This is a genomic window from Amycolatopsis sp. NPDC003865, from assembly GCF_053605345.1.
In genome coordinates this window covers 339,077-395,267 of the sequence record NZ_JBSGJA010000006.1, presented here as the reverse complement: position 1 = coordinate 395,267, position 56,191 = coordinate 339,077, and the positions used below count along the sequence as shown (strand labels likewise).

Annotated in this window: 47 protein-coding genes, 1 pseudogene and 1 riboswitch (1 of these 49 only partly in view); of the genes and pseudogenes, 18 read left to right on the top strand and 30 right to left on the bottom strand. The window is 71.6% G+C overall.

Features of this window, described 5'->3' with window-relative positions; genetic code table 11:
• Window positions 1-13: 13 nt before the first annotated feature.
• A complete protein-coding gene (locus ACWEVP_RS17885; protein ID WP_452063622.1) occupies window positions 14-976 on the top strand; it encodes an isopenicillin N synthase family dioxygenase in 963 nt (320 codons plus the stop codon).
• A 6-nt stretch (window positions 977-982) separates the two neighbouring features.
• Here the strand turns inward: ACWEVP_RS17885 and ACWEVP_RS17880 are convergent, their stop codons facing one another.
• Window positions 983-2,254 carry a diguanylate cyclase gene (locus ACWEVP_RS17880; protein WP_452063621.1) on the bottom strand — a complete coding sequence of 424 codons (1,272 nt, stop codon included), beginning with the start codon at window positions 2,252-2,254 and terminating at the stop codon, window positions 983-985.
• A gap of 229 nt (window positions 2,255-2,483) precedes the next feature.
• Between ACWEVP_RS17880 and ACWEVP_RS17875 the strand changes: the two genes are divergently transcribed.
• Window positions 2,484-3,443 (top strand): chitinase, encoded by a 960-nt coding sequence (locus ACWEVP_RS17875; protein ID WP_452063620.1) that lies wholly within the window; start codon window positions 2,484-2,486, stop codon window positions 3,441-3,443.
• A gap of 145 nt (window positions 3,444-3,588) precedes the next feature.
• The gene (locus ACWEVP_RS17870) at window positions 3,589-4,962 is read left to right on the top strand and encodes a purine-cytosine permease family protein (protein WP_452063619.1); all 1,374 of its coding nucleotides are present in this window, start codon (window positions 3,589-3,591) and stop codon (window positions 4,960-4,962) included.
• Here the strand turns inward: ACWEVP_RS17870 and ACWEVP_RS17865 are convergent.
• Together ACWEVP_RS17865 and murJ are read right to left on the bottom strand one after the other, a co-directional pair.
• Window positions 4,926-5,408 (bottom strand): hypothetical protein, encoded by a 483-nt coding sequence (locus ACWEVP_RS17865; RefSeq protein ID WP_452063618.1) that lies wholly within the window; start codon window positions 5,406-5,408, stop codon window positions 4,926-4,928. The genes ACWEVP_RS17870 and ACWEVP_RS17865 overlap by 37 nt on opposite strands.
• A 127-nt stretch (window positions 5,409-5,535) precedes the next feature.
• Entirely contained in the window at window positions 5,536-7,317 is a 1,782-nt protein-coding gene (murJ, locus tag ACWEVP_RS17860; RefSeq protein WP_452063617.1) for a murein biosynthesis integral membrane protein MurJ, read from the bottom strand.
• Between the two features lie 122 nt (window positions 7,318-7,439).
• Here murJ and map point away from each other — a divergent pair, with 122 nt between their 5' ends.
• Complete coding sequence (gene map, locus ACWEVP_RS17855; protein WP_452063616.1) at window positions 7,440-8,222, top strand: type I methionyl aminopeptidase; 783 nt, start codon at window positions 7,440-7,442, stop codon at window positions 8,220-8,222.
• Window positions 8,223-8,258: 36 nt separating this feature from the next.
• On the opposite strand, the gene ACWEVP_RS17850 is transcribed toward map, so the two are convergent.
• Both ACWEVP_RS17850 and ACWEVP_RS17845 read right to left on the bottom strand, forming a co-directional pair.
• The gene (locus ACWEVP_RS17850; RefSeq protein WP_086672410.1) at window positions 8,259-8,516 is read right to left on the bottom strand and encodes a hypothetical protein; all 258 of its coding nucleotides are present in this window, start codon (window positions 8,514-8,516) and stop codon (window positions 8,259-8,261) included.
• A 519-nt stretch (window positions 8,517-9,035) separates the two neighbouring features.
• A complete protein-coding gene (locus tag ACWEVP_RS17845; protein ID WP_452063615.1) occupies window positions 9,036-10,076 on the bottom strand; it encodes an aldo/keto reductase in 1,041 nt (346 codons plus the stop codon).
• Between the two features lie 88 nt (window positions 10,077-10,164).
• Between ACWEVP_RS17845 and ACWEVP_RS17840 the strand changes: the two genes are divergently transcribed.
• Entirely contained in the window at window positions 10,165-11,004 is an 840-nt protein-coding gene (locus ACWEVP_RS17840) for a helix-turn-helix transcriptional regulator (protein ID WP_452063614.1), read from the top strand.
• Here the strand turns inward: ACWEVP_RS17840 and ACWEVP_RS17835 are convergent.
• From ACWEVP_RS17835 to ACWEVP_RS17800, 8 genes are read right to left on the bottom strand one after another with little or no spacing between them, the layout of a single operon-like run.
• A complete protein-coding gene (locus ACWEVP_RS17835; protein ID WP_452063613.1) occupies window positions 10,964-11,560 on the bottom strand; it encodes a TetR/AcrR family transcriptional regulator in 597 nt (198 codons plus the stop codon). The genes ACWEVP_RS17840 and ACWEVP_RS17835 overlap by 41 nt on opposite strands.
• Window positions 11,557-12,393, bottom strand: coding sequence for an SDR family oxidoreductase (locus tag ACWEVP_RS17830; RefSeq protein ID WP_452063612.1), 837 nt, complete (start codon window positions 12,391-12,393; stop codon window positions 11,557-11,559). The genes ACWEVP_RS17835 and ACWEVP_RS17830 overlap by 4 nt, the downstream gene beginning before the upstream one ends.
• Before the next feature lie 8 nt (window positions 12,394-12,401).
• Complete coding sequence (locus ACWEVP_RS17825) at window positions 12,402-13,568, bottom strand: acyl-CoA dehydrogenase family protein (RefSeq protein WP_452063611.1); 1,167 nt, start codon at window positions 13,566-13,568, stop codon at window positions 12,402-12,404.
• A complete protein-coding gene (locus ACWEVP_RS17820) occupies window positions 13,565-15,514 on the bottom strand; it encodes an acetyl/propionyl/methylcrotonyl-CoA carboxylase subunit alpha (protein WP_452063610.1) in 1,950 nt (649 codons plus the stop codon). The genes ACWEVP_RS17825 and ACWEVP_RS17820 overlap by 4 nt, the downstream gene beginning before the upstream one ends.
• A 7-nt stretch (window positions 15,515-15,521) precedes the next feature.
• Window positions 15,522-17,120: an acyl-CoA carboxylase subunit beta gene (locus tag ACWEVP_RS17815; protein WP_452063609.1), complete on the bottom strand. Its 1,599-nt coding sequence runs from the start codon at window positions 17,118-17,120 to the stop codon at window positions 15,522-15,524.
• The gene (locus tag ACWEVP_RS17810; RefSeq protein ID WP_452063608.1) at window positions 17,117-18,265 is read right to left on the bottom strand and encodes an acyl-CoA dehydrogenase family protein; all 1,149 of its coding nucleotides are present in this window, start codon (window positions 18,263-18,265) and stop codon (window positions 17,117-17,119) included. The genes ACWEVP_RS17815 and ACWEVP_RS17810 overlap by 4 nt, the downstream gene beginning before the upstream one ends.
• Window positions 18,262-19,950 carry an acyclic terpene utilization AtuA family protein gene (locus ACWEVP_RS17805; protein ID WP_452063607.1) on the bottom strand — a complete coding sequence of 563 codons (1,689 nt, stop codon included), beginning with the start codon at window positions 19,948-19,950 and terminating at the stop codon, window positions 18,262-18,264. Before ACWEVP_RS17805 ends, ACWEVP_RS17810 begins: the two co-directional genes overlap by 4 nt.
• Window positions 19,947-20,738, bottom strand: coding sequence for a TIGR03084 family metal-binding protein (locus ACWEVP_RS17800; RefSeq protein ID WP_452063606.1), 792 nt, complete (start codon window positions 20,736-20,738; stop codon window positions 19,947-19,949). Before ACWEVP_RS17800 ends, ACWEVP_RS17805 begins: the two co-directional genes overlap by 4 nt.
• Before the next feature lie 139 nt (window positions 20,739-20,877).
• Here ACWEVP_RS17800 and ACWEVP_RS17795 point away from each other — a divergent pair, with 139 nt between their 5' ends.
• The 4 genes and pseudogenes from ACWEVP_RS17795 to ACWEVP_RS17780 all read left to right on the top strand — a co-directional run.
• Window positions 20,878-21,717 carry an enoyl-CoA hydratase-related protein gene (locus ACWEVP_RS17795; RefSeq protein ID WP_452063605.1) on the top strand — a complete coding sequence of 280 codons (840 nt, stop codon included), beginning with the start codon at window positions 20,878-20,880 and terminating at the stop codon, window positions 21,715-21,717.
• Window positions 21,714-22,313 (top strand): acetoacetate decarboxylase family protein, encoded by a 600-nt coding sequence (locus ACWEVP_RS17790; protein WP_452063604.1) that lies wholly within the window; start codon window positions 21,714-21,716, stop codon window positions 22,311-22,313. Before ACWEVP_RS17795 ends, ACWEVP_RS17790 begins: the two co-directional genes overlap by 4 nt.
• A 225-nt stretch (window positions 22,314-22,538) precedes the next feature.
• Entirely contained in the window at window positions 22,539-25,445 is a 2,907-nt protein-coding gene (locus ACWEVP_RS17785; protein ID WP_452063603.1) for a ribonucleoside-diphosphate reductase subunit alpha, read from the top strand.
• A gap of 13 nt (window positions 25,446-25,458) precedes the next feature.
• A pseudogene (locus tag ACWEVP_RS17780) lies at window positions 25,459-26,535 on the top strand (ribonucleotide-diphosphate reductase subunit beta); the annotation flags it as partial.
• A gap of 49 nt (window positions 26,536-26,584) precedes the next feature.
• Here the strand turns inward: ACWEVP_RS17780 and ACWEVP_RS17775 are convergent.
• Window positions 26,585-26,941 (bottom strand): DUF2255 family protein, encoded by a 357-nt coding sequence (locus tag ACWEVP_RS17775; protein ID WP_452063602.1) that lies wholly within the window; start codon window positions 26,939-26,941, stop codon window positions 26,585-26,587.
• Between the two features lie 104 nt (window positions 26,942-27,045).
• Between ACWEVP_RS17775 and ACWEVP_RS17770 the strand changes: the two genes are divergently transcribed.
• Both ACWEVP_RS17770 and metE read left to right on the top strand, forming a co-directional pair.
• The gene (locus ACWEVP_RS17770; protein WP_452063601.1) at window positions 27,046-27,963 is read left to right on the top strand and encodes an alpha/beta hydrolase; all 918 of its coding nucleotides are present in this window, start codon (window positions 27,046-27,048) and stop codon (window positions 27,961-27,963) included.
• A 3-nt stretch (window positions 27,964-27,966) separates the two neighbouring features.
• Window positions 27,967-28,174, top strand: a riboswitch (cobalamin riboswitch).
• Between the two features lie 98 nt (window positions 28,175-28,272).
• On the top strand, window positions 28,273-30,471 hold the full coding sequence (gene metE, locus ACWEVP_RS17765; RefSeq protein ID WP_452063600.1) for a 5-methyltetrahydropteroyltriglutamate--homocysteine S-methyltransferase: 2,199 nt from the start codon (window positions 28,273-28,275) through the stop codon (window positions 30,469-30,471).
• 58 nt (window positions 30,472-30,529) lie between these two features.
• On the opposite strand, the gene ACWEVP_RS17760 is transcribed toward metE, so the two are convergent.
• On the bottom strand, window positions 30,530-30,934 hold the full coding sequence (locus tag ACWEVP_RS17760; RefSeq protein ID WP_452063599.1) for a pyridoxamine 5'-phosphate oxidase family protein: 405 nt from the start codon (window positions 30,932-30,934) through the stop codon (window positions 30,530-30,532).
• A gap of 81 nt (window positions 30,935-31,015) precedes the next feature.
• Between ACWEVP_RS17760 and ACWEVP_RS17755 the strand changes: the two genes are divergently transcribed.
• A complete protein-coding gene (locus tag ACWEVP_RS17755; protein WP_452063598.1) occupies window positions 31,016-31,960 on the top strand; it encodes an AraC family transcriptional regulator in 945 nt (314 codons plus the stop codon).
• A 14-nt stretch (window positions 31,961-31,974) separates the two neighbouring features.
• Here the strand turns inward: ACWEVP_RS17755 and ACWEVP_RS17750 are convergent, their stop codons facing one another.
• A complete protein-coding gene (locus ACWEVP_RS17750; RefSeq protein WP_452063656.1) occupies window positions 31,975-33,792 on the bottom strand; it encodes a putative bifunctional diguanylate cyclase/phosphodiesterase in 1,818 nt (605 codons plus the stop codon).
• Between the two features lie 237 nt (window positions 33,793-34,029).
• On the bottom strand, window positions 34,030-35,490 hold the full coding sequence (locus tag ACWEVP_RS17745) for a cytochrome P450 (protein WP_452063597.1): 1,461 nt from the start codon (window positions 35,488-35,490) through the stop codon (window positions 34,030-34,032).
• 253 nt (window positions 35,491-35,743) lie between these two features.
• On the opposite strand from ACWEVP_RS17745, the gene ACWEVP_RS17740 reads away from it, so the two are divergent.
• Window positions 35,744-36,205, top strand: a complete 462-nt coding sequence (locus ACWEVP_RS17740; RefSeq protein ID WP_452063596.1) for a peroxiredoxin — start codon at window positions 35,744-35,746, stop codon at window positions 36,203-36,205.
• Window positions 36,206-36,395: 190 nt separating this feature from the next.
• Here the strand turns inward: ACWEVP_RS17740 and ACWEVP_RS17735 are convergent, their stop codons facing one another.
• From ACWEVP_RS17735 to ACWEVP_RS17715, 5 genes are all read right to left on the bottom strand, one after another.
• On the bottom strand, window positions 36,396-36,917 hold the full coding sequence (locus ACWEVP_RS17735) for a GNAT family N-acetyltransferase (RefSeq protein ID WP_452063595.1): 522 nt from the start codon (window positions 36,915-36,917) through the stop codon (window positions 36,396-36,398).
• Window positions 36,914-37,438: a GNAT family N-acetyltransferase gene (locus ACWEVP_RS17730; RefSeq protein WP_452063594.1), complete on the bottom strand. Its 525-nt coding sequence runs from the start codon at window positions 37,436-37,438 to the stop codon at window positions 36,914-36,916. The genes ACWEVP_RS17735 and ACWEVP_RS17730 overlap by 4 nt, the downstream gene beginning before the upstream one ends.
• Window positions 37,439-37,479: 41 nt before the next feature.
• Window positions 37,480-38,685, bottom strand: coding sequence for an LCP family protein (locus ACWEVP_RS17725; protein WP_452063593.1), 1,206 nt, complete (start codon window positions 38,683-38,685; stop codon window positions 37,480-37,482).
• Between the two features lie 95 nt (window positions 38,686-38,780).
• Window positions 38,781-40,028, bottom strand: a complete 1,248-nt coding sequence (locus ACWEVP_RS17720) for a class I SAM-dependent methyltransferase (protein WP_452063592.1) — start codon at window positions 40,026-40,028, stop codon at window positions 38,781-38,783.
• A gap of 94 nt (window positions 40,029-40,122) precedes the next feature.
• Window positions 40,123-40,815, bottom strand: coding sequence for an alpha/beta hydrolase (locus ACWEVP_RS17715; protein ID WP_452063591.1), 693 nt, complete (start codon window positions 40,813-40,815; stop codon window positions 40,123-40,125).
• 117 nt (window positions 40,816-40,932) lie between these two features.
• Here ACWEVP_RS17715 and ACWEVP_RS17710 point away from each other — a divergent pair, with 117 nt between their 5' ends.
• Entirely contained in the window at window positions 40,933-41,661 is a 729-nt protein-coding gene (locus tag ACWEVP_RS17710; RefSeq protein WP_364446869.1) for an SIS domain-containing protein, read from the top strand.
• Between the two features lie 112 nt (window positions 41,662-41,773).
• The gene (locus tag ACWEVP_RS17705) at window positions 41,774-42,940 is read left to right on the top strand and encodes a serine hydrolase domain-containing protein (protein WP_452063590.1); all 1,167 of its coding nucleotides are present in this window, start codon (window positions 41,774-41,776) and stop codon (window positions 42,938-42,940) included.
• A gap of 39 nt (window positions 42,941-42,979) precedes the next feature.
• Here the strand turns inward: ACWEVP_RS17705 and ACWEVP_RS17700 are convergent, their stop codons facing one another.
• Together ACWEVP_RS17700 and ACWEVP_RS17695 are read right to left on the bottom strand one after the other, a co-directional pair.
• Complete coding sequence (locus ACWEVP_RS17700; RefSeq protein ID WP_452063589.1) at window positions 42,980-44,851, bottom strand: ABC transporter ATP-binding protein; 1,872 nt, start codon at window positions 44,849-44,851, stop codon at window positions 42,980-42,982.
• A gap of 97 nt (window positions 44,852-44,948) precedes the next feature.
• A complete protein-coding gene (locus ACWEVP_RS17695) occupies window positions 44,949-45,383 on the bottom strand; it encodes a MarR family winged helix-turn-helix transcriptional regulator (protein ID WP_452063588.1) in 435 nt (144 codons plus the stop codon).
• Window positions 45,384-45,456: 73 nt separating this feature from the next.
• Here ACWEVP_RS17695 and ACWEVP_RS17690 point away from each other — a divergent pair, with 73 nt between their 5' ends.
• Both ACWEVP_RS17690 and ACWEVP_RS17685 read left to right on the top strand, forming a co-directional pair.
• A complete protein-coding gene (locus ACWEVP_RS17690; RefSeq protein ID WP_452063587.1) occupies window positions 45,457-46,308 on the top strand; it encodes an LLM class flavin-dependent oxidoreductase in 852 nt (283 codons plus the stop codon).
• Between the two features lie 20 nt (window positions 46,309-46,328).
• Entirely contained in the window at window positions 46,329-47,681 is a 1,353-nt protein-coding gene (locus ACWEVP_RS17685; RefSeq protein ID WP_452063586.1) for a glycosyltransferase 87 family protein, read from the top strand.
• Here the strand turns inward: ACWEVP_RS17685 and ACWEVP_RS17680 are convergent.
• From ACWEVP_RS17680 to ACWEVP_RS17660, 5 genes are all read right to left on the bottom strand, one after another.
• Window positions 47,668-47,877: a helix-turn-helix domain-containing protein gene (locus tag ACWEVP_RS17680; RefSeq protein ID WP_003071237.1), complete on the bottom strand. Its 210-nt coding sequence runs from the start codon at window positions 47,875-47,877 to the stop codon at window positions 47,668-47,670. The genes ACWEVP_RS17685 and ACWEVP_RS17680 overlap by 14 nt on opposite strands.
• Window positions 47,878-48,054: 177 nt before the next feature.
• Entirely contained in the window at window positions 48,055-49,683 is a 1,629-nt protein-coding gene (locus ACWEVP_RS17675) for an ABC-F family ATP-binding cassette domain-containing protein (protein ID WP_452063585.1), read from the bottom strand.
• Window positions 49,684-49,820: 137 nt separating this feature from the next.
• Complete coding sequence (locus ACWEVP_RS17670) at window positions 49,821-50,471, bottom strand: acVLRF1 family peptidyl-tRNA hydrolase (protein WP_452063584.1); 651 nt, start codon at window positions 50,469-50,471, stop codon at window positions 49,821-49,823.
• 56 nt (window positions 50,472-50,527) lie between these two features.
• A complete protein-coding gene (locus tag ACWEVP_RS17665; RefSeq protein WP_452063583.1) occupies window positions 50,528-53,404 on the bottom strand; it encodes a S8 family serine peptidase in 2,877 nt (958 codons plus the stop codon).
• Window positions 53,405-53,700: 296 nt separating this feature from the next.
• Window positions 53,701-55,263, bottom strand: coding sequence for a deoxyguanosinetriphosphate triphosphohydrolase family protein (locus tag ACWEVP_RS17660; RefSeq protein WP_452063582.1), 1,563 nt, complete (start codon window positions 55,261-55,263; stop codon window positions 53,701-53,703).
• Window positions 55,264-55,323: 60 nt separating this feature from the next.
• Between ACWEVP_RS17660 and ACWEVP_RS17655 the strand changes: the two genes are divergently transcribed.
• A complete protein-coding gene (locus ACWEVP_RS17655; RefSeq protein WP_452063581.1) occupies window positions 55,324-55,668 on the top strand; it encodes a PASTA domain-containing protein in 345 nt (114 codons plus the stop codon).
• On the opposite strand, the gene ACWEVP_RS17650 is transcribed toward ACWEVP_RS17655, so the two are convergent.
• Window positions 55,665-56,191, bottom strand: the 3' portion of a protein-coding gene (locus ACWEVP_RS17650; RefSeq protein WP_452063580.1) for an SRPBCC family protein. Its footprint extends 112 nt past the window's final position; only the last 527 of its 639 coding nucleotides appear in the window; its start codon lies off the right edge, out of view; the stop codon is at window positions 55,665-55,667. The genes ACWEVP_RS17655 and ACWEVP_RS17650 overlap by 4 nt on opposite strands.

Here is a 56,191-nt window from a genome sequence, read left to right as displayed (position 1 = left end):
TTGAGGAGCCGGTATGCCGTCAACCGTTCCGCTCGTGGACCTCTCACCGTGGTTCGCGGGCACGTCCGAGGGCCGGGCCGAAGTGGCGACGCGGATCGACGCGGCGCTGCGGGAGTCCGGGTTCCTGCTGGTCACCGGGCACGGCGTGCCCGACGACCTGCGCCGCCGGACGCGTGAGCTGGCGCGGGAGTTCTTCGCGCTGCCCGAGGACGTCAAGCAGCGCTACGCCGTCACCGTCGGCGGCCGCGGCTGGCTGCCGCCGGGCGTCGAGGCGAACGGTTACGCCGAGGGCACCGAGACCCCGCCGGACCTGAAGGAGTCGTTCTCCGCGGGCGCGGACCTCGGCGTCGGCGTCGCCGAGGTCGACGGGTTCTGGTTCCAGCCCAACGTCTGGCCGGTCGAGGTCCCGGGCCTCGCCGAGACGGCGACGGAGTACATGCGCCGGATGCGCGCGCTGTCCGACCACCTCCTCGAGATCTTCGCCGCGGCGCTCGGCCTGGCCGAGAGCCACTTCACGCGGCACACCGCGCACCCGACCTACACGTTCAACATCAACTGGTACCCGCCGATGACCCACGTCGGCGCGCCGGCGCCGGAGCAGTTCCGGATCGGGCCGCACACCGACTTCGGCACGGTGACGGTGCTCGACCGCCAGGCCGGCCTCGGCGGCCTGCAGGTCTACACCGCCGACGGCGAGTGGGAGGACGCGCCGTTCCACCCCGACGCCTTCACGGTCAACATCGGCGACCTGATGGCCCGCTGGACGGGCGATCGCTGGCGGTCGACGCGGCACCGCGTCCTCCCGCCCGCGGCCGCCGCCCCGGACGAGGACCTGGTGTCGCTGATCTTCTTCTACGAGACCGACCACGACGCGCGGATCACGTCGCTGGCCCCGCCGCTGGGCCGGACGACGTACCCGGAAGTGATCGCGTCGGACTACCTCCGCGAAAAGCTGACCGCGATCACCGTCGCCTGAGGCACTTCACGACCCCGGTTCGGCGCAGATCGTCCGGTTGCGGCCGGCCGCCTTCGCGCGCAGCACCGCCGCTTCCGCCGCCCGCAGCGCGTCCGCCAGCTCCGCTCCGGGCGCGCAGCCCGCGACGCCGATCGACACGGTCACGCCGACGAACTGGGGGCCGTCGCCGGAAGCCTTCAGCGCCACCAAGGTCGAGGCCACGCGCAGCCGGATCCGCTCGGCGATCGCCATGGCGTCGAAGCGGCCGGTGCCGGGCAGCAGCACCGCGAACTCTTCGCCGCCGGACCGGCCCACGAGGTCCGCGGCCCGGACCTCGTCGCGCAGCGTGTCGGCGACCGCGCGCAGGACGGCGTCGCCGACCCGGGCGCCGTAGCGGTCGTTGAGCTGGTGGAAGTGGTCGAGGTCGAGCACCAGCACCGCCTGTCCGGGGCCGTGGCGGCCGAGCCGGTCCAGTTCGGCTTCGGCGGCGCCGCGCCAGGACGCGGCGGTCAGCACGCCCGTGCCGGGGTCGAGGGTGACGTGGTCGCGGCGGCCGTGGCCGAGCCCGCCGCGGTGCAGCACGACGGTGGCGCCGGCCAGCAGCGGAACCAGCAGGGGCGCGGACTCGACGGCCCAGGCGAGGGGCAGGGCCGACGCCGTCATCGCGGCGTCGAAGGCGTGGCCGGGAAGGGCGGCACGGAGCCGGCGGGGGCCGTCGGCGGCGGTGACGAGCGCGGCGTTCACCGCCAGGAACACCACCCCGGCGAGGGTCAGCAGGGCGACGGTGCGGGCGTCGAGGACCTCGCCGAACGGGCGGACACCGGTCGCGGTGAGGAACGCGCCGGCGACGAGACCGGCCAGCGCCGTCGCCGCGGCGCCGAACACCTGCCGGTAGCCGGGTCTTCTGCGCACCCGGAACCACTGGTGCAGCGCGGAGAGCACGACCAGTGCGACGGCGAACCCCGGCCGGAGCACGAGCACCCCGGCGAAGATCCACGGCGTGTCGACGCCGGGGCCGAGGAGGGTGTCCTCGCGGTGGCGCTCCACGGTCCTGGCGAGCTCGGCCGAGCCGAGCATGCCGGCCAGGAGCACCGCGAACGGCGTGAGCATGGCGGCGAGCGGCGGGAACCGGACGGCGGCCAGCACGGCGGCGGCGACGGCGAGGACGTCGATGGTGACGAGGTAGAGGACCTGGCCGCGGCGCGGCAGCCGCCACAGCGCCCAGCGCCGCGGCACGACGGCGGGCAGGAACCGGCCAGGGCGGCGCCCTCCGCCGGCGGCGACCGAATCCCCCACCATTTCGGCAAAGTAGCCGGAATGGCGGGCGGTGTCACTCCGCCTTCAGGGGAATCTCACACCACCGACACACCGGAGCCGTGCGCGCACCGTAAGTCATATTTCCGACCTCGGAAGGGTTGACACGCAACATTGGTCTAGTCCACTGTGTGGTGGCACACACCGCTCCTCCCGGGTTGATCCCGCCGCCTCAAACCGGAGGTGCTCCACCTTGCAACATTGGAGGACCCCCATGCACCCAGTGCGCCGTCTGGTGACCCTCGCGCTCGCGGCCGGTGCCGCGATGGCGACGGCGGTCGGGCTCGCCCCGCAGGCCATGGCCGCGGTCGACCCGGTGCTCGCATCCCCGTACCTGTACCAGTGGGGCGGGCAGACCAGCCCGACCGCGGCGATGTCCGCGACCGGCGTGAAAGCGTTTACCCTCGCGTTCGTCCTGTCGGACGGCACCTGCAACCCGAAGTGGGACGGCAGCCGGTCGCTGACCGGCTCCGACAAGACGATGATCCAGAACATCCGCAACGCGGGCGGGGACGTGATCCCCTCCTTCGGCGGCTGGTCCGGCACGAAGCTGGGTTCGAAGTGCACGTCGGCCTCGGCGCTGGCGGGCGCGTACCAGAAGGTGATCGACGCCTACGGCCTCAAGGCGATCGACCTCGACATCGAGAACACCGACGAGTTCCAGAACAACACGGTCCAGGACCGCATCCTGGGCGCGGTCAAGCTGACCAAGCAGAAGAACCCCAACCTGAAGGTCGTCATCACCATCGGCACCACCACGACCGGCCCCGACTCGTGGGGCAAGCGGCTGATCAACCAGGCCAAGGCGATCGGCGCGCCGGTCGACGTCTGGTCGGTCATGCCGTTCGACTTCTCCAGCGGCGGTGACATGGCCGCCCTGACGAAGTCCGCGGTCGACGGGCTGAAGAACCAGCTCAAGACGACGTTCGGCTGGAACGACGACACCGCCTACCGGCACAGTGGCCTCTCCTCGATGAACGGCAAGACCGACAACGCGGGCGAGACCGTCACGGTGGCGAACTTCAACTCCATCCGCAGCTACGCGACGAGCCACCACCTGGCCCGCTTCACGTTCTGGGCCACCAACCGCGACTGCAGCGGCGGCGGCGAGTGCAGCGGCATCACGCAGGACAAGTACGCGTTCACGAAGATCGTCGCCGGGTACGCCGGCTGACGCGAGACCCGTAGTGGGGCTGTCGGAGGCCCTCTCACCGGCATCGGGGCCGGTGAGAGGGCCTTCGCCGGGTACCGGGCCCGTCCCGGTGACCGGGACGGAAAACCGTCACACCGCGGAAATCTTCGTCGCCTACCGTCTTCGCATGACGAGCACCGAGCACCCCTCCTACGGCGACAAGGTCGTCGCGGTCGAGCCCGGCGGGGTCGAGCCCGTCGCCGACGCCGACCGGCACGGCACCCCCCGGCAGCTCGCGTGGACGTGGGCCTCCCCCAACCTCGAGTTCGCCACCGTCTTCGTCGGCGTCCTCGCCGTCACCGCCTTCGGGCTCTCCTTCACCCAGGCCGCGCTCGCCGCGGTCGTCGGCAACGGGCTCGGCGCCGTGGCCCACGGCGTCCTCAGCGCCCGCGGTCCGCGCTACGGCGTGCCGCAGATGGTGCTCGGGCGGGCCGCGTTCGGCTACCGCGGGAACCTGCTGCCCGCCGCGCTCATGTCGGTCATGGCCGGGATCGGCTGGTTCGCCGTCAACAGCGTGAGCGGCGCCTTCGCGCTCGCCAGTCTCACCGGGCTGCCGACGCTCGCCTGCCTCGTGCTCATCGTCGCGCTGCAGATCGTCATCGCCTTCTTCGGGCACAACCTCGTGCAGGCGTACGAGAAGTACGTCTTCGCCGTCCTGGCCGTCGTGTTCGCCGTCGCGAGCGTGGTCGTCTTCGGGCAGGCGGGCGCCACCACCAACTCCGGCAGCGTCGGCGGCTTCCTGCTCGCCGTCGGGACGGCGTTCGGCTACACCGCCGGGTGGAACCCCTACGCCGCCGACTACACGCGCTACCTGCCGAAAACCGCGTCACCGCGCGCGATCGGGCTCTACGCCGGCGGTGGCCTGTTCCTGTCGACGACCGTCCTGATGCTCGTCGGCGCCGCCTCGACGACCATCGCGGGCCCGGCCGACGACAACCCCACGACGGCGTTCACCGGGCACCTGCCCGGTTTCCTGGCCGCCGCGACGCTGCTGGCGATCGCGCTCGGCGCCGTCGCCGCGAACGTCCTCAACGTCTACTCGGGCGCGCTCGCCTTCCTCGCGCTCGGCGTCCGGCTGCCGCTGGCCTGGCGCCGCGCCGCGGTCGCGCTGGCGTTCGGCGCGGTCGGGTTCGTGCTGGCCTGGCTCGGGCTCGCCGACGCCGGGCACGCGTACGAGAACTTCCTGCTCGTGATCGCCTACTGGATCGGGCCGTGGCTCGGCGTGCTGCTGGCCGACCACCACCTGCGCCGCGGCACGGAGTTCGGCGACCTGCTCGCTGACAAGGGCCACCGCAACGTCGCCGGGTTCACCGCGTTCCTCGTTGGCCTGGTGGTGTCCGTCGGGCTGTTCGCGAACCAGGCGCTCTACACCGCGCCGATCCCGAAGGCGGTGCCCGGCACCGGCGACCTGACCTTCGCCGCCGGGTTCGTGCTCGCCGCCGGCACGTACCTCCTGCTTTCCCGTCAGCGCACCGGCGTGCCGTCGCGACGGCAGCCGTAGGGCGAGCAGCCGCCCCAGTCCCAGGTGGGCGACGGCAGCGTGACCGTGGTCGTCGGGGACGGCGGCAGCTCGACCGTCACCGTCGGGGTCGGAGTCGGCGTCTTGCGCGCGTGCATCACCACCGGGGACGGCGTGGTCGTGCTCGTCGGCAGGGCGACCGCGGTCGACGTCGGGACGCCGGTGGCCGGCTGCAGCTGCGGGAACTGCGTGGTCCCCGGAACGGGCTCGGGCCGCGACGCCAGGACGACCACCAGGCCGCCCAGGACCACCAGCACCGCCGACGCCAGCGCGAGCCGGCCCGCCGCGCCGCGCGGCTCTTCACCGGGGTCGCGCCGGGTCGCCGACTCGGCCGAGCGCGAGCCCGGTCGCCGCGGGCGCACCCCGGCCTGCTGCAGCAGTTCGTCGACCGAGACCCGGTCCCGCCGCCTGCGCGCCCTGCGCGTCATGCACGACCTCCACCCCATGACTGATCCGGGTGGATAGTAGAAAGCCGCGCCGGAATTGTAAACGCGCTGATCGCAGCGGTCTCGTTACCGTTTCGAGACATCCGGATCGCCTCGGTGGCCGTAGTCGTCAACGAGGCGCGAACCGCCGCAGGAGACCGCCCACGCGCCGGGTCACCGGGCGGAATTCCGGGAGCTTCAGCAGTGCCAGCAAGCCGAACGGGACGGCCATCCCCAGCAAGGTCTGGACCGGCAGTTTCACCCACGCGGCGCCGATCGCGCCGAGGGAGCCGGGCACCGCGTAGCCGGCCAGCACCGCGGCCCCGACGCCGAGCGCGCTGACCGACAGGGTGATCAGCCCGACCCGCAGGGACCGCTTGCTGCGCAGGTGCCCGAGCCGGACCCACAGCCAGACCTGGCCGAGGACGGCACCGACGACGAACCCGGCGCCGTTGACGAGCATCACGCCGTAGACGACGTGCTCGCCGTCGAGCAGCTCGCGGCACAGCAGCAGCAACGGGATCTTGGCCGCGGTCATCACGAGCATGATCAGCGTGGGCGTGCGGGCGTCCTTCATCGCGTAGAACACCCGCAGCTGCAACATGACCAGCGCGAAGGGCAGCAGCCCGACGGCGGAGACGGCGAGGGTCTGGCCGAGCCGCTCGGCGTCTTCGAGGGTGCCGCGGCCCCAGGTGAAGATCGCGACGCCGACCGGCGTGCCGACGACGGCCAGCACGGCGGAGATCGGCACGAACAGCACCGTCGACATGCGGGAGGCGAGCGAGAGGTCGCCGACGAGCGAGACCGTGTCGCCGTCGGCGGCGGCCCGGCTCATCCGCGGCATCAACGCGGTCAGCAGGGAAACGCCGAGGATCCCGTACGGGAGCTGGAAGAGCAGGGACGCGTAGCTGTAGGCCGTGACGCCGCCGCTGCTGCCGTGCGTCAGCACGCGGGTGGTGACGACGAACCCGACGTGGCTGACCACGACGTAGCCGAGGATCCACGCGGCGAGCCCGCCGAACTCCTTGATCCGCGGGTCGAAGCCCCAGCGCCAGCGGAACCGGAACCCGGTGCGCAGCAACGCGGGGATCAGCACGACGGCCTGCACGACGATGCCGAGCGTGGTGCCGAGGCCGAGGACCAGCAGCTTCGGGTCGCTCATCCGGACCGGGTCGAGCGTCAGCTCCCCCGGCACGACGGCGAACACGACGAGCGTGCCGGTGACGACGACGTTGTTCAGCACCGGCGCCCAGGCCGGCGGGCCGAAGACGTTCTGCGCGTTGAGGATCGCCGAGAGCAGCGCGAAAAGGCCGTAGAAGAGGATCTGCGGCAGCAGCAGGTACGCGAGCGCGGTCGTCAGCCCCGGGTTGGCCGTCGGAGACGATTTGTCGACGTAGAGCGTGGTGAACAGCGGCGCGATCGCCACCGCGACGGCCGTGCCGACGGTGAGCAGCACCAGCCCCATCGTGATCAGCCGCTGCGTGTAGGCGCGGCCGCCGTCCGGGTCGTCCTGGGAGCGGACCAGCAACGGCACGACGACGCTGGCGAGCACGCCGCCGAAGAGCAGCTCGAAGACGATGTTGGGCAGGGTGTTCGCGACCGTGAAGGAGTCGTTGACCACCCCGGTGCCGACAACGGCGGCGAGCAGCAGCTTCGCCACGAACCCGGTGATCCGGCTGACGGTCGAGGCGACGGCCATCCGGCCGCTCGAGCGGGCGAGCGACGAACCGGCACCCTCGCCGCGGCCGGCGGTGACGGGCGAGGCGGGCGGCCGCGCGACGATCTGCGTGGCGAACTCGTCGTAGGGTCGCCGGGAGAGGTCGAGGTCCCGCGTCGGCCAGTGGGCGCCGCGCAGCTCGCTGGGGAGGAAGACCGTCGCCTCGTCGTCGACCGGTGGTGGGGGTTCCGCCATGGCTCAAGCCTGCCAGGTCGGGCGGGCTTTCGTGACCCTTCGCACCGGACTGGTATTCCTATACCGGGACCGTGCTACCGTTCCGGTATAACTATACCGACCTTTGGGGACGCGAGGTTTTCGTGATCGAACTGAAGTCGCCTGCGGAAGTCGACCGCATGCACGTGACCGGCCGCTTCGTCGCCGAGATCCTCACCGAGGTCGGCCGGCTCGCCGACGTGGGCGTCAACCTGATGGACCTCGAGCACCACGCACGCGGGATGATCAAGCGGCGCGGCGCCGAGTCGTGCTACTGGGACTACGCGCCGTCGTTCGGCAAGGGCCCGTTCCGCAACGTCATCTGCCTGTCAGTCAACGACGCGGTCCTGCACGGCCTGCCGCACGACTACGTGCTGCGCGACGGCGACGTGCTCACCGCCGACCTCGCGGTCAGCATCGACGGCTGGGCGGCCGATTCGGCGCGCACGGTCATCGTCGGCACCCCCGCCGAGGAGGACCTGCGGATCGTCCGCGCCACCGAGGAAGCCCTGGAAGCGGCGATCGACGCGGCCCGCCCCGGCAACCGGCTGGGCGACATCTCCGCGGCGATCGGGGCGGTGGCCGCCGAGTACGGCTACCCGGTCAACACCGAGTTCGGCGGGCACGGCATCGGCCGCACCATGCACGAGGACCTGCACGTGCCCAACAAGGGCACCCCCGGCCGCGGGATGAAGCTCCGGCCGGGCCTGACGCTCGCGCTCGAACCCTGGTTCGCGCGCACGACCGACCGGATCGTCTACGACCCCGACGGCTGGACCATCCGCTCGGCCGACGGCTCCCGGACGGCCCACTCCGAGCACACGGTGGCGATCACCGAAGGCGAGGCCCGGGTGCTCACCCGGCGCGAGCCGGAATCGAACACCTGAGCGAACCGCGACCGTGCGTGACGCACGTGCAGCTGCTCAGGCGGCGACGGTGATCTCCAGCGCGGCGCGCCCGGCCTCGGTCAGTTCGGCCGGGACCCGGCCGGTGGCGGCTTCGACGGCGGGGCGCAGGTAGCCGCCGTGGGCCAGCGCGTGGGCCGTCATCTGATCGCAGCACGCGAATCCGTCGATGAACAGGTCGGGCTCGCAGCTGCACGACATCTGCGCACGTCCCGCCGCCACCGCCTTCAGCATCGCCATCGCGCGGTGGGTGAGCTCGACTCCTGAACCGGACACCGGACTGCCTTCCTCTGCGGTCTTGCTACGTATAGTCATTCGCCCGTTGGGCCGATTGTGTTACTTATGACACTATGACGGTTCGGAGCAGATGCGGGTTCCGGTGGGTCTCGGTTTGTTTCGATGAGCGGTTCCGGCGTCTCGGTGAGCGGTCGTTGCTCGTGCCTTGGGCGGTCGACCTCACCTTGGGTGGTCGCCTCCACCTTGGGTGGTCGCAACAGACCCTCACCTTGAGCGGTCGCAACAGACCCTCACCTTGGGCAGATCCCTGAAAGATGCCCTCGCCGGGCGGGCAGGCTCTGGGATGGCCTCCGCTGTCGTCTCTCTTTGGCTGGTGGGTTGCTGGGTGGTCATCCCGTCGCCTGAACGAGGCCTATCACTTTGAGCCAGGCCCGCAAGCTTGCGTTGTTCTCTCACCTTTGGTCTGTGGGTTGCGGGCCTGGCTCAAAGTGATTTACCGGCCTCAGGCGACGGGATGACCACCCAGCTGTTCTCTCGGGGTCCCGAGCCGACTCCTCCCTAGTTGCGGGCTTCGATCTTCATCTCGCCTCGCATCACCGCTCGGATGTGGTCGCCTGCCAGGAGGTCATGGGGGTAGCCCAGGTCGATCGCGCTTGCCTCCTCCAGCCTCGCCAGCTGGGCCTCCGTGAACTCGACCTCCAGTGCTCCCAGGTTGCCCTCCAGCTGCTCCGGTGTCCGGGCGCCGATGATCGGGGCCGTCACCGCCGGGTTTTGGAGCAGCCAGGCCAGTCCCACCTGCGCCGGCGTGTGGCCCAGCTCGCCCGCCACCTCCGTCACGACGTCGGCGATCGCCAGGTTTCGCTCCGTCACCATGCCCAGCCCGGCGTTGAAGCTCTCCCGGCTTCCCGACGGAGCCCCGGCGCGGTACTTCCCGGTCAGCACCCCGCCCGCCAGTGGCGAGTACGGCGTCACCCCGAGCCCCATCGTGCGGGCCATGGGGATCAGGTCGCGTTCCGCCGCCCGGTTGATCAGGTTGTACTCGACCTGCAGCGCCACCAGCGGGGACCAGCCGCGCAGGTCGGCGATCGCCTGCATGCGCGAGATCTCCCACGCCGGCGCGTTCGAGATCGCCACGTACAGCACCGTGCCACGGCGGACCAGGTCGTCCAGACCACGCAGGATCTCCTCCACCGGCGTCGTGAAGTCCCACACGTGCAGGTAAAGCAGGTCGAGGTAGTCCGTGTTCAGCCGCCGCAGGCTGGCCTCCACCGACGCCGTCAGGCTCTTGCGGTGGGCTCCCGTCGAATTCGGGTCGCCGGGCCGGCGCAGCGTCGTGTACTTCGTCGCCAGCACGAGGCGCTCGCGGTCGTCTCGGGTGAACTCGCCGAGCAGCCGCTCGGAACTGCCGTCGGTGTAGGTGTTCGCGGTGTCGATGAAGTTGCCACCACGCTCGACGTACGTGTCGTACAGCTTGCGCGCTTCGGCCTTCTCCGCGCCCCAGCCCCACTCGGTGCCGAACGTCGCCGTGCCCAGCGCGAGCGGGGAAACCCGCAGCCCGGACCGGCCCAGGAGGCGGTAGGTGTCCAGTTTCGATGCCATGGTCGGTGAGTCTCCGCTCGCGGCGGGACGGCGTTAAGGGAAAGGGCTTCCTGGGAACACGAGTCCCACCTCCGCTGTTGCAGCGATCATGACGACCCCCACCGCGGAGCTGGCCGCCTTCCTGCGGACCCGGCGCGAACGCCTGGACCCGCGGGACTTCGGTCTGCCGCCGCGCCGGCGGACCCCGGGGCTGCGCCGCGAAGACGTCGCCGAACTGGCCGGGATCAGCGTCGACTACGTCGTCCGGCTGGAGCAGGCCCGCGGGCTGCGGCCCTCGGCGGACGTCGTCGAGGCGCTGGCCGGCGCGCTGCGCCTGGCCCCCGACGAGCGCGCCTACCTCTTCGACCTGACCCGGCAGCGCCCCCGTGCCGACGGCGAGCTCGCCACCACCGCGACGCCGCCGCTGGCCGGGCTCGTCAGCGACCTGTCGCCGCTGCCGGCCATGCTCCTCAACCACCGCTACGACGTCCTGGCCTGGAACCCCGAAATGGCCCGGCTGCTGGTGGATTTCGGCACGCTGCCGCCGTCGCGGCGCAACGCGATGTGGCTGTGCCTGATGCATCCGCGGGTGCGCGAGTTCTACGTCGACCGCGAAACCGTGGTGCGGGAAGGGATCGCGCACCTGCGCGCCGCGTGGGCCGCGCACCCGGACGACCGCGCGCTGACCGGCCTCATCGCCGAACTGACCGACGGCAACGCCGAGTTCGCCCGGTTGTGGGCCGGCCAGGACGTCAAGGTCAACGGCCGCGGGCGCAAGGTCGTGCGGCACCCCGAGGCCGGCGTGCTCACCCTGCAGTTCGAGACGCTCCGGCCGGTGCAGGACCCCGGCCGGCTGCTGGTGATCCACCGCGCCGCCGACGAAGAGAGCCAGGCGGCGCTGGACCGGCTCACGCGAGCCGCAGCTCCAGGGTCCGCGCCCACTCCCTGACGATCTGCTTGCGGCGCCGCGTGTCGTCGGTGAGCAGGTTCGCCAGGCCCAGCCCGCGTCCCAGGTCCAGCGTGGCCTGGACCAGTTCGCGGACCCCGGGCCGGGATTCGTCGACGCCGAGCAGCTCCACCGCGACCCGGTGCGCCTCGCGCCCGACCCGTGCTTCCAGGGGCACCAGCACGTCCCGCAGCGCCTCGTCGGTCGCCGCGACCGCCCACAGCTGCAGGGCCGCGCGGAACAGCGGCCCGGTGTAGAGGTTCAGCACCATCTCGACGACGCGCTCGATGCGGGACGCCCCGCTCGGCAGGTCCGCCGCCTGTGCCCTCAGCTCGTCGATCTGGGACTGGCCCAGCAGGTCGACCGCCGCCACCACCAGATCCTCCCGCGTCGGGAAGTGGTGCTGGGCCGCGCCGCGGGAGACGCCCGCCCGCTCGGCGATCCCGGCCACCGTGACGCCGTGCCAGCCGCGCTCGCCGAAGCTGTCGAGCGCGGCCTCGATCAACCGCCGCCGCGTCGTGCGGCTGCGTTCCTGCTGGGGTTCGCGGACGCCGGTCAAGCCGGTTCGACCCAGAAGTCGAGCTGCAGGTCTTCCTCGGCGGTGTCGCCGACGCGGTACTTCGCGAAGTCGGTGACGCCTTCGGCCCGCAGCACCTCGTCGTCGAGGAAGAAGTTCCCCGTCACCTCCCGGCTCGGCTTGGTCAGGATCGCGTACGCGGCGTCGGCCATGATCTCCGGCGTCCGGCTGCGGGACGCCAGCTCCGCGCCGACGACGTTGCGGATCGCCGCGGTGTCGATCGTCGTGCGCGGCCACAGCGAGTTCGCCGCGATGCCGTCCTTCTTCAGTTCGGCCGCGAGGCCGACGGTCACCAGGCTCATCGAGTACTTCGCGATGCTGTAGGCGAGGTGGCCGGCCGTGAACCACTTCTCGTCGAGGCTGATCGGCGGCGACAGCGTCAGGATGTGGGCGTTCGCCGACCGCCGAAGGTGCGGGATGGCCAGTTTGGACAGCAGGAACGTGCCGCGCGCGTTGATGTCCTGCATCAGGTCGTAGCGCTTCATGCCGACCTGCTCGGTCGGGGTCAGGTCGATCGCGCTGGCGTTGTTCACGACGATGTCGATGCCGCCGAACTGCTCGGCCGTCTTCGCCACCGCGGCGGCGACCCCGTCGTCGTCGCGGACGTCGCCGATGATCGGGAGCGCGTGCCCGCCCGCCTTCTCGATCGCTTCGGCCGCGGTGTAGATGGTGCCGGGCAGCTTCGGGTGCGGCTCGGCCGTCTTGGCCAGCAACGCGATGTTGGCGCCGTCCTTCGCCGCGCGCAGCGCGATCGCCTCGCCGATGCCCCGGCTGCCGCCGGACATGATGATCGTCTTGCCGTCCAACGTGGACATGTCGACTCCTAATAGGACTTCGGGAGGCCGAGGCTGTGCTGGCCGACGAAGTTGAGCACCATCTCGCGGCTGACCGGCGCGATCCGGCCCAGCCGCACCGCCGTCACCAGCGTGCCGAGGCCGTACTCGGTGGCGAGGCCGTTGCCGCCGTGGGTCTGCACGGCCTGGTCGGTCGCGCGGATGGCCACCTCGGCGGCGGCGTACTTGGCCATGTTGGCCGACTCACCCGCGCCGAAGTCGTCCCCGGAGTCGTAGAGCGACGCCGCCTTCTGCGTCATCAGCTTCGCCAGTTCCAGCTCGATCTTGATCTCGGCGAGGGGGTGCGCGAGGCCCTGGTGGGTGCCGATCGGCGCGCCCCAGACCTGCCGCTCGTTCGCGTAGCCGACCGCCTTGGCCAGCGCGTACCGGGCGATGCCGAGGGAGAACGACGCGCCCATGATGCGTTCCGGGTTGAGCCCGGCGAACAGCTGCGCGATGGCCGCGTCCTCCTCGCCGACCAGCGCCTCGGCCGGGAGCTTGACGTCGTCGAGGAACAGCGAGAACTGGTTCTCCGGCGCGATGATGTCCATCGGGATCTTCGTGTACTCGAAGCCCTCGGTGCCGGTGGGCAGGATGAACAGCGCGGGCTTCAGCCGGCCGGTCTTCGCGTCCTCGGTGCGGCCGACGACGAGCACCGCGTCGGCCTCGTCGACGCCGGAGATGTAGACCTTGCGTCCACTGAGGACCCAGCCGTCGCCGTCGCGCTTGGCGGTGGTGGTGATCTTGTGCGAGTTCGAGCCGGCGTCCGGCTCGGTGATCGCGAAGACCATCCGCTTGCTGCCGTCGGCGATGCCGGGCAGCCACTGCTTCTTCTGCTCTTCGGTGCCGAAGCGCGAGATTACGGTGCCGCAGATGGCCGGCGAGACGACCATGAGCAGCAGCGGCGAGCCCGCGGCGGCGAGTTCTTCGAGCACCGCGGCGAGGTCGGCGATGCCCGCGCCGCCGCCGCCGTACTCCTCGGGGATGTTGACGCCGAGGTAGCCGAGGCGCCCGGCCTCGTCCCAGAGTTCGTGCGTCTTCTCGTCCGCGCGAGCCTTGCGGGCGTAGTACTCGTGCCCGTACTTGGCGCCGAGGTCGGCGACGGCCTTGCGAAGCGCGATCCGCTCCTCCGGCTCGATGAAGTTCATCGCGTTCATTCTGCTTCTCCCACCACCGCGAGGATCGTGCCCACTTCGACCTGCTGTCCCACCGTCACCGGCAGCTCCGCCACCACGCCGTCGGCGGGGGCGGCGATCCGGTGTTCCATCTTCATCGCCTCGAGCCACAGCAACGGGTCGCCCGCCTTGACCGGATCCCCGGCCTGCACGGCGAGCCGCACGACCGTGCCCGGCATCGGCGCGACCAGCGACCCCGCCGCGAGAGCCGCGTCCGGGTCGGCGAACCGCGGCTCGGCCTTCAGCGCCACCGAGCCGAGCACGGAGTCCACATAAGACACCTCGTCGTGGCGAGCGACGGCGAACGCGCGCCGCACCCCGGCGACGTCCAGCACGACCCGGCCGGGCTCGTTCGACACCAGCTCCACGTCGAAGCCCTCGGCCACCAGCCCGTCGCGGGTCAGCGAGTAGACGACCTCGTACTCGCGGTCCGCGACCGTGAAGACCTTGCGCTGCCCGGCCGAGCGGACGTTGCGCCAGCCGCTGGGCAGCCGGCGCTGGGTCGTCGCCGACGCCCGGTTGCCCGCCGCGTCCGCCAGGGCCGCGGCGAGCGCCGAGAGCCGCTCGGTGTCCACTGTGGCCAGCGGCGCGGCGAGGGTGTCGAGACCGTGCCGGTCGAAGAACGCCGTATCGGTCTCCCCCGCCAGGAACGCCTCGTGGCGCAGGATGTTCACCAGGAGGTCGCGGTTGGTCACGACACCGTGGATCTTCGCCGCGGCCAGGGCCTTGGCGAGCCGCCGGGCGGCTTCGGCACGGGTCGGCGCCCAGGTGATCACCTTGGCGAGCATCGGGTCGTAGTGGACCCCCACCACCGAGCCGGTCTCGAACCCGGAGTCCAGCCGGAGCCCGGGGCCGTGGGTGAACGACCGGTCCACGCCGGGCACTTCGAACGTGTGGAGCGTGCCGCTCTGCGGCTGCCACCCGGCCGCCGGGTCCTCGGCGTAGAGCCGGACCTCGATGGAGTGGCCGACGGCCGGCGGCGGGTCGGCCGGGAGCCGTTCGCCCTCGGCGATCCGCAGCTGCAGCGCGACCAGGTCGAGACCGGTGACGTTCTCGGTGACGGGGTGCTCGACCTGCAGCCGGGTGTTCATCTCGAGGAAGTAGAACCGGCCGTCGGGCGCGGCGAGGAACTCGACCGTGCCGGCGCCGACGTAGTCGATCGCCTTGGCGGCCTTGCGCGCGGCGTCGAACAGCTCCTCGCGCATTCCCCCGTCGACGAACGGTGACGGCGCCTCTTCGACGACCTTCTGGTGGCGGCGCTGGATCGAGCATTCCCGCTCCCCCACCGCCCACACCGTGCCGTGGGTGTCGGCCAGCACCTGGACCTCGATGTGGCGGCCGGTCTCCAGGTACCGCTCGCAGAAGACGGTCGGGTCGCCGAACGCGGATCCGGCCTCCGCGCTCGCGCCTTCCACCGCCTCGGCCAGCTCGTCGAGCGAGCGGACCACGCGCATGCCGCGGCCACCGCCACCGGCGGAGGCCTTGACCAGCAACGGAAGATCGTCTTCGGTCACCGAGTCCGGGTCCAGTTCGGACAGCACCGGGACCCCGGCCGCGGCCATCAGCCGCTTGGACTCCACCTTGGAGCCCATGGTCTCGATGGCCGCCGGCGGCGGCCCGACCCAGGTCAGGCCGGCGTCGAGCACGGCGCGGGCGAACGCGGCGTTCTCGGACAGGAAGCCGTAGCCGGGGTGGACGGCGTCGGCGCCGGTGTCGGCCGCGGCCTTCACCAGCAGCTCGGCCCGCAGGTACGTCTCGGACGGCGCGTTGCCGGGCAGCCGGACGGCCGCGTCGGCTTCCGACACGTGGGGGGCGGCGGCATCGGCGTCGGAGAACACCGCGACCGTGCCGATCCCGGCGTCGCGGCAGCTCCGGAAGACGCGGCGGGCGATCTCCCCGCGGTTGGCGACCAGCAGGTTCTGGATCATCGCTCACTCACATCCGGAAGACGCCGAAGCCCTCGGCGCCCTTCACTGGTCCATTGTGGATCGCCGACAGGCTCAAGCCGAGCACGGTGCGGGTGTCGCGCGGGTCGATGATGCCGTCGTCGTAGAGCATGCCGGAGAGGAACATCGGCATCGACTCGGCTTCGATCTGGCCTTCGACCATGGCGCGCATCGCCTTGTCGTGCTCCTCGTTGTACTCCTGGCCGCGGCTCTCGGCGGCCGCGCGGGCCACGATGGACAGCACCCCGGCCAGCTGCGCCGGGCCCATCACCGCGGACTTCGCGCTCGGCCACGCGAACAGGAAGCGGGGGTCGTAGGCCCGGCCGCACATGCCGTAGTGCCCGGCGCCGTAGGACGCTCCCATCAGGACGGACAGGTGCGGCACCTTCGAGTTCGACACCGCGTTGATCATCATCGCGCCGTGCTTGATGATGCCGCTCTGCTCGTACTCCTTGCCGACCATGTACCCGGTCGTGTTGTGCAGGAACACCAGCGGCGTGTCGATCTGGTTGGCCAGCTGGATGAACTGCGCGGCCTTCTGCGACTCCTCGCCGAACAGCACGCCCTGGGCGTTGGCCAGCACGCCGACCGGGTAGCCGTGGATGCTCGCCCAGCCCGTGACGAGCGAGGAGCCGTAGAGCGGCTTGAACTCGTCGAAGTCGGAGCCGTCGACGACGCGGGCGATGACCTCGCGCGGGTCGAAGGGCACCTTGAGGTCGGTCGGCACGATGCCGAGCAGGTCCTCGGCGTCGTACAGCGGCTCGGCGTAGTCCGGCTTGGGCGTCGGCCCCTGCTTGGTCCAGTTGAGCCGCTTGATGATGTTCCGGCCGAGACGGATCGCGTCGGCCTCGTCGACGGCCAGGTAGTCGGCCAGGCCGGACGTCCGCGCGTGCATCTCGGCGCCGCCGAGCGACTCGTCGTCGGACTCCTCGCCGGTCGCCATCTTGACCAGCGGCGGCCCGCCGAGGAACACCTTGGCGCGTTCCTTCACCATCACGACGTAGTCCGACATGCCCGGCAGGTACGCGCCACCGGCGGTGGAGTTGCCGAAGACCAGCGCGACCGTCGGGCAGCCCGCCGCCGAGGCCCGCGTGATGTCCCGGAAGATCCGCCCGCCGGGGATGAAGATCTCCTTCTGCGTGGGCAGGTCCGCGCCGCCGGACTCGACGAGGTTGATCGACGGCAGCCGGTTCTGCGCGGCGATGTCCGCGGCGCGGAACGACTTCTTCGTCGTCCACGGGTTGCTCGCGCCGCCCTTGACCGTCGGGTCGCTCGCCGAGATCAGGCACTCGACGCCTTCGACGACGCCGATGCCGGTGACCAGGCTGGCGCCGACGCGGTAGTCGGTGCCCCACGCGGCCAGCGGCGACAGCTCCAGGAACGGCGAGTCCTGGTCGAGCAGCAGCTCGATCCGCTCGCGGGCCAGGAGCTTTCCGCGCTTGCGGTGGCGCTCGACGTACTTCTCGCCGCCGCCGGCCACGGCCTTGGCCTGCTCGGCGTCGATCTCGGCGAGCTTCTCCAGCATCGCCTCGCGGTTCGCGCCGAACTCGGCGGCCCGCGTGTCCACTGTGGACCTCAAGGTAGTCACGAGGTGTATCCCAATCGCTTCGCGGCCAGGCCGGTGAGGATCTCGGTGGTGCCGCCGCCGATGCCGAGGATCCGGACGTCGCGGTAGTGCCGCTCCACTTCGGACTCGCGCATGTAGCCGAGCCCGCCGTGCAGCTGGACGGCCTCGTTGACCACCCACTCGGCGGCTTCGACGGCGGTGTTCTTGGCGAAACAGGCTTCGGCGATGACCTCTTCCCCCGACACGTGCCGGATCGCGGCCTGCCGGGTGTAGGTGCGGGCCACGTCCACGCGGCGCGCCATCTCGGTGAGCTTGTGCTGCACGACCTGGCGCGAGATGAGCGGCCGGCCGAAGGTCTCGCGCAGCCGGCACCAGTCCAGCGTCAGGTCGAGCGCTCGCTGGGCGTGCGCGTACGCCTGCACGGCCAGCGAAAGCCGTTCCGTGACGAACTGGGTGGCCACCTGCGCGAACCCGCTGTTCTCGGTGCCGACGAGGTTCTCGACCGGCACCCGGACGTCCACGTAGGACAGTTCGGCCGTGTCGGAGCAGAGCCAGCCCATCTTCTCGAGCTTGCGCGACACGGTGAACCCGGGCGTCCCGCGCTCGACGACGATCAGCGAAAGCCCGTGCGCGCCGTCGCCGCCGGTGCGCACCACCGTGGTGACGAAGTCCGCGCGGCAGCCGGAGGTGATGTAGGTCTTGGCGCCGTTGATGACGTACTCGTCGCCCTCGCGGACGGCGGTGGTGCGGATCCCGGCGACGTCCGAGCCGCCGTCGGGCTCGGTCACGGCGAGGGAGCCGATCTTGTCCCCGGCCAGCGTCGGGCGGACCCAGCGTTCGAGCTGGACCGGGTCGTTCGCCTCGGCGATGTGCGGGACGGCGATGCCACAGGTGAACAGCGACGCGAAGAGCCCGCCGGAGCCGCCGGCGTAGTGCATCTCCTCGGCGACCACCAGCGCGTCGAGGTAGTTGCCGTCGCCGCCGCCGATCTCCTCCGGGAAGGCGACCCCCAGCAGCCCCAGCTCGCCGGCCTTGCGGTGCAGATCGCGCGGCAGCTCGCCGGCACGTTCCCAGTCGTCGAGGTGCGGCAGGACCTCCTGCTCGACGAACCTGCGCACCGTCTTGCGCAGCTCGGCCCGTTCGGGCGTCCGGAAGGGGTCGGTCACAGGAGCACCTCGGGGATGTCGATCTCACGGGAGCGCAGCCATTCGCCGAAGGCCTTGGCCTGCGGGTCGAACCGCGCCTGCGACGCGACGCCTTCCCCGAGGATGCCTTCGACGACGAAGTTCATCGCCCACAGGTTCGGCAGCAGGTGCCGCGTCACCGGCAGATCGGCGGTCTCGGGCAGCAGCAGCTTGAACTCGGCCACGGTCAGCCGGTGCACGAGCCACCGCCAGGCCGCCTCCGAGCGCACCCAGACGCCGAGGTTGGCGTTGCCGCCCTTGTCGCCGCTGCGGGCCCCGGCGATCGTGCCCAGGGGCACGCGGCGCACCGGCCCGTGGTCCAGGGGTTCGGGCAGCGCGGGTTCGTCCACATCGGACAAGTTCAGTGTGGACGCCGAAGGCGCTATGTCGACCCGCATCCCGTCCGGCAGGACAGCGACGTGCGGAACCTTTTCCGCGGGAACATAAGCCGCGGTGTAGACGCCGTAGGGCGAGGCGTCCGACGGCGGCGCGGTGACGTGGAACCCGGGGTAGCTGGCCAGGGCGAGTTCGACGGCGGCGCCGGTGAACGCCCGCCCGGCCACCTTGGGGTCGGTGTCCTTGACGGCGACGTGCAGCAGCGCGCTCGCCGTCTGCTCGGTGTCGGCGTCCGCGTGGTCGGTGCGGGCGAGGGTCCACCGGACATCGGCGGGCGGCCGGTCCTTCAAGGACGCTTCGAGCTGTTCCCGCACCAGCGCGGCTTTCGCCTCGATGTCGAGTCCGGTGAGGACGAACGTCGTCTCGTTGCGGAACCCGCCGAGCGTGTTCAGCGCGACCTTGAGCGTCGGCGGCGGAGCTTCCCCGCGGACGCCGGAGATGCGGACGCGGTCGGGTCCGTCCTCGGTGAGCGACAGCGCGTCGATCCGCGTGGTGACGTCGGGCCCGGCGTACCGCGCGCCGGTGATTTCGTACAGCAGCTGTGCGGTGACGGTCCCGGTGTTGACCACGCCCCCGGTGCCGGGGTGCTTGGTGATGACGCTGGAGCCGTCGGCCTCGATCTCGGCGATCGGGAAGCCCGGCACGCCCAGGGAGTGCTCGGTGAAGAAGGCGTAGTTGCCGCCGGTGGCCTGGGCGCCGCATTCGATGACGTGCCCGGCCGCGACCGCGCCGGCGAGGGCGTCGTAGTCGTCGCGCGCCCAGCCGTAGTGCGCGGCGGCCGGGCCGACGATCACCGAGGCGTCGGTGACGCGGCCGGTGACGACGACGTCGGCGCCCGCGTTGAGGCACTCGACGATGCCCCAGGCGCCGAGATAGGCGTTGGCCGTCAACGGTTTCCCGAGGTCCAGCTCGTCCGCGCGGGCCACCAGGTCGTCGCCTTCGACGTGCGCGATCTTGACGTCGAGGCCGAGCTTCGCGGCGAGTTCACGGAGGGCGCCGGCGAGCCCGGCGGGGTTGAGCCCGCCCGCGTTGGCGACGATCTTGACGCCCTTTTCCCGGGCCAGGCCGAGGTTTTCCTCCATCTGGCGCAGGAACGTCTTGGCGTAGCCCCGGTTGGCGTCCTTCATCCGGTCGCGGCCGAGGATCAGCATGGTCAGCTCGGCGAGGTAGTCGCCGGTCAGGACGTCGAGGGGCCCGCCGGTGAGCATCTCGCGGACCGCGGAGAAGCGGTCGCCGTAGAAGCCCGACGCGTTGCCGATGCGGTAGCTCATGCGAACTGCCCCGGCTTGCGCCCGTCCCCGGGCGGCCCGGCGAAAGCCTGCGCGATGGTCAGCCACTCTTCGACGTCGGCACCGCTCGCGACGAGGTCGGTGTCGGCCGGGTGCCGCCGCTGCGTGACGACCAGGCAGAAGTCCAGCGCACTGCCGGTGAGCCTCTGCTCGGCATCCTCCGGGCCGAACGCCCAGGTGGCGCCGTCGGGCGCGGCCAGTTCGACGCGGAACTCCTCGGCCGGCGGGGCGAGGGAGTTGGTCAGGTAGGCGAAGTCGCGGGTGCGCGTGCCGAAGCGCGCGATGTGCCACAGCCGCGCGGTCGGCTCGCGGGTCAGGCCGAGGGCGTCGAAGACGTCCTGGCCGTGGGCCCAGGTCTCCATCATCCGCGCGGTCGCCATCGAGGCCGCGCTCATCGGCGGGCCGTACCACGGCAGTTTCTGCCCTTCGGGCACGGCGGCGAGCGCTTCGGCCAGCGCCGCGCGCCCGGACCGCCAGTCTTCGAGGATCTCGTCCGGCGGCCGCTCGGCCCCGGCCGCGGCGCCGTCGTCGACGTAGGTCTCCCCCGCCTTGAGCAGCTCCTCGACCTCGGCCTGCCAGTCCTCCGGGTGCGCGGCCGCGATCAGGGCCTTGCGGTCGGTCCAGGCCAGGTGCGCGATCTGGTGCGCGACGGTCCACCCCTCGGCGGGCGTCGCGCGTGCCCAGTCCGACGCGGGCAGGTCCGCCACCACGTCGTCGATCGTCCGTGTCTCCGCGTCGAGATCCCCGAGGATCACGCCGAGGTCCGCCATCGCCCGCCTCCTTGCGTCCTGCGGCCAGGGTGGCACCGGCCGCCGGAAAAATCAAGCACGCCTGATTGTTTCGCCCCGGACGCTGCGGAACCACTATTGACATCTTGCCAGTAGCGCGGGTCTGCAATAGCTTTCTCCCATGGCCGACTACGCCGAGATCACCTACGCCGTCGCGGACCGGATCGCCACGGTGACGCTGAACCGTCCCGAGGCGCGCAACGGCTACACGATCCGGATGGCCGACGAGCTCGGCGCGGCGATGGACCGCGCGGACCGCGACGAGGACGTCCGCGTGGTCGTGCTGACCGGGGCGGGCAAGGACTTCTGCGTCGGCGCCGACCTGTCCCAGGGCGGCTTCGACTTCGACCCGTCGACCGGGCCGGACGCCGCGTGGCAGGAGCCCGCCGGCCGGTGCTCGAAGCGGATCTTCGCGATGAACAAGCCGGTGATCGCGGCCCTGCACGGCGCGGCGGTCGGCGGCGGCGTCACGATCACGCTGTCGTGCGACTACCGCCTCGCGTCGGAGGACTCCCGGTTCGGCTTCGTCTTCACCCGCCGCGGGATCTACCCCGAAGGCGCGTCGGCGTGGTTCCTCCCCCGGCTCGTCGGCATGGGCACGGCGCTGGACTGGATGATCAGCGGCCGCGTGTTCCCGGCGGCCGAAGCGCTCGAAAAGGGCCTGGTGCACAAGGTCTTCCCGACCGGAACCGTCCTCGACGAGGCGTACGAGCTGGCGCGGGAGATCGTCGCGACCACGGCACCGGTGTCGGTCGCGGTGACCCGCCAGCTGCTCTACCGGATGGCGAGCGCCGGGTCGCCGTTCCCGGTGCACGAACTGGATTCGAAGCTGATCGGCGGGCTCGGCACGAGCCCCGACGCGGTCGAAGGCGTCATGTCGTTCCTGCAGAAGCGGCCGCCGGAGTTCGGCATGCGCGTCGACAAGGACCTGCCCCCGTACCTCCCCTGGTTGGACGAATGAGCCTCTACCCACCGCAGCCCTGGCACCTGACCGCCGACGCGCGCGTCTCGATCTGGCGCGTGCCGCCGTCCGCGCTCCCCGCGCTGCCCGCGGAGCCGCTGGTGGTGGCCGGGATGGCGGCGGTCTTCACCGCGTGGATCGACTACACCCCGCCCGGGCAGCTGTCCTACCACGAGCTGCTCGCGGCGGTGTCGATCAAGGCGCGCCGCGTGTCCTGCTCGATCACCGAGATCTGGGTCGACAGCGAGGTGTCGATGGCCGGCGGCCGCGAGCTGTGGGCGATCCCGAAGGGCCTGGCCACGCTGGACTTCACCGGCGGCCGCACCTTCACGGCGACCGCGGCGACGGCGGACGACTGGATCGCGACGGCGGCGTTCAAGCGCCGCCCGGGCCTGCCGCTGCGGGTGCCGACGTCGTTCGAGGTGGTCCAGGAGCGCGACGGTCTCCTGCGCACCCCGGTGGGCGCGAAGATCCGCCCGCGCCCGGCGTCGGCGGACTGGAGCTTCAACCCGGACGGCCCACTCGGCTACCTCGCCGGACGGCGTCCGGTGGCGAGCCTGGAACTGCCGTCCTCGGAGTTGCGCTTCGGCGCCTGAACTGCACCTCTGGGTGATCACGTAACCCGCCAGGGTGAGCCCTCGACACGCCATCCCTTGGGTCCCGCGCGGGGACCGACCCCTACATGTAGTCTCTGGTGACCGGCAGCCCCCAGCGACGGGGAGACCGCTGCGGAGGGTGGCCGGGCAGCTTTGAAGAACCTGCAGCGCACGGCCTCGCGAGGCCGTGTGGCGATCCAACGCGCCCGAAACTTGGAGACACGCATGTCAGTCGAAACCGGTCAGCGGCCCTCCGCGACCGCCTCACCCACCGCGATCCGGGTCATCCGGCGGGACGGCAGCGTGTCGCCGTTCGACGCCGGGAAGATCTCGGTCGCGCTGACCAAGGCGTTCCTCGCGGTCGAGGGCGGCGACGCCGCCGCGTCCTCCCGCGTGCACCACGTCGTCGCGGAGCTGACCCAGCAGGTCGAGACCACCTTGCTGCGCCACGCCGGCCCCGAGACCGCCCTGCACATCGAGCAGATCCAGGACATCGTCGAGCTCGCGCTGATGCGCGGCGAGCACCACAAGGTCGCCCGCGCCTACGTCCTCTACCGCGAGGAGCGCAGCAAGGCCCGCGAGGCCGCCAAGCCGGCCACCACCGAAGCGACCCTGAACGTCAAGGGCGCCGACGGCGTCCTGCGCCCGCTCGACTGGGCCCGCGTGTCCCACGTCGTGGGCGAGGCCGTCGCCGGGCTCGACGACGTCGAGGCCGAGCCGGTGCTGGCCGAGGCCAAGCGCAACCTCTACGACGGCATCAGCGCCGACGAGCTGGCCCTGGCCCAGGTCCTGGCCGCCCGCGTGCTCGTCGAGCAGGAGCCGAACTACTCCTTCGTCTCCGCCCGCCTGCTGCTGGACAAGCTGCGCGGCGAAGCCCTGAGCTACCTGGCCGGCAAGCCGCGCCAGGCCAGCCAGGACGAGATGACCAGCGAGTACGCGCCGTACTTCCGCGCCTACCTGCGCCGCGCGATCGAGCTGGAGCTGGTCGACGCCGAGCTGCAGCGCTTCGACCTCGACAAGATCACCGCCGCGATCCGGCCCGAGCGCGACCTCGACTTCGGCTTCCTCGGCCTCCAGACGCTCTACGACCGGTACTTCCAGCACCACGACGGCACCCGCTTCGAGCTGCCGCAGGCGTTCTTCATGCGCGTCGCCATGGGCCTGGCCATCCGCGAGAAGGACCGCGAAGCCCGCGCGATCGAGTTCTACGAACTGCTGTCGAGCTTCCACTTCATGGCGTCCACGCCGACGCTGTTCAACTCGGGCACCACGCGCCCGCAGCTGTCGTCCTGCTTCCTGACCACCGTGGACGACGACCTGGACTCGATCTTCCAGGCCTACAAGAACAACGCACTGCTGGCGAAGTACTCGGGCGGCCTCGGCAACGACTGGACCCCGGTCCGCGGCCTCGGCGCGCACATCAAGGGCACCAACGGCCAGTCCCAGGGCGTCGTGCCGTTCCTCAAGATCGCCAACGACACCGCGGTCGCGGTCAACCAGGGCGGCAAGCGCAAGGGCGCGGCGTGCGCGTACCTCGAGACCTGGCACGTGGACATCGAGGAGTTCCTCGACCTGCGCAAGAACACCGGTGACGACCGCCGCCGCACCCACGACATGAACACCGCGAACTGGGTGCCCGACGAGTTCCTCCGCCGCGTCGAGGCGAACGCCGAGTGGACGCTGTTCTCGCCGAACGAAACCCCGGACCTGCACGACCTCTACGGCAACGAGTTCGCCGCCCGCTACCGCGAGTACGAGGCGATGGCCGACCGCGGCGAGATCAAGGTGTTCCGCCGGATCCGCGCGGTCGACCTGTGGCGCCGGATGCTGACCATGCTGTTCGAGACCGGTCACCCGTGGATCACGTTCAAGGACCCGTGCAACCTGCGCTCGCCGCAGCAGCACGTCGGCGTCGTGCACTCGTCGAACCTGTGCACCGAGATCACGCTGAACACGACCACCGACGAGGTCGCGGTCTGCAACCTCGGCTCGGTGAACCTGCTCAAGCACGTCACGCCCGAGGGCCTCGACACCAAGCGCCTCGAGAAGACCGTGCGCACGGCCGTCCGCATGCTGGACAACGTGATCGACATCAACTTCTACACGATCCCGGAGGCGCGCCGCTCCAACCTGCGTCACCGTCCGGTCGGCCTGGGCATCATGGGCTTCCAGGACGCGCTGTTCGAGATCGGCGTCCCGTTCGCCTCCGAGGAGGCCGTGAAGTTCGCCGACGTCTCGATGGAGCACCTCTCCTACTACGCGATTTCGGCGTCGACCGACCTCGCCGAGGAGCGCGGGCAGTACCAGTCCTTCGAGGGTTCGCTGTGGAGCAAGGGCATCCTGCCGATCGACTCGATGCAGCTGCTCATCGACGCGCGCCAGGGTGACGGCCTCGACGTCGACCTGTCGTCCACTTTGGACTGGGCGCCGCTGCGCGAGCGCGTCAAGACCGTCGGCATGCGCAACTCCAACGTGATGGCGATCGCGCCGACCGCGACGATCTCCAACATCTCGGGCGTCGGCCAGTCGATCGAGCCGCTGTTCCAGAACCTGTTCGTCAAGTCGAACATGTCCGGCGACTTCACCGTCGTGAACCCGCACCTGGTCAAGAGCCTCAAGGAGCGCGGGCTCTGGGACGAGGTCATGGTCAGCGACCTGAAGTACTTCGACGGGTCCCTCGGCCAGATCGACCGCGTGCCGGACGACCTGAAGGCGCTGTACGCGACGGCGTTCGAGATCGAGTCGAAGTGGATCGTCGACGCCGGTTCGGTGCGCCAGAAGTGGATCGACCAGGCGCAGTCGCTGAACCTGTACATCGCGGCGCCGAGCGGCCGCAAGCTCGACGAGCTGTACCGCTACGCGTGGCACAAGGGCCTCAAGACCACGTACTACCTGCGGGCGCAGTCCGCGACGCACGTGGAGAAGAGCACCCTGCGCGGCACCGACGGCAAGCTGAACGCCGTCTCGGCCACCCCGGCGCCCGCTCCCGCGGCCACCCCGGCCCCGGCACCCGCGCCGTCCCCGGCCCCGTCGCCGTCCCCCGAGCCGAAGCCGGCGCCGGACGTCGACTTCGTCGCCACCGAAGGCGCCGCCTGCCGCATCGACGACCCCGACTGCGAAGCCTGCCAGTAAAGGAACCCCTGCACAGATGACCAACGTGGAGACGACGGACGCGACCGGCCTCGGGGAGATCGAGGTCGGCGCCGCCCGGATCAACGTCGACGACAAGCGCATGATCAACGCGCGCGCCGACGTCAACCAGCTGCTGCCCATGAAGTACAAGTGGGCGTGGGAGAAGTACCTCGCCGGCTGCAACAACCACTGGATGCCGACCGAGGTCGCCATGCAGGCCGACATCGCGCTGTGGAAGTCGCCGGACGGCCTCACCGAGGACGAGCGGCAGATGCTGAAGCGCAACCTGGGTTTCTTCGCGACCGCGGAGTCCCTGGTGGCCAACAACATCGTGCTCGCGGTGTACCGGCAGATCACCAACCCCGAGTGCCGGCAGTACCTGCTGCGCCAGGCGTTCGAGGAGGCCGTGCACACGCACACCTTCCAGTACATCTGCGAAAGCCTCGGCCTGGTCGAGGGCGAGCTGTTCAACATGTACCGCGAGGTCCCGTCCATTTCGGACAAGGACGCGTGGGCGCTGAAGTACACGCAGAACCTGGAGAACCCGGACTTCGAGACCGGAACGCCGGAGGCCGACCAGGCCTTCCTGCGTGACCTCGTCGCGTTCTACGTGATCTTCGAGGGCATGTGGTTCTACACCGGCTTCGCGCAGATCCTCTCGCTGGGCCGCCGGAACAAGATGGTCGGCATCGCCGAGCAGTACCAGTACATCCTGCGCGACGAGTCGATCCACCTGAACTTCGGCATCGACTGCATCAACCAGATCAAGATCGAGAACCCGCACCTGTGGACCGAAGAGTTCCAGGCGGAGGTCCGCGGCATGCTGAAGGAGGCGTGCGAGCTGGAGGTCGCGTACGCGCGCGACACGATGCCGCGCGGCATGCTCGGCCTGTCGGCGCAGCTGTGCGAGCAGTACATGCACTTCATCACCGACCGCCGCGCGCAGCAGATCGGGCTGGCCCCGATCTTCGGCGAGACCGAGAACCCGTTCCCGTGGATGTCGGAGGCGATGGACCTGAAGAAGGAGAAGAACTTCTTCGAGACCCGCGTCATCGAGTACCAGTCGGGCGGTGCGCTCGACTGGGACTGAGGTCCCGCCGACGAGCCCGGCCACGCCTTTCGGGGCGGGCCGGGCTTTTTCACGCCGCCGGGTCGATCTTGATCGTCGCCGCCCGGGCCTCGGGACTCGCGACGAGCGCGTCGGACGCGGGTCCGTACTTCCCGGCGAAGGCGGCGTCGAGCCCGGCGGGTGGCTCGAGGCCGGTCGTGAACGACACTTCGCGGGTGACGCCGTCCACCTCGATCCGGCCGTGGCCGTGCTCGCTCGCCGCGCGGTACCAGCGCGAGCGGACACCGCGGTAGGCGCGGACGTACACCCCGCCGTCGACGACCGCCATGCCGATTTCGACGCCGGGCCCGCCACCGTCCCCGGCGGTCAGGACGAGGGAGTGGCGCTCGGCGAGCCGGGCGAGGTCTTCGGGTGTCCAGGTGGTCATGACTCCAGTGTGGAGCTTCCGCGGTGCCTCGTGCGGGGGCAGGATCCTTCCCAGGCAGGAACTCGCGGCTTTTCCGCCCCGCGGTCCCGGGCGATGGTGTCTCCATGACCAAGACCACCGTCACCTTCCCCAGCGCCGGCCTCGACATCGCCGCGCACCTCTACGTCCCCGACGACGCGGACACCCCGCGCCCGGCCCTCGTCGTCGGCCACCCCGGCACCGGCGTCAAGGAGCAGACCTCCGGCACCTACGCCCGCCTGATGGCCGACCGCGGATTCGTCACCCTCGCCTTCGACGCCGCCCACCAGGGCGAATCCGGCGGCCTGCCGCGCGGTCTGGAAGACCCCGCCCAGCGGATCGAAGACTTCAAGGCCGCCGTCTCCCACCTCACCACCCGGCCGGAGGTCGACGCCGGCCGGATCGGGCTGCTGGGTATCTGCGCCTCCGGGGGTTACTCGCTCGCCGCCACCGGCGGCGACCACCGGGTCAAGGCCGTGGCGACCGTCTGCACCGCCGAACCCGCCCGCCAGTTCCGCTACGGCGCCGACGGCACCCAGGACCCGGCCGTGTTCCAGGGCCTGCTCGACGCCGCGGCACGAGCACGCACCGCCGCCGCCCGCGGCGAGGACCCCGGCGTGCTGACGATGTTCCCCGAGACCGCCGCGGAAGCCGGCGCGCTCGGCGGGCACCACGGCGTCGAGGGCTGGGAGTACTACTGCGGCGCCCGCGGCCGGCACGAACGCTCGGCGAAGTTCCTCACCTGGGACAGCGTCGACAAAATGGCCGCGAGCGACGTCTTCCACGCCGTCCCGCTGATCGGCCCGCGCCCGATGCTGCAGGTCCTCGGCGAGCGCGCGGTCACGGCGTGGATGGGCCTGGAGGCCCACCGGCGCGCCACCGGCCCCGCGGAGGTCCACTGGATCGCGGGCGCGAGCCACGTCGACCTCTACGACAAGCGCGAGTACATCGACCTCGCCGTCGCCAAGCTCACCGAGTTCTTCGCCGTCCACCTCGACAAGTGACCTAGACTCGGGCACGCCACTGGTTCCCCGGGGCGCTCGCGTCCCGGGGAGGCAAGAGGGAACCCGGTGCGAATCCGGGACTGCCCCGCAGCGGTGAGTGGGAACGAAAGCCGTCAAGAAGCACTGGGCGAAACAGCTCGGGAAGCGACGGCCGGTAGGCGCGAGCGGTACGCCCACGAGTCCGAAGACCTGCCCGTGGTGCGCGCGCCGACGGCGTGCGCGAGTCCGGGCCTCGCGGGATGGGCACGACCGAAACGCTCGCCTTCGCGCGCGTCCGGGCTCTTCGGACTAGCTCGCGAGGAGAGAGCTGTGACCATCGGCACCACTGTGCTCGGCTACCCCCGGATCGGCCCGGACCGGGAGCTGAAGCGCGCCCTGGAACGCTACTGGGAGGGCAGGATCGACGCGGCCGCGTTGCTGGCCGCCGGCCGCGAACTGCGGCAGCGGACCTGGCTCGACCTGCGGGACGCCGGGCTGGATTCGATCCCGTCCAACACGTTCTCGCACTACGACCACGTGCTGGACACCGCCGAGCTGTTCGGCGTGCTGCCCGTCCGGCCGGGGCTTTCGCCGCTCGACACCTACTTCGCCGCCGCGCGGGGCGTCCAGGACGCGCCGGCGTGGGAGATGACGAAGTGGTTCGACACGAACTACCACTACCTCGTGCCCGAACTGGGGTCGGACACCGAGTTCGCCCTCGCCGGGTCCAAGCCCCTCGACGAGTACCGGGAGGCCCGCGCGCTCGGGATCGAGACGCGGCCGGTGCTCGTCGGGCCGGTGACGTTCCTGCTGCTGAGCAAGGGCACCGGCGGGTTCCGCCCGCTGGACCTGCTCGACACGCTCCTGCCCCGGTACGCCGATCTGCTGGCGAAGCTGCACGACGAAGGCGTCGAGTGGGTGCAGCTCGACGAGCCCGCCTTCGCCGCCGACCGCACCGAGGCCGAGCTGAACGCGCTGATCCGCGCGTACCACTGGCTGGGCAAGGCGGCCGCGCGGCCGAAGCTGCTGGTCGCCGGGTACTTCGGCGGTCTGGGCCGCGGGCTGGGCGTGCTCGCCAGGGCCCCGATCGACGCGCTGGCCGTCGACCTCGTCACCGACGAGTCCTTTGTGGACGCCGTCGCCGCCGAGCCGGCGTTGCGGAACAAGGAGGTGCTGGCCGGGGTCGTCGACGGGCGCAACGTCTGGCGGACCGACCCGCGGCGCGCGCTGAGCCGCGCCGCGACGCTGTTCGGCGTCGCGAAGTCCGTCAGCGTGACGACGTCGTGCTCGCTGCTGCACGTGCCTCACGACGTCTCGCGGGAGGACCTGGACCCGCGGTTGAAGGACCGGCTGGCGTTCGCGCGGCAGAAGGTCGACGAGGTCGTGCTGCTCGGGCGTGCCCTGCGCGGCGAGTCCGTGGACCTGGGGGCGGTCGCGGACCCGGTGCCCGCACCCGAGGCCTCGACGCGGCCGGACGAGGCCGCCCGGCCGCCGTACGCGCGGCGGGCGGCGGCGCAGCAGGCCGCGTTGCGCTTGCCGCCGTTGCCGACCACGACGATCGGCTCGTTCCCGCAGACGGCCGAAGTGCGCCGGGCGCGGGCGGCGCACCGGGCGGGCACGCTCGACGACGCCGGGTACGAGGCCGCGATGCGCGCCGAGATCGAGCGGGTCGTCCGGCTGCAGGAGGACCTCGGGCTCGACGTCCTCGTGCACGGCGAACCGGAACGCAACGACATGGTGCAGTACTTCGCCGAGCAGCTGGCCGGGTTCGCCACGACGGCGCACGGCTGGGTGCAGTCGTACGGTTCGCGGTGTGTCCGGCCACCGATCCTGCACGGCGACGTCGCACGGCCGGCGCCGATGACCGTGTCGTGGACGCGGTACGCGCAGAGCCTGACGCCGAAGCCGGTCAAGGGCATGCTGACGGGCCCGGTGACGATGCTGGCGTGGTCGTTCGTCCGCACCGACCGGCCACTGGCCGAGACGGCGCGCCAGGTGGCGCTGGCGATCCGCGCCGAGGTGCACGACCTGGAGGCGGCGGGCATCCGGATCGTCCAGGTCGACGAGCCGGCGTTGCGGGAGCTGCTGCCGTTGCGCGCCTCTTCGCACGAGGCCTATTTCGAGTGGGCGGTGTCGTCGTTCCGGCTGGCGACGTCCGGGATCTCGGACGCGACGCAGATCCACACGCACCTGTGCTACTCGGAGTTCGGCGAGGTGCTGCCGGCGATCGACGCGCTGGACGCCGACGTCACGAGCATCGAGGCGGCGCGGTCGAAGCTGGAGGTGCTCACGGACCTGGCCGGCTTCGGCCGCGGCGTCGGGCCGGGGGTGTACGACATCCACTCGCCGCGGGTGCCGTCGACAGCCGAGGTGGCGGCCGCGCTGCGGACGGCGGTCGGCGCGGTGGCGGCCGCGCGGGTGTGGGTGAACCCGGACTGCGGGCTGAAGACCCGCGGGTACGCGGAGGTGGAACCGGCGCTGCGCAACCTGGTCGCGGCGGCGAGGCAGGTGCGCGCCGAGCTGGGGTGACGGGCCGCCGCCCCCGGTACCCGTTCCATCCGCGGGGTCTGACATTCCCGGCTCGCCGTCAGTATGCGTAGCGGTGCACCTTCTCCGGGTGGATCACCAGGCGGGCCTGGTCCGTGGCCAGGATTCCCTTCAGGTCCGCGGCGCGGGCCGGGTCCGCCAGGTCCCAGTAGCGCGCGGCCAAGCGGGTCGCGAGGTCGTGCGCGCCACCGGGTTCGAGGGACGCCCGGCCCGTGACCGCGACCCACCGTTCGCGCTCCCCCACCGGCGCCGCCACGACGAGCGACGCCCGCGGATCTCGGCGGATCCGCCGGACCTTCGGCGAGTCCGGTTCCGTGAACAGCTGGATCGTGCCTTCGGCCGTCGCCTCGAACCACACCGGGCGGGGCTCGCCACCGGCCACGGTCAGGAAGCCGTGGAGGGGACGGCGGAGGAAGTCGAGGTCGTCTTCGGTCAGCGCGGTCATGACCTCCACTCAACCCGGTCCGCTCGGACGATGCCATGGGTGAAACACCGGATTGCCTACGCGATCGTCTAATCTCGCCCCGTGGACGACCTCTTCCGCGACGTGCGCGCCCACGGCTCGCTGTTCGGCAGCTCCGCCCTGTCCCCGCCGTGGGCGCTGCACTTCGTCGACGGCGCGCCGCTGACCCTCTGCACCGTCCTCGCCGGCGGCGGCTGGATCGTGCCGGAGCGGGGCACCCCGGAACCACTGCGCGCCTACGACACGGTCGTCGTGCGCGGCCCCGGGACGTTCACCTTCGTCGACGAACCCGGCACGGACGCCGAACCCGTCGCCTGCGGCGAGTTCTGCGCGACGCCCGAGCAGGGCGGGACCCGGCACCGGCGCGGCTGGCACGACCCCGGCGCCGGCCCGACGACCCTGATCACCGGCGCCTACCCCGTCCGCGGCGAGGTCGGCCGCCGGCTGCTGGACGCCCTGCCCGTCGTGCTGCGCGTGGCCGGCGGCGGCACCGGCGACGCCGTGCTCGACCACCTCGCCGCCGAGGTCGCCGTCGACGCGCCGGGCCAGCAGGTGGTGCTCGACCGGCTGCTGGACTGGATGCTCGTCTGCACGCTGCGCGAGTGGTTCGACCGGCCCGGCGGCGAGCCACCGGCGTGGTGGACGGCCCGGCGCGACCCGGTCGTCGGCCACGCGCTGCGCCTCCTGCACGCCGAACCGGCGGCGCCGTGGACGGTCGGGACCCTGGCGGCCCGCACCGGGGTGTCGCGCTCGACGCTGGCGAAGCGGTTCGCCGATCTGGTGGGCGAACCGCCGCTGACGTACCTCACCCGCCACCGGATGACGCTCGCGGCGGATCTGCTGGCCGAGCGGGACACCGCGACCGTCGCGGAGGTGGCCCGCGCGGTCGGGTACGCGGACGCGTTCTCGTTCAGCGCGGCGTTCAAGCGGGTGCGCGGCACCACTCCCACCGCCGCCCGCAGCGCCGGGGCGCGGAACCACCGAAGGGCCGCAGACACCGTCAAGTGACGCCGAACCTCGGGTCAGGGGTGCGGGTGGCGTGCGATCAGCTCGTCGACCTCGTCGCCCGTCGCCGAGTCCGTCACGAATGGCCCGCGCGCCGCCAGTACGCCCAGCTGCCGCAGGCGGGCCGCCTGCTCGTGGGTCCGGACCCCCTCCGCGCCGACGCGGAGCTTCAGCTCGCGCGCCCGGGTCACCAGCTGCGTCAGGTGCCTCAACGCCGGCTCCGGCGGGGAGTCGGTGTCCAGCGCGTCGACCACCGGGCCGGACAGGATCACATGGTGGACCGGCAGCCGGTGCCGGGGGATCAGCTCCAGGTCGGCCGAGCCCGAGATCGTCAGCACCAGCTGCGTGCCCAGGTCGGCCAGCACCGCGAAGGAGTCCAGGACCTCGCCGCGCGGGTCGAGGACCGAATCGCGGTCCGTGCACAGCCGCAGGGCGTTGGCCGGCAGCTCGTGCTTGTCCAGCTGCTCCTTCACCAGCAGGACCAGGTCCGGGTCGATGGCCAGGCGGGTCGGCAGCTGGACGCACACGTCCGGGGCCGCGTCGCCGAAGCGGGCGCGCCAGCGGGCCGTCGCCGCCAGGGACTCCGCCAGCAGCCAGCGCCCCAGCGGCACCGTCATCCCCGTCGTCTGGGCCAGCGGGTAGAACTCGTCCGAACCGAGTTCGCCCTTCTCCGGGTGGTTCCAGCGCAGGCCCGCGTTCACCGCGGCGAGGCGGTCGGGGTCGGCCAGCCGGACCGTCGGCTGGTAGACGAGCGAGAACTCGCCGTTCTCCAGCGCGCCCGCGATGACCGCGCCCAGCTGGTAGCGGCCGCGGTCGCGGGCGTCGAGCTCCGGGTCGAACAGCATCCACTGCGCCTTGCCGAACTCCTTGGCCCGGTGCAGCGCGATCTCCGCCGCCCGCAGCAGCTCGGCCGCGCCGCCCTCGACGGCCGCGCGCACCACGATGCCCGCGCTCGCGCTCACGCCGATGCCGTGCCCGCCCAGGTAGATCGGCTCGTTGAGGTCCTCCAGGGCCCGCTCGACGAGCTCGACGACGTCGGCTGGCGCGAGCTCGCCCCGCAGCAGCACCGCGAAGCCGTCGCCGGACAGCCGCGCGACGAACCCGTCGTGGTGACCGGTGAACACCGCCGACAGCTTGCCCGCGACCCCGCGCAGCACCTGGTCGCCGACACCGGCGCCGAGGCCGTCGTTGACCACCTTGAAGCCGTCGACGTCGAGGTAGATCAGCGCGATGTCGTCGCGCGCGCCGGCGCCGAGCGCCGCTTCCAACTTGGTGGTGAACGACGACGCGTTGGGCAGCCCGGTCAGCGGGTCGTGGACGTTCTGGTGCAGCAGCCGCTCCTGCAGCAGGTGCAGCTCGTTCGCGTCGGACACCATCAGCACCGGGTAGACCGACCCCGGCCGGTCGCCGGGCAGCCGGGCGAGGGTGACGTCGGTCCAGAGCTGCCCGTCCTCGGTGTGGTCGAGCAGCATCCGCTCCTGGTAGCGCTCGCGTCCGCCGCGCACCTGCTCGAGGCCGGCTTTGAGCCGCGAGACGTCGTGGTCGGTCGAGCCGAGGTCGGTGAGGTGGCGGCCGCGCAGCTTGTCCGGCGAGCAGCCGAGGAGCTGGCCGAGCGCGAGGTTGGCTTCGACGATTTCGCCGCCGGGGTCGGCGAGCGCGATCCCCATCGGTGACGCGGCGTAGAGCGCCGTGAACCGGCGCAGGGCGCCGTCGTGGCCCGAGCCCGCGTGGTCGACCGCGTCGTGCGCGATCTCCAGCAGGAGCGGCTCCAGCTCCTCCGGGGGAAGTGTTACTCCTTTGGTGTCGGCCAACGTCGCCGCCCACCTGCGCGCCACGTCCAGCAGTCCTGGCGCGGCACCGGGCTCAGGCACACTCCACCTCTTCATGCACACGTCAGGCCAGTTCAGCCACGGTGTCGGGGATCATGAAGCCACACTAGGTACCCCTCGCCCGTGACCGATGCCACGCCATCATGCGCGTAACGGGGTGTCTACCGGCTGAACGAGTGAACGAATCTCCACATGCGGTAACGTTTTGTCACACCCCGTATGCAGTGGCAGACAGTGCGCGGGTCAGCGGCGGGTCAACCGCACCGGAAGACCGTCGGCGGGCACCGGCAGGGACACGTAGTCCCACTTCGCGGTGTAACTCTCCGGAACCGACCAGCGGTACGCCCGCAGCATTTCGTGCATCAGCAACTTCACCTCGAGACTGCCGAAGTGGAGGCCGATGCACTTGTGCGCGCCGCCGCCGAAGGGCATCCACGCCATCCGGTGCGACTTGTCCTCGCGCCGCGGCTCGGCGAAGCGCTCCGGGTCGAACTCGAAGGGGTTCGTCCAGCACTCGGGCGCGAAGTGGTTGACCGTCGGGGAGACCCCGCACAGGGTGCCGGCGGGGATGTAGTGGCCGAGGACCTCGGTGTCCTTGACGGTCTGGCGGGTCAGCGACGGCACCGGCGCGACGAGCCGCAGCGCCTCCTTCATGACGAGGTCCAGGGTTTCGAGCCGGTCGATCGCCTCGATGTCGAGGACGTCGTCGCCGAGAGCCAGTGACTCTTCGCGGGCGCGCTCCTGCCACTCCGGGTGCTTGGCGAGGTAGTACGCCATGGCGCTGCTGGTGATGGTCGTCGTGTCGTGCGCGGCCATCATCAGGAAGATCATGTGGTTGACGATGTCGGTGTCGGTGAAGCGGTCGCCGTCCTCGGTGGTGGCGTGGCAGAGCGCGGTGAACAGGTCGTCACCGTCGGACTTCCGCTTGGCGGGGAGGGTTTCGCTGAAGTAGCGCTCGAGCACCTTGCGCCCGTGCAGGCCCGCCGACCAGCGCCCGCCCGGCACCGGGAAGCGCACCAGCGCGGTGCCGGCCCGCACGGAGCTGACGAACGCGCGGTTGATCCGGTGGGCGTCGGCGCCGCTGCGCATGCCCATGAACACCCGCGTCGCGACGTCGAGGGTGAGCTGCTTGAGCGCCCAGTACAGCCGCGGGCGCTCGTTCGAGCCCCAGGCCGCGACGCCTTCGCGCAGCGCCGGGCCCATCTCGCCGACGTAGCCGGTGAGCCGGGACCGGGTGAACGCCTCCTGCATGATCCGGCGGTGCAGGTGGTGCTCGCCGAAGTCCATCAGCATCAGGCCGCGCTCGAAGAACTTCTCGATGAAGAACTTCCAGCCTTCCTGCGAGAAGGCCTTGTCCTTGTTGACGAGCGCGATCTGCGTCGCCTCCGGCCCGGACAGCGCGACGATCCGGCGGCCGAAGCCGCCGGTCCAGGACACCGGGCCGTAGAGCTCGTAGCGGCGCAGGCCGAAGGCGGGCCCGAAGCGCATCATCTCGAGCATGTGCCCGACGACGGGCGGCCCCTCGTCGCCGAGGACGGGCTTGAGGCCGCTGCCCGCGGGCGGTGTCGCGAGTTCCTTGACGGGCCAGCGCGAGGCCAGCCAGCGCTCGTCGACCTTGTGCGGCAGGGGGAGCGCGGTCAAGGGCGGAACGCGTTCGCGCAGTGCTTCGGTGGCTCGGCTGACGGTGCCCGGCAAAGTGACCATCTCCCCGCTGAGATCGGCTGCCCCTCCACGATGCACCCTTGTTGACGGTCTGACAACACCTGGGCGGGCCTCCGTTCGGGTGGCTTCCCGGCGCCCGCTGACCTGGCTGCCACCGTCGAGGCGGCGCAGGAAGCCGGGCAGGTGCGCTGATCGACGACAATCGACGGGCCCGACCCGCCGGGACCAAGCCGGTGCGGCGGCGGCTCCGAAGACCCGGCAGGATGGGTTCTGCCGCCGACGAGAAGGGACGTCCATGGACGCCGGAGACCTCGCCCCCGACTTCACGCTGCCCGACGACCGGGGCGCCGAGCGCACGCTGTCGGACTTCCTGGCCACCGGGCCGGTCGTGCTGTTCTTCTACCCCGCCGCGATGACCGGCGGCTGCACCGCCGAGAGCTGCCACTTCCGCGACCTCGCCGCCGAGTTCGCCGAGCTCGGCGCGCACCGGATCGGGATCAGCCCGGACGGCGTCACCAAGCAGCGGCAGTTCGCCGAGGCCAACGGCTTCGACTATCCGCTGCTGTCCGATGTGGAGGGTGAGGTCGCGAAGCAGTTCGGCGTGTGGCGGAAACTGCTGCCGCTGCACGCCAAGCGCGTCACGTTCGTGATCGGCGAGGACCGCAGGGTGCTCGAGAAGATCAAGAGCGAGCTGAACTTCACGGTCCACGCCGACCAGGCGCTCAAGGTGCTGCGGGAGCGCGACAAGGTTTCCTAGCGACGCCACCCGCGCGGGGGCCAGCCCGGCGGCCGGCGCACCCCGGCCGCCGGCCAGCCCCGCGGGCGGTCACGCCGGCGCCGCGCGTACTCGTGCGTCTCGGCGCGGTTCCCGCGTCTCTCGGCCCGGCTCCCGACCGTGCGCCGCTCGCACAGCCACCGGTGCCCCGGTTCGGTCACGTACCCCAGGTTCACAGCTTCTCCCGACGCCAGACGTGGTTGACACCCGTGCACGACGGGGCGAGCGGCTTCTCGGCCGGCTCCTCGCGCACCTTCTCGAAGCCGAGGCGGGCGGGCACCGCTCCACTTCGGACGTTCAGCTCGTCGTGCTTGATCTCGACGTACCCCGCACCCAGCCGGAACGCCTCCTCGGTCAGCAGCCGCGCCGCGCGGGTCATCAGGCCGCGGCCGGTGTACCCGGACGCCAGCCAGTAGCCGATTTCGACCCCGCCCTCGCGCCTCATCGTGCCGATGCCGCCCGCGATCGCGCCGTCGACGCGGATGGCGAAGTCGTGGGTTTCCCCGCTCTCCCAGTTCTTCCGCGTCCGCTCCAGGAACTCTGCGGAGTCCTCGGCGGTGTAGCCGCCGGTCGCCCAGATCAGCCAGGCCCCGAGGTGGCCGAGGGACCCGCTGACCGCCGCGGTGAGTTCCGGCTCGTCGGCGGACGTCCAGCGGGTCAGCGTGAAGCCGTCGCCGGCGTAGGTCTCCTTCACGGCTTCCGCCAGATCTGCTTGACACCCGCGCAGGCCGCCGGCAGCACGCCTTCGTCCGCGGGCTCCTTGCGCACCACGGAAAACCCGAGACGGGCCGGGACCGCTCCACTTCGGACGTTCGCCTCGTCGTGCTTGATCTCGACGTACCCCGCACCGCGCGCGAAAGCGTCCGAGACGAGCAGCGCGGCCGCGCGCGTCACCAAGCCGCGGCCGGTGAACTCCCGCGCGAGCCAGTAGCCGATCTCGACGCCGCCCTCGCGGGTCATCACGCCGGCACCGCCCGCGAGCGAGCCGCCGGCGCGGATCGCCCACTCGTACGCCCGGCCGGTTTTCCAGTTCTCGTCCGTCAGCCGCAGGAACTCCGCCGCGGACTCGTCCGTGTAGCCCGCCGCCCACGGCACCCAGTCGGCCAGGTGCGCGCCGGGCCCCGAAACCGCGGCCGCGACGGCCGCGCGGTCGCCGGACTGCCAGCGGGTCAGCGAAAACTCGTCACGCGTGAACGACTCGGCCGGGGTCTCCATGGCGTCCATGGTGCCCCGGCCGAGCCGAATCCGCGTCCGAATTAATTGACGATGACGCTGTCCGGGATCTCCGTGTCGTTCTTCAGCGCGTCGAACAGCTGCTTCGACTTCGCCTTGTCCCAGTTCTCCGCCGACCCGTTCGTCACCGGGACCGTCGTCGTCACCACGCCGCCGGAGGAGATGCCGCGCATCGCGATCGCCAGGCCGGCCAGGTTGTGCACGTGGTCGCCCGAATCCATCGTCAGCGCGTCCGGGCCGGAGCCCAGCAGCGGGAAGAAGTGGAACGGGTTGAGCAGCGTGCCCGGGCTCGCGATCTGGCTCACCAGCGCGCCGATGAACTTGCGCTGGTTGGCGACGCGGTCGAGGTCCGACCGCGGTGTCGCGTCGCTGTGGCGCATGCGGACGAAGCCCAGCGCCGAGCGGCCGTCGAGCGACTGGCAGCCCGCCTTGATGCTGATCCCCGTCATCGTGTCGTTCATGTCCTTGTCGATGCACATGTCGACGCCGCCGATCGCGTCGACGATCTTGGCGAACCCGCCGAAGCCGATCTCCGCGTAGTGGTCGATGTGCAGCCCGGTGGCGCCCTCGACGGTCTGCGCGAGCAGCGACGGCCCGCCGAGGGAGAACGCCGCGTTGATCTTGTTCGTGCCGTGGCCGGGGATCTTCACCTGGGAGTCGCGCGGCAGCGACAGCAGCGTCGGCTTGGTGGAGTTGTCCGGGATGTGCGCGACCATGATCGTGTCGGTGCGCTGCCCGCCGCCGGCCGCCGCGACGTCGCCGGTGGCCAGCCGCTCCTCGTCCTCGGCCGTGAGGCCTTCGCGGCTGTCGGAGCCGACGATCAGCCAGTTGGTGCCGGACGCGGCGACCGGGCGGCCGGAGTAGTCGGTCAGCGCGTCGACGCGCTTGATGGAGAACTCCAGGTAGACCCAGATGCCGGCGAGGAACACCACGAACACCAGCAGCAGCGTCAGCAGGATCCGGCCGAAGCCCCAGCGGCGCCGGCGCGGTGGCCGGGACGGCGGGTAGTCGTCGTCGACCGGGCGGCGGGGCGGGTCCTGCCGCGGCGGGGGCGGCGCGTACTGCCGCTCGTCCTCGCGGGTGCCCATCGGGCGGGTGCGCTCGTCGTACGGGCTCTGGCCGCGCCCGGGGAGCGGCATCATCTGCGCGCGCTGGTGGTCCCGGGGGCGTGCGGGAGGCCGGGGCGGCATGCGGCGCCCGCCGTCGTCGCCACGGTACGTCATCTCCATCACCCAATCCCGATCCGGACAAAATCGTCGTCGTCAGTACACCGCACGTCCTCTATCGGAGGACGCCCGGCACCGGGTCGGGTTGTCCGGCGGGGTTACTTGCCGGTCGCCTCGTAGCCGAACTGGTGGACCTTGAGGTACCCGGAGCGGAACCCGGCCTCCGAATAGGCCAGGTAGAACTCCCACATCCGGCGGAAGACGTCGTCGAACCCGAACCCGGCGATGTCGGCCCAGCGGTGCAGGAACCGTTCGCGCCACAACCGTAACGTGCGCGCGTAGTCTTGGCCGAACTCGCGCATCCCGGCCAGCTTGAGCCGGGTGTTCGCCTTGACGCCCTCCTCGATCGAGCGCACCGACGGGATGATGCCGCCCGGGAAGATGTACTTGTGGATCCAGGTGTAGGCGCGCGAGGCGGCCAGCATCCGGTCGTGGTCCATCGTGATGGCCTGCAGGCCGAACCGCCCACCGGGGCGCAGCCGCTCGCCGATCACCCGGTAGAACTCCGGCCAGTAGGACGCGCCGACGGCCTCGATCATCTCGACGCTGACCACGGCGTCGTACTGGCCGCTCGACTCCCGGTAGTCGCACAGCTTCACGTCGACGCGGTCGGAGAACCCGGCCGCGGCGATGCGCTCGGTGGCCAGTGCCCGCTGTTCCTCCGAAATGGTCAGTGACGTCACGCGCGCGCCGCGGGCGGCGGCGCGGATGGCGAGTTCACCCCATCCGGTGCCGATTTCGAGGACTTCGCTGCCCTCGCGGACGCCGGCGTAGTCCAGCACGCTGTCGATCTTGCGGTGCTGGGCCCCGGTCAGGTCCTCGCCGGGACCGAACAGCGCCGAGGAGTACATCATCGACTCGTCGAGGAAGGCGCCGAAGAGGTCGTTCGACAGGTCGTAGTGCCGGTGGATGTTGGCCCGCGCGCCTTCGAGGGTGTTCTCCTCGGCCGGCGGCTGCGTGCGCTCGGCGATCTTCCGGAACTTCTGCAGGGTCGGCGGCACCAGGGTGGCCATCCGCTCGGCGAACGGCGTCAGCACCTCGGCGAGGTCGGACGCGGTCCAGTCACCGGCCATGTAGGACTCGCCGAAGCCGATCTTGGCGTCGACGCCGAGGCGGTGAAAAAAGGATTCCGGCCGCAGAATGCGCATTTCGGGCGATTCCGGCCCGCCGGCGCCGAGCACCGTGCCGTCCGGGAACGTCACCCGGACGTCGAGCGGACGGACCGCGCGGCGGAACAACGCGGCCGCGATCCGCGCGCGCAGCGCGGAGTGCGGCGGGGTCGCCAGGCCCGGCCAGCGGGACTCGTCGGGGATTTCCCGAGCACGGTCAACACTCGAGGTGGTCACGGTTCTCCCTCCGGCCGGCCAGGTGCGCCGGTGATCGATCCTAATCGCCGCACCCCCGCGGCGCGCTTCGCCGAATGCCCTGTTCGGGGCGTCTTCACACGGGTATTCGGAGCCGCTCGGGCCCCGGCGCGGCCCACGCGCCACGCAGTTCCGCATCGGCGTCCCCGGCGAGCACTTCCAGTGTGAAAGCAATCGTCAGCCGGGTCCACACGGAAGACCGGCGGAGCATCGCGTGCCCCTCGTTCGCGATCTCGAACCGGGCGACGCGCGCGGCGACGCCCTCGGCGCGTTCGGCGAAGGCGTGCGACTCGACCGGGCTGGTCATCCGGTCGCGGGTGCCGTGCACGATGAGCACCGCGCGCCCGGCGACCGCCTCCACAGGCTCGCCCCGCGGTGTCCACGGCGCCAGCGCGCAGACCCCGCGCACGGCCGGGTCATCGGCCACCCGCAACGCCACCCGGGCGCCCATGGAGTGGCCGACCAGCACGACGGGCAGGCCGGGGTGGTCGGCGTGGACGCGCTCCAGGGCCCAGCGGGCGTCGTCGAGGGGATCCATCGCGGGGGCGTTCCAGCCGTAGCGGCGGTTGCGCACCAGCCGCACCTCGACGCCGTGCCCGCGGCCGGCCCGGTGCAGGGCGCGCGCGATCGGCACCATCCGCAGGAAGGCGAGCTTCCACGGCGGCACGCCGCCGGTGCCGCGCTCGGCGCCACCGTGCAGCACGAGCACGACCGCTTCGGTCCGCCCGCGCGCCGGCCACACCGACACCGCCGGTTCCGCCTCGCTCACCCGCGTCCTCCTCCTCGCCCGCATCCGGGTCAACCCCGGCCGCCCACCGGGCTATTCCACCGCGCACCACCATCTTCGCGGTAGATTCGGCGCCCGGTCCCCTACGGAAGGGTGGGTGTGGTGAGCGCCACGGACATCTCGGGCAGCGTCGCGAAGCAACTGGCGGACGTCGAGCAGGCCAACGCCGAGGCGGTGCGCGAAGCGGCGGATCTGGTGCTGGGGGTGATCCGGGCCGACGCACTGGTCTATACCGCCGGTGCGGGGCACTCGCTGGCGGCCGTCGCCGAGACGTTCTACCGGGCCGGTGGCCTGGCGTGCGTCTACCCGCTGTACCACCCGGACCTGCTGCCGCTGCACGGCGCGGTGTCGAGCACGCAGACCGAGCGGCGCAGCGGCCTGGCCGCCGAAGTGCTGGCCGAGCGCGCGCCGGGACCGGACGACGTGCTGGTGGTCTTCTCGACGTCCGGGTCGAACCCGTACCCGGTCGAACTGTGCATCGAGGCCCGCAAGCGCGGGGCCGCGGTCATCGCGATCACGTCGCGGGCGTGCGTGGCGGCGGCGCCGAAGCGGTCGTCGAGCACCCTCGTCGAGCAGGGCACGGTGGTGCTGGACTCGCTGGTGATCCCCGGCGACGCGAGCTACCCGCCGGACGCGCCGCGCACCGCGCCGCTGTCCACTGTGGTCAACGCCTTTCTGTGGAACCTCGTGCTCGCCCAGGTGTACGACCGCGGCACCGCCGAGGGCCTCGACGTCCCGCTGTGGCGCAGCTCCAATGTGGAGGGTGGCGACGAGGCCAACGCGGCGCTGCTGGCCAAGTACGGCGAGATCGTCCCGCGCCTGCGCTAGCCAGTTCGTGAAGAAGCACCGGCCGGGCACGCCTTGACGGGCGTGCCCGGCCCCCTTTAGCGTCGACATACCGACTGGTCGGTGTGGACCGGTCGCTCCCCGAGGAGGTCCGATGGACAGCGCCACGGTGACCGTGCACGGCGAGTGCGCACCCGGCTTCGAACCGGTGCGCGCGGCCTTCGAGGAGAACTTCCGCTCCCGCGGCGAGCTGGGCGCGGCGTTCACGGCCATCCGCGACGGCGAAGTCGTGGCGGACCTGTGGGGCGGCTGGTCCGGTCCGGAACGCACGGCCGAGTGGCGGCCGGACACCCTCGCCAACGTGTGGTCGACGACCAAGGGCATGACGGCGATCTGCGCGCACAAGCTGGTCGACGCGGGCGAGCTGGACGTGGACGCACCGGTCGCGAAGTACTGGCCCGAGTTCGCCGCGGCGGGCAAGGCGGAGGTCCCCGTGCGGTGGCTGCTCACCCACCGCTCCGGCGTGCCCGGGATCGGCCTCGACCGCCCCGTGCGGGTCGAAGAGCTGTACGACTGGGACCTCATGACGTCGCTGCTGGCGGCCCAGGAACCGTTGTACGTACCCGGTTCCGCGGGCGGCTACCACGCGCTGGCCTACGGCTGGCTCGTCGGCGAGGTCGTCCGGCGGATCGCCGGGCAGGGCATCCGCGAGTTCTTCGCCGAGCAGGTCGCCGGTCCGCTCGGCGCCGACTTCTCGATCGGCCTCGCCGACGACGCCGACCTGGACCGCTGCGCGACGCTCGTCGACCCGGTCATGACCGAGGAGATGGCGAACGCGCTGGCCACGGCATTCGCGGCGGCCGGCCCGGTCGCGCAGGCCGCGCTGACCAACCCGCGGCTCGAAGGCCACCACGCGAACGACCCGGCGTTCCGCCGCGCGGTGATGCCGGCGTTGAACGGCCACGGCACGGCCCGCGCGATCGCGACGATCTACGGAGCGCTGGCCACCGGCGGCCTCCTGTCCGCGCCGACGCTGGCTCGCGCCCGGGAGAGCCAGGGCAAGGAGATCGACGCGGTCCTCGGCCTGCCCAACGAGTGGGGACTGGGCTTCTACCTGGGCAGCGACGCCCGCGGGTTCGGCCCGAACCCGGCGGCCTTCGGCCACGACGGCCTCGGCGGCTCGACCGGCGGCGCCGACCCGGAGAACGGCATCTCGTTCGGCTACACGCTCAACCGGCTGGGCCCGTTGATCCGTGACGACCCCCGCAAGATGGCGCTGGTCAACGCGGTGTACGAGAGCTTGGCGGAACAGAACGCTTGACGGGGACGGCGCGCGGAATCCGCGCGCCGTCCCGCCCGCTCACGCCACCGCCGGCTCCTCCTCCGCGAACTGCGTCGCGTGCAGGGTCGCGTACCGGCCACCGGCGGCCAGCAGTTCCTCGTGCGTCCCGCTTTCCACGATCTCCCCGTGCTCCAGCACCAGGATCTTGTCCGCCGCCCGCACCGTCGACAACCGGTGCGCGATCACCAGCGCCGTCCGGCCCGCCAGCGCGTGGGTCAAGGCCTCGCCGACCGCCGCTTCGGACTCGGAGTCGAGGTGCGCGGTCGCCTCGTCCAGGATGACCACCTTCGGCTGGGCCAGCAGCAGCCGCGCGATCGTCAGCCGCTGGCGTTCGCCACCGGAGAGGCGGTAGCCGCGCTCCCCGACCGTCGTGTCGAGACCGTCGGGCAGCGACCGCGCCAGCTCACCGAGCCGCGCCCGCTCCAGGGCTTCCCAGATCTCGTCGTCGGTGACGCCGGGGCGCGCGTAGGCGAGGTTGGCGCGGATCGTGTCGTGGAAGAGGTGCCCGTCCTGCGTCACGACGCCCACGGTCTCCCGCAGCGAAGCGAACGTCAGGTCCCGGACGTCCACATCGGACAGCCGCACCGAACCGGAGTCGACGTCGTACAGCCGCGGCAGCAGCGACGCGATCGTCGACTTGCCCGCGCCCGACGACCCGACCAGCGCGACCATCTGCCCCGGCTCGGCGCGGAACGAGATGCCGTGCAGCACCTCGTCGCCGCCGCGGTGGTCGAGGGTGGCCACGTCTTCCAGGGACGCCAGCGAGTACCGGTCCGCCGCCGGGTAGCCGAAGCGGACGTCGGAGAACTCGACCGAGACACCGTCCGAAGCGGGTAGCGCCCGCGCGGAAGGCTTCTCCTTGATCATCGGCTCCAGGTCCAGGACCTCGAAGACCCGCTCGAAGGACACCAGCGCGGTCATGACGTCGACGCGGACGTTGGCCAGCGCGGTCAGCGGCGCGTACAGCCGGGTCAGCAGCAGCGCCAGCGCGACGACCGTGCCCGGCGCGAGCACGCCGGTCAGCGCGAGGTACCCGCCGAGGCCGTAGACGAGTGCCTGCGCGAGCGCCGAAACCAGGGTCAGGCTGGTCATGAACCAGCGGGTCAGCATCGCGGTCCGGACGCCGATGTCGCGCACCCGGCCGGCCCGCAGCGCGAAGTCGTCCGCCTCCTGCACCGGACGGCCGAACAGCTTCACCAGGGTCGCGCCCGGCGCGGAGAACCGCTCGGTCATCTGCGTCGTCATGCCCGCGTTGAGGTTGGCGGCTTCGCGCTGCAGGCCGGCCATCCGGCGGCCGAGCCGGCGCGCCGGCAGCACGAAGATCGGCAGCAGCACCAACGCGAGCACCGTGACCTGCCACGACAGCGTCAGCATGACCGCCAGCGACAGCGCCAGCTGGATCGTGTTGGTGACCAGGCCGGACAGCGTCGCGGTGAACGTCCGCTGCGCACCGATGACGTCGTTGTTCAGCCGCGAGACCAGCGCGCCGGTGCGGGTGCGGGTGAAGAACGCGATCGGCATGCGCTGCACGTGCTCGAACACCGCGCGCCGCAGGTCGAAGATGATGCCTTCGCCGATGCGCGCCGACTGCCACCGCTCGACCAGGCCGAATCCCGCGTCGGCGATCGCCAGCGCGGCGATCACGACGGCGAGCCAGACGACCAGCGGCAGGTCACGCCCGCCGACGATCGCGTCGACCACCTTGCCCGCCAGCACCGGCGTGGTCACCGCGAGGACCGCCGAGATGACGGTCAGCACGAGGAAGGCCAGCAGCCGCCGCCAGTGCGGCCGCGCGAACCGGGCCACGCGTTTCAGCGTGCCGCGGCTCAGCCCCTTCGGCACGTCGTTGGCGCGCATCGCCGAGCTCAGCAGCGCCCAGGTGTTGTCCATGGGGAACCCCCAGTCTCAAAACCTCTACCATGGCTGAGGTTTTCTCCGGATATGACCTGGACAACGCGGCCGTTGTCCGTTTGCTTCCCGCCGCCGTTCACTCCCCGCGAACAACGCGTCCCAACGCGTCCCGGAACTGCTCCGCGTCCACGAGCGGCGCCAGCAACTGCGCCTCGGCGCGCCCGGTGACCTCTTCGCCCGCCTCGCGGACTCGCTCACCTTCGCCGGTCAGCACCACGAGGCGCTTGCGGCGGTCGCCCGGCGCGACCTCGCGCCGGACCAGTCCCTTGGCTTCGAGCTCGTCGACGAGCGCGACCATCGTCGTCCGGTCGATGCCCAGGCGCGCCGCACCGTCCTGCTGCGACAGCGCCGGGCCGTCCCCGAACAGCGTGAGCAGCGCCAGCTGGCGGCCGGTGACCCCCAGCGGGGCGTACAACGGCTCGGCCAGCTCGGCCAGCCGCAGCTGGGCGTGCTTGAGCAGGTAACCGAGGCGCCGCGTGACGGCGGGCGGCGCGCCGAGGTCGCTGGACATGCGAGAACTCTACCCCGTACGCTGATCGTCAGTTGAGCTGATGATTTTAGTAACTGATAATCAGGAGGACGTCATGACCTCGATCGGGCTCAAGCCGCCCCAGCAGCACATCGGCATCGCCGCGCTCCGCCGGATCTGGGCCGTCGCCGACGACGCCGGGTTCGACGGCTGCTGGGTGTTCGACCACCTGGCCCCGATGGGCCGCGACCGCACCGGAGACGTCTTCGACGGCTGGACGCTCCTCGCGGCGATGGCCGAAGCGACCAAGCGGGTGCGCATCGGCTGCCTGGTCTCGGGCACCACCAACCGCCACCCGGGCACGCTGGCGAAGATCGCGGCGACCGTCGACCACCTCTCCGGCGGCCGGCTCGACGTCGGCCTCGGCGCCGGTGGCGACGCCCTCACCGACGCCATGATGGGCACGCCGACACCCCCGCCGGTCGAACGCGTCGAACGGCTCGCCGAAACCTGCGAAATCCTCGGTCTGCTGTGGACCCGTCAGACGACGGACTTCGCCGGGCGGCACTACACGCTGACGGGCGCGGTCAGCGACCCGAAGCCGGTGCAGCCGAAGCCGCCGCTGTGGCTGGGCAGCAGCGGTGAGAAGCGCGGCCTGCGCGTCGTGGCCGAGCACGCCGACGTGTGGCTCAGCGCGGCCCTGCCGGGCACGGAAACCGCCGAGCTGCAACGGCTTTCCCGGGTGCTCGACGAGCACTGCGCGGCGGCGGGCCGCGACCCGGCGACGATCCGCCGGGCGGCGCAGTTCCGCCTGCCGTCCGATGCGGACAGTGCGCTGCGGCTCGCGCGGAGCCACGTCGAGGCGGGTTTCACGGAACTGGTGCTGATGCCGACCGGGCACGACGACGTCGAGAAGGCGGTGGACGCGGCGGCGGACCTGCTCCCCCGCTTGCGAGAGCTCGGCTGAGCGCTCGGTAGCCTCAAGTGGTGGAAACGGAGGTGGGCCGGGCGCCCGCATGGCGGCGCGCGGCACGGCTCTTCACGGCACCCGCGCGCACCACCGAGGCCGGTCCACTGCGCTGGGACCTGGGCTTCTACCTCGCCTGCCTGGCCTTCGCACTGCCGACCGCGCTCGTCTCCGAGTTCTACGGCTACCGCGTCTGGGGCACCTTCGCGACCGTCGCGTACGGCTTCGGCGCGCTGCACAGCGGGTGGCTGCTGCTGTCGGCGCGCCACGGCCGTACGCCGCACGGAGTACTCGGCTCGCGCTGGTGCGGCATCGCCGCGGTCGCCCTGTTGGCAATGATCCTTCCGTTGTTGCTCCTGGTGATCCGCCGACTGACCGGGGTGGACTGGCTGATCACGCCGTTCTCCTGGGCCGCGCAGCCCGAGGTCTGGGTGATCGAGCGGTCCGCGGATCTGCTGCTGCACCACGGAACCCCGTACGTCGACGTCACCGCGCTCGGCCGGGCGCCGGAGGTCAACGACTACACCCCCTACGGCCCGGTCATGGCGGTCTTCGGCCTGCCGCGGGCGCTGTTCGGCGGCACGCCGCTCACCGACGCGCTGACCGACGCCCGGTGGATGTTCGCCCTCGCCATCTGCGCGTGCGTGCTGGGCACGCTGAAGCTGCTGAAGTGGCCGAAGGTGCCGGTCGGGGCCGCGCAGCTCGCGCTGGCCTGTCCGCTGACCGCGCTCACCTGGGCCGTCGCCGGGCCGGACCTGGCGATCGTCGGGTTGCTGGTGCTCACCTGCGCGCTCGCCGCCCGCGGGAAGATCGCCTGGTCGGGACTGGTGCTGGCCGTGGTCGTCAGCGCGAAGCTCATCGTCGCGCCCGCGGCCGCGGTGCTGGTGGTGTTCGTGCTGGTGCGCCGGGGAACGGGCCTCGACTGGCCCGCGGTCGGGCGCTTCGCCTCAGCGCTGGTGGCGACGACGGCCGCCCTGCACCTGCCCGTCTACCTGGTGGATCCGGCGGCGTTCGTCGAGCACGTCTTCCGGTTCCCCCTCGGGATGGGCGCCGTGCGCTCGCCCGCGGCGAGCCCGCTGCCGGGTCACCTCATCGCCGAGCTCGGCGTCCTCGGCCAGGTGACGGCGTTCGTGCTCGTCGGCGCCGCGGCCGTGGCCATGCTGGTCTGGCTGGTGCGCCGGCCCCCCGCGAACGGCTCCGGCGCAGTCCTGCGCATCGCCGTCGGACTCGGCGCGTTGATCCTGCTCACCCCGGCCACCCGCTACGGCTACCTGGTGTACCCGCTGGTCCTGCTCGGGGCCCACCTGGTGTTCCGCGTGGCCGAAGCTCCCGCTGCGCCCCCCGCGCAGCAGTCCGCGACTACTTCTTCTTGACCCGCGTGGCCCCGCCGCGCCCCCGCAGCTGGACTCCGGACTCCGACAGCACCCGGTGCACGAACCCGTAGGACCGGCCCGTCGACTCCGCGAGGGCCCGGATGCTCGAGCCCTTCTCGTATTTCTTCTTCAGGTCAGCGGCCAGCTTGTCGCGCGTGTTGCCGGTGATCCGCGCGCCTTTCTTGAGATCAGCCACGTCGATCGCCTTCCCGCCGAGAGTGTTCTGGGCCACATATCGGCCCCTGCCGGGGCAATGATCGAACACTGAGCGCCGGATTGCCAGACGACAGCCCTAAAACAGCCGAAATTGCGATCACATTGGGCCATTCCAGTGCCGGGTGGGAGTGATCTTGCACCCGAATGGACGCATCGATCACGCGAGCTGGACAAGTTCCAGGTAGTCCGCCGACCAGTGGTCCTCGGTGCCGTCGGGCAGCAGGATGACCCGCTCCGGCTCGAGCGCCTCGACCGCGCCGGGGTCGTGCGTGACCAGCACGACGGCGCCCGCGAAGCTGCGCAAAGCGTCCAGGACCTGGGCACGGCTGGCCGGGTCGAGGTTGTTCGTCGGCTCGTCGAGCAGCAACACGTTGGCAGCGCTGGAGACCAGGCCCGCCAGCGCGAGCCGGGTCTTCTCGCCGCCGGAAAGCGTGCCGGCGGGCTGGTCGAGTTGTTCGCCGGTGAAGAGGAACGAGCCGAGCAGGTTCCGCAACTCCTGAGCGCCCGTGTCCGGAGCGAGATGTCGGATGTTTTCCCACACCGACGCATCATGATCAAGAGTTTCGTGTTCCTGTGCGTAATAGCCCAAACGCAATCCGTGACCCGGAACGACGGATCCGGTGTCCGGGGTTTCCATTCCGCCGAGGAGCCGGAGCAATGTCGTCTTTCCCGCGCCGTTCAGCCCGAGTACGACGACCTTCGAACCGCGGTCGATCGCGAGATCGACGCCGGTGAAGATTTCCAGTGAGCCGTAGGACTTCGAGAGCTCCTCGGCGGTGAGCGGGGTCCGGCCGCAGGGGGCGGGTTCGGGGAACTTGATCCGGGCGACCTTGTCGGCCTGGCGCGTGTCCTCGAGGGCGTTGAGCATCTGCTCGGCCCGGCGCGCCATGTTCTTGGCCGCCACCGCCTTCGTGGCCTTCGCGCCGAGCTTCGCGGCCTGCTGCTGCAGCGCCGACGCCTTCTTCTCGGCATTGGCGCGCTCGCGGCGGCGGCGCTTCTCGTCGGTCGCGCGCGCGTCGAGGTAGCGCTGCCAGCCCATGTTGTACAGGTCCAGCTCACCGCGGGTGGCGTCGAGGAACCAGACCTTGTTGACCACGTCGGCCAGCAGCTCGACGTCGTGGCTGATCACGACCAGGCCGCCGTCGTGCTGCTTGAGGAACCCGCGCAGCCAGTTGATCGAGTCGGCGTCGAGGTGGTTGGTCGGCTCGTCCAGCAGCAGGATCGTCTCGGACTTGCCGCCGGCGCCCGCTTCGGCCGCGGCGAACAGGATCCGCGCCAGCTCGACGCGGCGGCGCTGACCGCCGGAAAGCGTCTGCAGCGTCTGGGCGAGGATCCGGTCGGCCAGGCCGAGGTTGGAGCAGATCCGCGCCGCTTCGCTCTCCGCGGCGTACCCGCCGAGCGAGGCGAAGCGCTCCTCGAGCCGCGCGTAGCGGTTGATGGCCTTGTCGCGCGCGGCGTCGTCGACGAGCTCGGCCATCGAGGCCTGCGCCTTCTCCATGTCGCGCATCAGCTTGTCCAGACCGCGCGCGGAGAGCACGCGGTCCTTCGCGGTGACCGAAAGATCGCCTTCGCGCGGGTCCTGCGGCAGGTAGCCGAGTTCGCCGGTGCGGCGGACCTCGCCCGCGTGCGGCTCGCCTTCGCCGGCGAGGACCTTCAGCGAGGTGGTCTTGCCGGCGCCGTTGCGGCCGACGAGGCCGATGCGGTCGCCGGACTGGATCCGGATGGTGACGCCGTTGAGCAGGATGCGCGAACCCGCGCGCAGCTCAAGGCCGGTGGCCGTGATCAAGGGGAACTCCCGTGGAATGGGGGCGTAAGGAGGACAGCGTCAGGCGGCCGCGAAGGCCGCGGCGTCACTCCAGCTGGATATCCACGGGACCCAGTGTACGGGCCGGGGTCGAGGGGTTTTTCCGGACGTGTGCGGTCTCACCCGTCGCGCAGCGTGACCTGCACCGACACCGCCCGCCCGGCGGCGTCCTCGAGCACGGCCCGGCTCGGCTCGCCGACGTCCAGCACGCGGGGTTCGGCCCGGGCGAACAGCGGCGCCAGCCGGCGGTCCGCGCGCAGCTCGTCGAGGGCCCGCCGGTCGCCGCCGAGCACCACGGCGTCCACTTCGGACAGCCTGGGGACGAGGACTTCGAAGACGTCGCCGGCCGCGTCCTGGAGGGCGTGCCGCGCCTGCCCCGCACGACGCCGGGCGAAGCGCCGCTGCGACCAGCCGCCCGCGGCGGAGCGGCCCTGGACGAGGTGCCGGTCGGTGCGCGAAACCCCGACCCGGCCATCCCGGGCGATCCCGACGCTGTGGCCGCCGCGGCGCACCAGCACCAGCGCGATCGTCCGCGGCCGGAGCGCGTGCGCGACGAGGCCGTCGAGCGACGGGTCTTCGAGGGGTCCGAAAGGGACGGTCGCGGTCGCGGTGCTGCGGTCGGCCGCGGTCACCCGGACTTCGTGCGGCCCGGCGTCGGTGGCGACGATCCCGCCGTGCGAGGCGGCGAACCGCTCGAACCACCCGGCCAGCCGCTCGGGCGGGACCTCGACGGCGCGCCCGCCGCCGGAGACCTGCCGTGCCTTCGCCATGGGAAAACGGTACGGGGCCGCCGCGATCTTCGCGACGGCCCCGCACCGGCTACCGCTTACAGCGGGTGCACCGGGCCGTTGTTCGTGTAGCCCCGCACGTTCGACGGCGCGCCGGCCGCCGGGGGCTGGACGAACCCGTTGATGTGCAGGGCGACCGAGCGGATGAAGCCGGCGTCGCCGCCTGCTGCGTCCACCACGAAGAACGTCCACGCGCCGTCGACCGCCGCGCCGGTCAGGTTTCCGGTCAGCGCCTGCGTCGGCCGCCACGAGCCGGTGAACGGCGCGTTGGCCGAGGTCACCGTGCTGAACGCCGCCGCGGCGTTGTCCGCGAAGACGACCTGGCACAGGTTCTTGCCGGACCCGCCGTTGCGCTGGAACACCGTCGCCTTCGCGCCCGAAGGCGCCGTCAGCGTGCCGACCAGGTCACCGACGTAGGAGTGGTTGAGCCCCACCGTCGTCGAGTTCGGGTCGGTGCTGCACGTCGTGCCGTCCACCGAGAACGTCACCTTGGACGCGCGGCCGACCCCGGTGACCGGGATGGTCACCGACGCCCCGACCGGGCTGTTGTCCGGGATCGCCACCGGCGCGCCGGCGTAGGCGAAGTCCTGCGCGACCGGCGACGGGGTGCCGACCGGGAGCGAGAACGTCGACGTCGTCGGCGAGTGCGCACCGGCGAAGCTGACCTTGGCGTTCAGCACGACCGGCGCGCCGAGCTGCTGCGTCGCCGGGACGGTGATGGTGAAGTCGTTGACGCCGGTCTGTCCCGGGCTGATGGTGCCGTAGGACTTGGACCGCGGCGCCACCGTGACACCCGGGGTCGGGCTGGTGAGCACGACGCTGGTGGACACGGCGGTGCCGTCGCCTTCGTTGGTCACCGGCAGGGTCACCTTGGCCGTGTCGCCCGGGTCGAGCGCGGAGCCGCCGTCGGCTGGGGTGACCGTCGGCTGCTTCGCCACCGCGAGGGGCTGCGGGCTGGCACCGGTGTAGGCGAGCACCTTGTCCGCGAGGATGACGCCGGAGCCGGTGAAGTTGTCGCGGCCCGGGGTTTCGATGTCGATCGCGGTGTTGATCAGCGCCTCCCGCACCTCGGACGGCGGCAGGCCGGGGTTGCCCGACAGCACCAGCGAGGCGATGGCGGCCGCGTGCGGCGCGGCGGCCGAGGTGCCGAAGAACGGGTTGAACCCGGTGACGCTGGTCTGCACGCCGTCGGCCGCGGTGATCTCCGGCTTGTTCCGGACCTCACCACCGGTCGAGGACACGTTGCCCGGGGTGATCGGCGTGCCGTCGGCCTCGTAGAACACGCGCCGCGGACCGTCGGAGGTGAACCGCTCGGCCTTGGTGGCGCCGCTGAACGCCGCCGGGTACGGGCCCGCCGGGTTGGCCGGGTCACCGGGCTCGAGGGGACGGCCGAACGCCGCCGCCGCCGGAGCCGCCGCGACGCTGAAGGCGTCCCGCGCGGCCGAGTGGCCGACCGTGACACCCGGGGTGTTGTAGGCCTTCAGGCCGTCCGCAGAGTCCTTGAACCGGCCGCGCAGCGCGGACAGCGACAGGTAGCGGTTCTGGCCCGAGAACTTCACGACCGCCAGGCGCAGGCCGGTGCCGCCGAAGAGCGGCGTCTGCAGGATCTCGAACGGGTCCTGGGTGCCGTCCTGGACGTTCTGGCTGAAGCTGACCACGGCCCCCGCGGCGTTGAGCAGGTAGAGGTCGTAGTCGTTGGCCGAGTGCCCGATCGGGTCGGACCAGTGCAGCGTCACCGGGACACCGGCCGAGGAGGCGTCGGAGACGGGCTCGTAGATCTGGTTGCCCGCGGCGCCGGCGAAGTTGTGCGCGACGCCGGCGAACTTGCCGACCGACTTGCCGGAGTCGACGAAGTCGCCTTCCCAGTGCCCGGCGGTGCCGTCGGCGACGTTGCCCTCGTTGCCCGCCGAGGAGAAGTACAGCGCGCCGTCGGCGGTCACGTCGTTCACGGCCTGGGCGATGATCCAGTCCTGGAACGGGGATTCCTTGAAGTAGATGACGTCGTCGACGATGACGTCGCAGTGGGACTCGAAGCGCAGCTTGCGGATGTTGTCGGCGAAGCTGGCGTCGGAGTTGAACGCCGAGGCGAAGCCGAGCGCGGCGTTGGGCGCGAGGTCGTGGATGATCTCGAGCATCGCGGTGCCCTCGTCGCCCTCGCCCTCCTGGCCGGCGATGACGTCGACGGTCGGCGGGAGCTCGCCCTTGGCCTGCGACGCGGCCAGGGAGTCGACGCCGTCGGACAGCGCGCACGCCTTGACGCCGACGCCGGTGACGCCGAACTGCTGGCGGGCGATGTCGGCGTTGTGGGCGCGGTCGCCCTCGCTGGTCAGGGTGGCGGCCGCCGCGGCGCTGCGCTGCGACTTCGAGGCAACCGCTTTCTGCAGCTCACCGGCGATGCGGTCGGCCTTCTGCTGCTTGGTTTCGGTCTTGGCCGGCGTCGTCGCCGGGGTGGCCAGCTCGTGGGCGGTCATGGCCTGGTCGGCCTGCTCGACGCGCTGGACGTCGCCGCGCGCGGCGATCGCGGTGACCTGGCTCAGCGGCACCTCGGCGCGGACGCTGCCGTAGCGGTCCGACACCGCGCGGATGCCCGCCCCGGCCTTGGTCAGCGAGCCGATGAGGTCCGGGGTGACCTTGCTCGCGCGGATGTCGACCAGGACGGTCCCGGCCGAAGACACCGCAGCCCCCGACTGCAGTGCGGTCAGCTGCTTGGCGACACCCTTTTCGGCGACGAGCAGCTTGCTGTCCACTTTGGACTCGGCGGCCGAGCGGCCCGCCTTGACCGCCTGCAGCGCGGCGATCTGCTGCTGGGCGGTTTCGGTGAAGGCGTCCGGTGTGGACGCGGTGGCGGCGCCCGCGACGGGCGGCGACACGAGGCCGAGCGCGGCGAGCAAAGCCGCGGCCCCGGCGGTGAGCACAGTGGATCTCGATCTCGTGGAACGGGTACGACGCACGAGCGCCCTCCGATATCTCCAAGGCGCGTGCCCCGACTCACGCTGACCGACGCCGGTGATCACCGGCGGGATCAAGCTAAGTACGGTGGGTGCATCGTAAAAAGCGGCCGTTGGAGTGACAAAGGACGGATAATTTCCGGAACCGGCCGCAGGTCGTAGGCCGTTCAGCGCAACCGGATGCCGATCACCGGACAACCGCCGGACAACCGGTTCGCCACGTGCAACGGGTGTCCGCGGCGGCGGAACCCGTTACCGCGTCCTCAGAGCACGAACGAGTCCGACCACGGCTGCGCGGCCCGGCCCGACAGCGCGTCCAGCAGCGTCACCGCCTGCTTGTCGGTCAGCGAAGCCACGAAGTCCACGACCGCGCGGCCCCGCGCCAGGCCGCGCACGGCGTCCGGTCCGGACACCGGCTCCCCCGTCGCGCCGACCAGCAGCTCCGGCGCCGAGCGCGCCAGCCCCGTGTATTCCGCGTGCGCCAGCTCGACCAGGTCGTGCAACCGCCGCGGCAGCCGGGAAACCTCGTCGCGATCGGACAGCCACGCGTCGAGCGCGTCGACCAGGCTCGTCACCAGCCCGGCCTGGCCGCGCTGGTGCAGCGCGAGGTCCGGGCGCAGCAGCACGAACCGGCGGTGCACGAACTTGAGCACCTGGACCTCGTGCCACTGCGCGGGCCGCAGCGAGACGTGGCCGGTCCGGGTGGACGGGTCCGCCAGCACGAACACGCCGTCGACCAGGCGGGCGGTCCAGTTCGCGGAGAACGCCGCCGTGGCCTGCTCGGCCTCGATCGAGCCGTCGAACTCCCCGGCGAGCAGTCCGTCGACCAGTTCCGCGCGCACCCGCGCGACGGCGGCGGCGAACGCGTCGTCGTCGACGATCCAGGCGTCCTTGACGTGCATGCGGCGGCGGACGCGCTCGAGCGAGCGGCCGGGGCGGCGCAGTTCGGCGTGCAGCGTCTCGTCGTCGAGCGCGGCCAGCTCGCCGGCGTGCTCGAGCCACTCCCCCAGCTCCGCCGCCACCGGTGCGTGCTGCAGGACGCCGATGCGGTGGAAGTCCTGCAGGTCGTGGATGGCGTAGGCGATGTCGTCGGCGGTGTCCATCACGGACGCTTCGACCGTCTGCTGCCAGCTTTCGACGCGCCCGGCGAACGCCGCGCGGGCCTGCTCGAAGTCGTCGAGCTCGGTGGCGTAGGCGGAGAACTTGGCCGCGCCGGTGCCGGGCAGGTCCTCGGGTTCGCCGGCCCCGCGCGGCGGGACGGCCATCGCCGACGGGTGCGGCGCCGGGTGGTGCAGCCGCAGCCACGGGTACTTGAGGACGGCGGCGCGCACCGCCGTGGTCAGGTCGAGCCCGATCGCCGACGGCCCGCGCACGTCGGTCGTGGTGATGATGCGGAACGACTGCGCGTTGCCCTCGAAGCCGTCGGCGAGGCCGAAGCGGTGCCGGGCGATGCGGTCGAGCGTCTGCTCGCCGAGGTGCCCGAACGGCGGGTGCCCGAGGTCGTGCGCGAGCGCGGCGGCCTCGGCGACGTCGGGGTCGCAGCCGCCCAGCTTGTCGGCCAGGCCGGCGTCGGGCCCGGTGCTGATCCGCTCGGCGATGGCGCGCGCGACCTGCGCGACCTTCAGGCTGTGAGTCAGCCGGTTGTGCAGCAGCCCGGCCCCGCCGGCGCTGACCACCTGCGTCACCCCGCCCAGACGGGCGAAGAACGGCGAGGCGGCGATGCGGTCGCGGTCGATCCGGAACGGGCTGGTCGCCAGGTCGGTGAACCCGCCGGCGCCCGTCGCCGGGTCGCGCCGGAGCCGCCGCGGGTCGATCTCCTGATCCATGCGCCCGACCTTATCCGGCTTCACCCGAACGGCGGGCAGGCGCGTGGGTACCCCTCGGTCATGTCCCGAGCGATGGTCACCACGCTGGCAGCACTCGCGTTCGCCCTGGTCGCGTGCGGCGGCTCACCGGCCGCACCCGGCGCGACCTCGGCGCCCGAGCCGTCGTCGACCTCGGCGAAGCGGATCAAGGTCCCGGACGTCTCCGGCATGAACCACCAGGACGCCCAGGACGCGATGCAGCGCGCCGGCCTCTACAACCTGCGCGAGGTCGACGGCACCGGCCAGGGCCGGGCGCTGGTCGTGGACCGCAACTGGGTCCAGACGGGCCAGGACCCGGCGGCGGGCACGGAGGTCCCGCCCGACGCGGTGATCACGCTGACGGGGGTCAAAGCCGGCGAGCGCTAAGCCTCCGGCTGGGCCGTGTACGCGGCCAGGCAGCGGTCGGCCTGGGTGCGGGCCGTCGCCTGGTCTTCGCCGCCCGCGACGTGGGCCTCGTACCAGGCTTCGTTCGCCGCCGTCACGAATCCGATCCCCTCCGGCGACGCCATCCAGGCCATCGCCTCGGCCGGGTCGACCACGTACCCCGGGTCGGCGGCCAGGTGCCGGACCAGGGCGGTCAGCGCCATGTCCCAGCCGACGCCGACCGCGCCCGGACCGAACTGCTCCCAGTGGTCGTCGACGTGGGCCGTGTGCTCCAGCTCGAAGCGCGTGCCCGCGCCCTCGGGGGTGAGCCGGACCTCGATCCAGCTGACTCCGCCGTTCATCTCCCAGGTCGCGGTGAAGCTCTTCGGCGGGTCGCAGCGCTCGACCGTGCCGCCCGCGTTGCCCTCCAGCTGGTACTTGCCGCCGAGCTTGAGCTCGCCGCTTACGGGCAGGAACCACCGCGGGATGCGCTCGGCGTTCGTGCAGGCGTCCCACATGTCGTCGA

What these genes read in the sequence shown, in the direction of transcription:
- ACWEVP_RS17790 (WP_452063604.1), top strand. Translation starts at nt 21,714, where the DNA reads ATGAGCCTCTACCCACCGCAGCCCTGGCACCTGACCGCCGACGCGCGC.
- ACWEVP_RS17690 (WP_452063587.1), top strand. Translation starts at nt 45,457, where the DNA reads ATGACCTCGATCGGGCTCAAGCCGCCCCAGCAGCACATCGGCATCGCC.
- ACWEVP_RS17795 (WP_452063605.1), top strand. Translation starts at nt 20,878, where the DNA reads ATGGCCGACTACGCCGAGATCACCTACGCCGTCGCGGACCGGATCGCC.
- ACWEVP_RS17695 (WP_452063588.1), bottom strand. Translation starts at nt 45,383, where the DNA reads ATGTCCAGCGACCTCGGCGCGCCGCCCGCCGTCACGCGGCGCCTCGGT.
- ACWEVP_RS17865 (WP_452063618.1), bottom strand. Translation starts at nt 5,408, where the DNA reads ATGACGCGCAGGGCGCGCAGGCGGCGGGACCGGGTCTCGGTCGACGAA.
- ACWEVP_RS17660 (WP_452063582.1), bottom strand. Translation starts at nt 55,263, where the DNA reads ATGGATCAGGAGATCGACCCGCGGCGGCTCCGGCGCGACCCGGCGACG.
- ACWEVP_RS17820 (WP_452063610.1), bottom strand. Translation starts at nt 15,514, where the DNA reads ATGATCCAGAACCTGCTGGTCGCCAACCGCGGGGAGATCGCCCGCCGC.
- ACWEVP_RS17760 (WP_452063599.1), bottom strand. Translation starts at nt 30,934, where the DNA reads ATGACCGCGCTGACCGAAGACGACCTCGACTTCCTCCGCCGTCCCCTC.
- ACWEVP_RS17775 (WP_452063602.1), bottom strand. Translation starts at nt 26,941, where the DNA reads ATGACCACCTGGACACCCGAAGACCTCGCCCGGCTCGCCGAGCGCCAC.
- ACWEVP_RS17880 (WP_452063621.1), bottom strand. Translation starts at nt 2,254, where the DNA reads ATGGTGGGGGATTCGGTCGCCGCCGGCGGAGGGCGCCGCCCTGGCCGG.
- ACWEVP_RS17875 (WP_452063620.1), top strand. Translation starts at nt 2,484, where the DNA reads ATGCACCCAGTGCGCCGTCTGGTGACCCTCGCGCTCGCGGCCGGTGCC.
- ACWEVP_RS17845 (WP_452063615.1), bottom strand. Translation starts at nt 10,076, where the DNA reads ATGGCATCGAAACTGGACACCTACCGCCTCCTGGGCCGGTCCGGGCTG.
- ACWEVP_RS17825 (WP_452063611.1), bottom strand. Translation starts at nt 13,568, where the DNA reads ATGAACGCGATGAACTTCATCGAGCCGGAGGAGCGGATCGCGCTTCGC.
- ACWEVP_RS17830 (WP_452063612.1), bottom strand. Translation starts at nt 12,393, where the DNA reads ATGTCCACGTTGGACGGCAAGACGATCATCATGTCCGGCGGCAGCCGG.
- ACWEVP_RS17800 (WP_452063606.1), bottom strand. Translation starts at nt 20,738, where the DNA reads ATGGCGGACCTCGGCGTGATCCTCGGGGATCTCGACGCGGAGACACGG.
- ACWEVP_RS17725 (WP_452063593.1), bottom strand. Translation starts at nt 38,685, where the DNA reads ATGGAGATGACGTACCGTGGCGACGACGGCGGGCGCCGCATGCCGCCC.
- ACWEVP_RS17730 (WP_452063594.1), bottom strand. Translation starts at nt 37,438, where the DNA reads ATGGAGACCCCGGCCGAGTCGTTCACGCGTGACGAGTTTTCGCTGACC.
- ACWEVP_RS17745 (WP_452063597.1), bottom strand. Translation starts at nt 35,490, where the DNA reads ATGGTCACTTTGCCGGGCACCGTCAGCCGAGCCACCGAAGCACTGCGC.
- ACWEVP_RS17805 (WP_452063607.1), bottom strand. Translation starts at nt 19,950, where the DNA reads ATGAGCTACCGCATCGGCAACGCGTCGGGCTTCTACGGCGACCGCTTC.
- ACWEVP_RS17885 (WP_452063622.1), top strand. Translation starts at nt 14, where the DNA reads ATGCCGTCAACCGTTCCGCTCGTGGACCTCTCACCGTGGTTCGCGGGC.
- ACWEVP_RS17840 (WP_452063614.1), top strand. Translation starts at nt 10,165, where the DNA reads ATGACGACCCCCACCGCGGAGCTGGCCGCCTTCCTGCGGACCCGGCGC.
- ACWEVP_RS17655 (WP_452063581.1), top strand. Translation starts at nt 55,324, where the DNA reads ATGTCCCGAGCGATGGTCACCACGCTGGCAGCACTCGCGTTCGCCCTG.
- ACWEVP_RS17740 (WP_452063596.1), top strand. Translation starts at nt 35,744, where the DNA reads ATGGACGCCGGAGACCTCGCCCCCGACTTCACGCTGCCCGACGACCGG.
- ACWEVP_RS17705 (WP_452063590.1), top strand. Translation starts at nt 41,774, where the DNA reads ATGGACAGCGCCACGGTGACCGTGCACGGCGAGTGCGCACCCGGCTTC.
- ACWEVP_RS17770 (WP_452063601.1), top strand. Translation starts at nt 27,046, where the DNA reads ATGACCAAGACCACCGTCACCTTCCCCAGCGCCGGCCTCGACATCGCC.
- ACWEVP_RS17785 (WP_452063603.1), top strand. Translation starts at nt 22,539, where the DNA reads ATGTCAGTCGAAACCGGTCAGCGGCCCTCCGCGACCGCCTCACCCACC.
- murJ (WP_452063617.1), bottom strand. Translation starts at nt 7,317, where the DNA reads ATGGCGGAACCCCCACCACCGGTCGACGACGAGGCGACGGTCTTCCTC.
- ACWEVP_RS17700 (WP_452063589.1), bottom strand. Translation starts at nt 44,851, where the DNA reads ATGGACAACACCTGGGCGCTGCTGAGCTCGGCGATGCGCGCCAACGAC.
- ACWEVP_RS17670 (WP_452063584.1), bottom strand. Translation starts at nt 50,471, where the DNA reads ATGGCGAAGGCACGGCAGGTCTCCGGCGGCGGGCGCGCCGTCGAGGTC.
- ACWEVP_RS17870 (WP_452063619.1), top strand. Translation starts at nt 3,589, where the DNA reads ATGACGAGCACCGAGCACCCCTCCTACGGCGACAAGGTCGTCGCGGTC.